Below are 57,671 nucleotides of genomic sequence, written 5' to 3'. Positions count from 1 at the left end.
CGCGGATGCACGGTGATGCCGTGCGCACCGGCTTCGAGGCACTGGACCGCAGCGCGGATCACGCTCGGAATACCGAGGTGGCGCGTGTTCCGCAACAACGCGACCTTGTTGACGTTGACCGACAGCGCGGTCCCCGGGCGGACGGAATTGGAGGTGGTCATAGGTTTTGCAGCTCCCGCATCATCTGGCGCGTGCGCAGCGTGTGGACGCCGCAATGGTAGTTGAGCAATGTTCGCAACTGGGTGCGCAACGCGGCGTTGGTGCCGGGCGTGAACTCGGCGATGCGCCGTAGCGTGGCGGTGAACGGCGCCTGGTCGTCGAGCGAATCCTGTAGCGCCTGCCAGTCGGCACCGGCGAGCGACGGCTCGTTCTCGTCGGCTTCGCGCAGGCCGGCTTCGCGCACCAGGGCATAACGAACTTCCTGTTCGAGCGGCGCCAGCGTGAGCGTCTGCGCGTCGAGCGTCGGCAGAAAACCGACTGCCCGCAGCAGCAGAAGCTCGAAAGCGCGCAATGCAGACGCCTGCGTCGCGGCTTGCGCATCGCCGTACGACGCCGATGTCGCCAGCACCTGAACCACGCCGGCATAGGCATCGAACAGCGCCGCATGCGCATCGTCGCGCGCCAGAAGACGCAACAGCAGCTCGTTGACGTAATAGCCCGACATCAGCGATTCGCCGGTCGGCATGACGTGGCCGCCCATCCATTCGGCGGATTTCAGCGTACGGATTTCGGCATCGCCGCCGTAGCTGACCTGAAGCGGCTGGAGCGGCAACAGCACCGGCCGGAAGTTGGAACTCGGCCGCTTTGCACCCTTGGCCACCAGCGCGATGCGTCCGTGATGCCGGGTGAAGGTTTCGAGGATCAGGCTCGACTCGCTCCAGTCGTAACGGTGCAGCACGTACGCCGGCTCGTGCGAAACGCGCTGTGTCGCCACCCGCGCTTACTCGTAGCCGAAGCTGCGCACGCGGGCTTCGTCGTCGGCCCAGCCAGACCGCACCTTGACCCACATCTCGATGAAAACCTTGGCATCGAGCAGCTTTTCCAGCTCCTGCCGCGTCTCGGTGCCGATGCGCTTGATGCGCTCGCCCTTGTCGCCGATCACCATCGCCTTATGGCCGTCGCGTTCGACCACGATGGTCGCGGCGATCTTCAGCAGCCGCTTGTGGCCCTTGCGCTGCGGCGGCTCCTCGTCGAACTTGTCGATGATGACGGTCGACGTGTAGGGCAGCTCGTCGCCGGTCAGGCGGAAGAGCTTTTCGCGCACCGTCTCGCTGGCCATGAAACGCTCGCTGCGGTCGGTGAGTTCGTCTTCGGCATACCACCACGCCTGCTCGGGCAGGTACTTCTCGCAGATCCCGAACAGCCGCTCGACATCCTTCGCATTGTTCGCCGACATCGGCACGAATTCGGCGAAGCTGTGCTTCTCGGCCATCGTCTGCAGCCAGGGCGCGATGTCGCCGCGGCGGTGAATGTTGTCGAACTTGTTGGCGATCAGCACCGCCGGAATGTCCTTGCCGAGCAATGCCAGCACCTTGGCATCGGCCGACGTGAAGCTGCCTGCTTCGACCACGAACAGGATCAGGTCGACGTCCGACACGGCGCCCTTGACGGTCTTGTTCAACGATTTGTTCAGCGCATTGGCATGAATCGTCTGGAAGCCGGGCGTGTCGACGAACACGAACTGCGTACCGCCGCCTTCGGGCAGCGGACGGCTGCGCATGCCGGTGATGCGGTGGCGCGTGGTTTGCGCCTTGCGCGAAGTGATGCTGATCTTCTGGCCGACCAGCGCGTTCAGGAGTGTCGATTTTCCGACATTCGGCTTGCCGACGATCGCGATCAGGCCGCAGCGCTGGACGCCTTCGCCGGTGCTGGCGATGTTCGCCGCGCCTGCATTGAGCTTTCGCAGATGGTCTTCGAGGCTGACGGTCGGCAGTTCGTCGGCATCGCGGTCGTGCGGCTCGGCAGATTCCGTCGGTGCGGTCGGGTCGATCGGAGCAGTCGCGTCGTCGGGAGAAATAGTGGAATTCATTTTGCTTTCGTCCCGCGGGACTTCACTCGGATCAGCATCGCAGCCGCAGCGGCCTGTTCGCCTGCACGGCGCGAGCCGCCGATGCCGCGTTCGCTCAGGCCCAGTTCGGGCACCTTGCATTCGACATCGAAGGTTTGTTTGTGGGCCGCGCCCAGCGTGCTTGCCACGCTGTAGACCGGCAGTTTCATTCTGTGCCCCTGCAGCCATTCCTGCAATTCGGTCTTGGGGTCCTTGGCCGCGGCGTCCATGCGCGCGCTGATCTCGACGTCTTCGTAAAGCCGGCGAACCACGTTCTGCGCTGCTTCGTAGCCGGCATCCAGATACACGGCACCGATCAGCGCCTCGATCGCGTCCGCGAGAATCGAAGGTCGATTCGGTCCGCCGGAGCGCGCTTCGCCCTCGCCCAGCCGCAGCAGCGGCGGCAATGCCAGCTTGAGCGCCAGCTGATGCAGCGTTTCCTGTTTGACCAGATTCGCCCGGACTCGCGAAAGATCGCCTTCGGGCAGCGCCGAAAGCCGCTCATAGAGCAGATGCGACACAGCCAGGCTCAGGACGGAATCGCCAAGAAACTCGAGTCGCTCGTTGTGATCGGCAGAAAAGCTGCGATGCGTGAGTGCGAGCTGAAGCAACCGTACATCCGAGAACGAATGCTGAAGACGCGCCTGCAGCGCGACATGGGCGCCTTCTGCCTGTTTGAACACGTCTCTCAATTAGCGGGACAGTCCCTGCCCCTTGTACTTGAGCACGAGGAAAGCGGGTCCGAACAGATGGATTTCACGGTCGTATGCAAAGGAGACGACGACTTTCTCGCCGACCTTCTGCACATCCAGGTCCTTGCCGCTGACCGACTTGAAGTCGTCGATGGCCTGGGAGCGGTCGAAGATGGCTCGCACTTCAGGCACTGTCGATCCTTCGGCCGCCTTGTTGGCCGCCTTGGTGATCGCCTGGTATTCGATCAGCGTCGGGATCACCTGCGCCACGACCACGCCGACGCATGCCAGCACGACAGCGACGAACAGCAGCCCGATGAAAGAAATACCGCGCTGCCTCGACGCGCGAACCGCCCTTTGGACCCTCATTTTCTCTACCCCTCGATGATTGCTTTTATTGGAATGGACCGATGCGCTTCAGGTCGCCGAAATTCATCCAGACGAAGAACGCCCTACCGACGATATTCTTGTCCGGAACAAAGCCCCAATAGCGCGAATCCAGCGAATTGTCGCGGTTGTCGCCCATCATGAAATAGTGTCCGGCAGGCACCTTGCAGACAACGCCTTCGATACTGTAGCGGCAGTTTTCCTGGTTGCCGAACGGCATCACTTCGACCTCGGAGATACCGGCACGGCGGTTCTCGTCGTTGAGGATGTTGTGCTTGCGCGCACCCAGGTTCTCGCTGAACTGCTTCAGGTAGCGCATGGTGTCTTCATCGAAGAAGTCCGGCACTGCGACCTTGTCGACCGGCTGACCATTGATGGTCAGCTTCTTGTTGAGATAGGCCACCTCGTCGCCGGGCACGCCGACCACGCGCTTGATGTAGTCGAGTGACGGCTGCGGCGGATAGCGGAACACCATCACGTCGCCGCGAGCCGGCGGCGTGCCTTCGGTGATCTTGGTGTTGATCACCGGCAGCCGCAGGCCGTAGGTGAACTTGTTCACCAGAATCAGGTCGCCGGTGAGCAGCGTCGGCATCATCGAACCGGACGGAATCTTGAACGGCTCGAACAGGAAAGAGCGCAACAGGAAGACCGCGATGATCACGGGGAACAGACCGGCGGTCCAGTCGAGCCACCAGGGCTGCATCACCAGGCGTTCGCGCACTTTCTCGTCGACGCGGTCGACCTGGGTGATGCCCTGGCGCGAGAGTTCGGCGCTGCGTTCGGCATACGACGCATCGAGCGCCGCGACCGCACGTCGGCGCTTCGGCAGGAAGTAGAAGCGCTCTGCAAGCCAGTAGGCGCCGGTAATGACCGTGGCGATGAACAGCAGCAGCGCGAAGTTGCCTTCGACGGCGCCGAAATACCAGGCGCCGATATAGCTCACGAAGGCCGCGAGGATCAGGGAAGTGAGGAGTGCCATGTCGGGGGGGAGAGATCAGTCTTCGACCTGCAGGATCGCCAGGAAGGCCTCTTGCGGGACCTCGACGGAGCCGATCTGCTTCATTCGTTTCTTGCCCGCTTTCTGCTTTTCGAGCAGCTTCTTCTTGCGGGAGATGTCGCCGCCGTAGCACTTGGCAAGCACGTTCTTTCGGAGGGCCTTGATTGTCTCACGCGCAATGATGTTGACCCCGATCGCGGCCTGGATCGCGACGTCGAACATCTGGCGCGAGATGATCTCGCGCATCTTCGACACCACCGCCCGGCCGCGGTACTGGCTCTGCGTGCGGTGAACGATGATCGACAGCGCATCGACCTTTTCGCCGTTGAGCAGGATGTCAACCTTCACCACGTCCGACGCGCGATATTCCTTGAACTCGTAGTCCATGGACGCATAACCGCGGCTTACCGATTTCAGCTTGTCGAAGAAATCGAGAACGATCTCGCCCAGCGGCATCTCGTAGGTCAGCATCACCTGCCGGCCGTGGTAGGCCATGTTGAGCTGCACGCCGCGCTTCTGCACGGCGAGCGTCATCACCGAACCCACATATTCCTGCGGCATGTAGAGATGCACGGTCACGATCGGTTCGCGGATCTCGCTCATCTTGCCGACGTCCGGCATCTTGGACGGGTTCTCCACCATCATGACTTCGCCGTCGCTGCGAACCACCTGGTAGACCACGCTGGGCGCGGTCGTGATCAGGTCCTGATCGAACTCGCGCTCCAGCCGTTCCTGCACGATCTCCATGTGCAGCAGCCCGAGGAAGCCGCAGCGGAAACCGAAGCCGAGCGCCTGGCTCACTTCAGGTTCGTACTGAAGCGACGCATCGTTCAGCTTCAGTTTCTCGAGCGCGTCGCGCAACGAGTCGTACTCGCTGGCTTCGGTCGGATACAGGCCGGCAAAGACCTGCGGCTGGATTTCCTTGAAGCCCGGAAGCGCCTCGGTCGCGGTTGCGGCAGCGCCGCCCGTGCCGGTCTTGATCAGCGTGACGGTGTCGCCGACCTTCGCGGCCTGCAGTTCCTTGATGCCCGCGATGATGAAGCCCACCTCGCCTGCCTCCAGCGAATTGCGCGATTCGCTGTGCGGCGTGAATACGCCGAGGTTGTCGGCGTTGTAGGTCGCGCCCGAAGCCATCATCTTGATGCGCTCGCCCTTGCCCAGGCGGCCGTCGACCACGCGCACCAGCATCACGACGCCGACGTAGGCATCGAACCAGCTGTCGACGATCATCGCGCGCAGCGGCGCATCGGGATTTCCGCGCGGCGGCGGCATGCGCAAGACGACGGCTTCGAGGATCTCGTCGATGCCCATGCCGGTCTTGGCAGAGCACGGAATCGCATCGGTCGCATCGATGCCGATCACGTCTTCGATCTCGGTGCGCGCGTTGTCCGGATCCGCATTGGGCAGGTCCATCTTGTTGAGCACCGGAACGACTTCGACGCCGAGGTCGAGCGCCGTGTAGCAGTTGGCCACGGTCTGCGCCTCGACGCCCTGCGATGCATCGACGACGAGCAATGCGCCTTCGCATGCGGACAGCGAGCGACTCACCTCGTACGAGAAGTCGACATGGCCCGGCGTGTCGATGAGGTTCAGGTTGTAGACCTGCCCATCCTTCGCCTTGTAATGCAGTGCGGCCGTCTGCGCCTTGATGGTTATCCCACGCTCTTTCTCGATGTCCATCGAGTCGAGAACCTGGGCCTCCATCTCGCGATCGGCCAGGCCGCCGCAGCGCTGGATCAGGCGGTCGGCAAGTGTCGACTTGCCATGGTCGATGTGCGCAATGATGGAAAAATTTCTGATGTGCTTCATCAACGGGAACGCTTAAGTACTTGAATTGCCTCGACCGCAGAACGCGACAGGCAAGAAAAAAGGGCGCGTCCGAAAGAGACGCGCCCTGAACCAACAAGCAATGGCAACTGCAGTAGTTGGGACTTCATTGTAGGCAAAAAGGGGGGCGCGTACATGTCGGAACCGGGTCAGGAAAGGTCGTTGCAGGTCAGCAACAGGAGACTTATGAACAACTTATCCACAGAGATGGTGGATGAGCCGTTGGACAACTTGTGGGCGATCTGTGGACCGCCGGTGGACTGTTTGCAAACGTCCCGCATGGTGAACACGAGACGCCTCCTTATGCCCGCTGGATTGTCCAGCCACGTTCCATTCTACTAAAAACTGCTAATGAGGCGTTTTTCAAGTTAGTGCCTACGAACTTCAATCCATCAAACCGGGCCTGCGAAAAACTTTCAAAAACTCGATTTGTCGTGGTCGAACAGTCAAAAAAAGGCCCCAAACCCGACTGACGGGTGGGGCCACTCGGCAGTTGCAGGCCCTGCCGCACCGCTCTCGGAACTCAGCGCGCCGGACGGATCAGAACGTACTGAGCCCAGTCGCCACGCCTGAAAAGCACGCTCACGGGCTTCGTCTTGTCTGCTTTCGAGACGGCCGCATCGAATTCCTTGACGCTTCCGACTTCGATATTTCCTACCGCCAGGATCACGTCGCCTTCACGCAAACCGACGCGTGCAGCCGCATCGCTGGCCGTGTCGATCTTGACGCCGCCGCGCACCTTCAGCTCTTTCTTCTGCGCTTCCGTCAGCTCGCTGACGGCCAGGCCGAGCGACTTCGCAGCCGCCGATGCGGACGACTTCGGCGTCGGCTCCTCGCGCTCGACGGCGGGGCGTGTCGGCTTGTCGGCTTCGATCTCGGCGACGGTCACGTTCAGGTCGCGCGGCGCACCGCGTCGGAATACCGTCAGCACGCTGCGCGTACCCGGCTTGGTGTTGCCCACCAGGCGCGGCAGATCGCTCGGTCGCTCGATCGCCTTGCCATCGAACTTGAGGATGATGTCGCCTGCCTCTACACCGGCCTTCTCGCCCGGCGAGCCAGCCTCGACGCTGCGCACCATCGCGCCTTGCGCGCGGCCGAGGCCGATCGATTCCGCAACCTCTTTCGACACCTGATCGATCTGTACGCCGATGCGACCGCGAGACACGCGACCGCTGGTGCGCAGCTGCTCGCTGACGCGGATCGCTTCGTCGATCGGGATCGAGAACGAGATACCCATGAATCCGCCCGAGCGCGAATAGATCTGGCTGTTGATGCCGACGACTTCGCCGCGCATGTTGATCAGCGGGCCACCCGAGTTGCCTGGATTGATGGCGACGTCGGTCTGGATGAACGGCAGGTAATCGCCGGTGTCGCGCTGCTTGGCGCTGACGATGCCGGCAGTCACGGTGTTTTCCAGGCCGAACGGCGAGCCGATCGCCATGACCCATTCGCCGACGCGCAGTTTCGACACATCGCCGACCTTCAGGAAAGGCAGGCCGGTAGCCTCGATCTTGACCACCGCGACGTCGGTACGCTTGTCCGCGCCGATGATCTTGGCCTTGAACTCGCGCTTGTCGGGTAGCGTGACCAACACTTCGGAGGCATCTTCGACCACGTGGGCATTGGTCATGACGAAACCGTCGGGACTCAGGATGAAGCCGGAACCCACGCCACGGGGGCGCGATTCCTCGGATGGCTGCTGTTGCGGACGATTGGGTCGCGGCGACTGGCGCGGCGTACCAGGCAACGGCTGGCCGAAGAAGCGCCGGAAGAACTCCTGCATCTCCTCGTCCATCTCGCCCGATCCGGGCGTGCCGGGAACTCCGGGGATACCGGGGATACCACCGGGCGTGGCGCCCTCGCGCTGCGCGACCTTCTCGATCGTGCGGATGTTCACCACCGCCGGACCGACCTGGTCGACGAGGTCCGTGAAGTCGGGCAGCGTGCGTGTCTGTGCGCTGGCGCTGGAAACCGGCAGGAAGGTTCCGGCCATCGTCAGCGCCATCGCGCCGGCCGTCAGAAGGGTGCGGAAATGCTTCGCTTCGAACTTGCGCATCATTGGTTTTCTTTCAATTGCTTGATCAGCGGGTACGGGACAGGCCTTGCGCAAACGCCCGAAGCGTCTGCGGCGGGACTTCGCCGACAGCGGTGAGCCACCAGTCGCCGCCCTTGTCGGTCAGCCGACGGGTCAGCGTGTTGGTCGCGCCAGTGGCGAGCAGAACTTCCTTCGACTGTCTTTGTGCGTCATAGGGCTCGACGAACAACGACACCGAAGCCATGCCGTCGGAGAAGGTCCACTGCATCGTGCGCTCCGGATTCGATGCGCCGTCGAGCGCGCGGCGATAGCAGCTCACCGCCCTGAATCCGGCGACGGGGTCGCGCAAGGTCCAGCCTTCGGCTTCCGCCGTCGTGCGCTCCAGTTCGGACTTTTCGATCCGATAGCCGGTGGTATTGCCCATCATCTGAGCGAGTGCCTGCGTCTTGACCGGGACATCGAACTGCAACTCGGAAAACGCCGACTGCTCGACGACACGGCCGGTTGCGTCGACGGTCTGCAGCGCAATCACCAGACCCGTGCGACGCTCGCTCCAGACCCTGTACCCGAAGCGAAGACCGTCGCGCGGCGCCAGCTGGATGACGTCCGCATCGAAACCGGCGACCCGGCCCTTGCCGAGCGCACGGACATCGTAGAAGTCGGCGATCGCCGTGTCGGAAGCATCGGGCAGATTCGGAAACAGTTCGAGGTTTTCGCGCTGCTCGCTCTTGACCACCTTCTCGTCGAGCAGGAAGGTCATGACCTTGTCGTTGCGACGGAACGTGGAACGCGGCGCGCCCGTAAGCGCCTCGATGCGCTCCATCAGTACCTTGCCGTCGGCCACATGCCAGATGCGTGCGCTCGACAGGTTGCCGGTCGCCGCCGAAACCACGAATGTGCCGGCATAGGTGCGCTGGCGCGATGCGTCGCGCGCGCGCCTCAGGAACTCGCCGGTGCTGGGGCCGGACGCCGGAGGAAGCGGTGAAGGCATGGCATCGCTGCCGCCGGGAACAGCGCCTGCCTGTGTCTGACCCACTGCCGCCTCTGCGAGGAATGCTGCGGAAAACAGCAGGACGGCCCTGCGTACGAGAATCGGCATCGAAGCGGTCCTTGCGATCGTGTTCAGCGCGATGGTCCGTCGAAAGTCGCGTTGCGCAGGAAACCGGAAGGCATCTGCGACGCGCCGCCCGCCTGGCGATGCGCTTCGAGCAGTACATCGAGACGCGGATCGCGCAGCATCACCTGCGCCTCGTTGCTGCCGACCAGCACAGGCGTGGCGTCGAGACGCGATGCAACCTGTACCGGCTGCTGCTGTTGCACCTGTAATTGCTGCTGCTGTTGCTGGGCCATCTGCATGCCGGCCGGGGCCGCTCCGACGCCCACCAGATTCCAGCCGATCGCCGCAGCGGCAGCGAGAGAAGCTGCGCCTGCAACCAGTTTCCAGCGGAACACGGGCTCGTTGGCCGCTTCGACAGCAACCATCCTGACAGGGCGGGCAGCGGTCTGCTGCGGTACGACGGCGGCGGGTGCGCCGGGAGCGACAGGTGCGACAGGTACTTCGGCAGCCATCCGCTGCTGAAAACGCGCCATGAACTTCGCGCTGTCGCTGCAGGGCGCATGCTCGCCGGATCGCAACACATCGCCGATCACGTGGTACGTACGCCAGGTCGACTGCAATGCCTGATCGGCCGCGATGGCACCGGAAATGCGGGAAAAATCTTCGCCCTGAAGGCTTCCGTCCGCGAGCGCGGAAATCTGTTCGCGAACTGACTGTTTTGTTTCGTTCATTTCTTTCACCTGCTTACCAACGCTTGCCGGACTGGTTGTCGAGCATCGGCTTGACCCGTGCCGATATGGCTTCCCGCGCACGGAAAATCCGCGAACGCACCGTGCCGATAGGACAATCCATGACCTCGGCAATCTCTTCGTAACTCATACCCTCGATCTCCCGCAACGTGACGGCCTGCCGCAATTCAGCGGGCAAGGCATCCATCGCCGCCTCGACTGCGGAAGCGATTTCCTTGGCCGCCATGACCGTTTCGGGAGTTTCTTCGCTGATTGGTTCGTTTCCCGGGCGGTAAGTTTCATCGTCTTCGGACGAAGCCGGACGAAGTGCGCTTTCGGAGATGGTCGGATCGCGCTTCATGTCGACCAGCGCCTTCTTGGCAGTGTTGACCGCGATGCGGTACAGCCATGTGTAGAACTGTGCGTCGCCACGAAACTGGTGCAGCGCCCGATACGCCCTGATGAACGTCTCCTGGGCGATGTCCTCGACCAGGTCGACATCGCGCACCATCCGGCCGATCAGCCTTTCGATGCGGCGCTGATACTTGATGACCAGCAGTTCGAAAGCCTTCTGGTCGCCGGCCACCGTGCGCTGGACGAGCTGGAAATCGACCTCTCCGGGACGCGGCTCGGCCGAGGACGCGTCGGCAGCGGCAGCAGCAGCAGCAGCAACGTCAGGCGCGTCCGGTGGTGGAGGCGGATTGGAAGATGAGGTCATCGGGAAGATAGGGGACGGCTGGCAGCCGCCGGCATTTCGGCCGGCTGACCGGCATCGGAAGCCGTCGGCGCGCGCGAATATACCGCACGACGAATATCGCACCATTGCCCTTTTGCGTCGCTTCCCTGCGCCCAGATCCAGCGCTTCGGATGCCCGGCAGCGACGAAGCGCAACAGCATCAGCGTCTGCAAATCCAGGCACACCTGAAGTCGTCCCTGACGACCGGCCAACGACCAGTGCCGGCCGTCGAAGTCCAGGGTGCCGGAAGACGCAACGCGGAAATGCCGCCAGGCGACGAAGCCGGCAAGCAGCGAGACTGCCAGCATCGAAGCCAGTCGCCACAACCCGCCGTCGGATCGGTTCATGGTCGCCGCAGCTGCGGTGCAACACACGGCTCCCGATGCCCAGAGCCACATTGCGGCGAGCGTCACGGTGCGGGAAGACGCCAACGGGCAGCTTACCGCCGGGGCGCTGTGCATGAAGAGCGGCGAGAACAGGGAGAACAGGGAGAACGGCGGTTCAAGCGCGCTTGAACACCAGCGTGCCGTTGGTGCCGCCGAAACCGAAATTGTTCTTGACCGCGACATCGATCCTGAGATCGCGCGCCTCGTTGGCGCAATAGTCGAGATCGCACTCGGGATCCTGATTGAAGATGTTGATCGTCGGCGGGCTCTTCTGGTGGTGCAGCGCCAGCACGGTAAAAACCGATTCGATGCCACCGGCTCCGCCCAGCAGATGGCCGGTCATGGACTTCGTCGAATTGACGACCAGCTTCTTTGCGTGATCGCCGAAGGCATTCTTGATCGCGTTGGTCTCGTTCATGTCGCCCAACTGGGTCGACGTGCCGTGCGCGTTGATGTAGTCGACCTGGTCGGAATTGACGCCGGCGTTCCTGAGCGCCATTTCCATCGAGCGACGGGGGCCGTCGACGTTGGGAGCGGTCATGTGATACGCATCGCCGGTCAGGCCGAAGCCGGAAACTTCGGCGTAGATCTTCGCGCCGCGTGCCTTGGCATGCTCGTATTCCTCGAGCACCACGACGCCCGCACCCTCGCCCAGCACAAAGCCGTCGCGGTCCTTGTCCCAGGGCCGCGATGCGGTTTTCGGGTCGTCGTTGCGCGTCGACAGAGCGCGCGCCGCAGCGAAACCACCAAGGCCGAGCGGCGAAACCGTCGATTCGGAGCCTCCGGCGATCATGACGTCGGCATCGCCGTACTCGATCATGCGGGCGGATGTGCCGATCGCATGAAGACCGGTGGTGCATGCAGTCACGATGGCGATGTTCGGGCCCTTGAAGCCGTACTTGATCGACACATGGCCGGAGATCATGTTGATGATCGACGCCGGCACGAAGAACGGCGACACGCGGCGCGGGCCCCGATTGACGAGCTCGGCATGCGTGTCTTCGATCAGCGGCAGGCCGCCGATGCCAGAACCGATGTTGCAGCCGATGCGAACGGCCTTTTCATAGGGCAGCGCGTCGCCGGTAGGCAACCCGCTGTCCTGGACTGCCTGGATGGCAGCCGCGAAACCGAGATGGATGAAGCGGTCCATATGCCGCGCATCCTTCTCGGAAATGTATTCGGTGATGTCGAAGCCCTTCACCTCGCCCGCAAACTTGCAGGAGAACTGACTGACGTCGAACTTCGTGATGGTGTCGATGCCCGAGCGGCCTGCCAGCAGACTGGCCCAAGCCTCTTCCACCGTGTTTCCAACGGGGGCGATGCAACCGAGACCGGTCACGACAACGCGGCGTTTGGTCATGCCGGCAAACCTTTCTGGGAGAACAACACTGCTGCCGATCTGCGGCGCACGCGACGACTGAACGCCGCGGGCCGTCGCCGGCTACCCAGCGCGCGGCCGATCAGGCCTTTTGATTCTTGGATGCGTAGTCGACGGCGTTTTGCACCGTGGTGATCTTCTCTGCGTCTTCGTCCGGAATCTCGATGCCGAATTCGTCTTCGAGCGCCATCACGAGTTCGACCGTGTCGAGCGAGTCGGCACCCAGATCAGCCACGAAGGCCTTTTCGTTGGTGACTTGGGACTCTTCCACGCCGAGTTGCTCGGCGATGATTTTTTTGACACGTACTTCGATATCGCTCATTTGAATCCCTTTAAGGGTTGTAAAGAATCAGTGGATTTTAGCCGGCTGCCCCGAGGCTTTTTCCCCAGGGGCCGGAAGGGTACGGATTAGCTCCGCAGCCTTACATATGCATGCCGCCGTTGACGTGCAGTTCCTGCCCCGTCACATAAGCGGCCTGCGGGGACGCGAGGTAGGCCACCGCATGCGCGATGTCCGCCGGCTTGCCCAGATGACCCAGCGGAATCTGGGTCAGCAATGCCTGTTGTTGTGCCTGCGGCAACTTGGCCGTCATGTCTGTCTCGATGAAGCCCGGTGCGACGCAGTTCACGGTGATGTTGCGGCTGCCGAGTTCGCGCGCAAGCGCGCGCGTCAGGCCCGCGACGCCGGCCTTGGCCGCTGCGTAGTTGGCCTGGCCGGCATTGCCAGCCGCGCCGACCACGCTGGTGATGCTGATGATGCGGCCGTAGCGCTGCTTCATCATCGGACGGATCGCTGCGCGCGACAGTCGGAAGACGGCCTTGAGATTGGTGTCGATCACCGCGTCCCAGTCGTCGTCCTTGAGGCGCATGGCGAGCATGTCGCGCGTGATTCCGGCGTTGTTGACCAGCACATGCAGTCCACCGTGCGTCTTGACGATGTCGTCGATCAGCGCATCGAGCGCGGGACCGTCGTTGACGTCGAGCGCCCTGCCCTGCACGCCGTGCGCGCCGAGCGCAGTCGTGATCTTCTGTGCACTTTCCGCCGTGGTGCCTGTGCCGATCACGGTCAGGCCGTGCTGCGCCAGTTCCAGCGCGATCGCCGCACCGATACCGCGCGACGCGCCGGTGACCAGTGCGATCTGGCCTTCGAATTTGGGAATGCTGCTCATGGGGTGTTCAGAAGTTGCCGTGTGTCGGCGAGCGACGCCGGATCGTAGACGACGCCGGTGACGATCTCAGGCGCGATGCGCTTGACCATGCCCGACAGGATGCGACCCGGGCCGCACTCGACGACGGCTTCGACGCCGCGCGCCCTGAGCGCCTGCACCGACTCGACCCAGCGTACCGGGCCGGCGGCCTGGCGCACCAGCGCGTCGCGGATGCGCGTCGCGTCGGTCTCGACGGCGACATCGATGTTGTTCAACACAGCGATCTGTGGTGCTGCGAAGGTACTGGACGCCAGTTTTTCGCGCAGCGCTTCGGCCGCTGGCCGCATCAGGCTCGAATGGAAAGGCGCCGACACCGGCAACAGCAGCGCACGCTTGGCGCCCGCAGCCTTGAGAACTTCGCAGGCCTTGTCGACTGCAGCCTTGCTCCCGGCAATGACGGTCTGCGAAGGATCGTTGAAATTCACCGCCTCGACGATCTCGGTACTGCCGGCCCCGAAACTCGCGGTGGCCTCGGCACAGCCGGCACGCACCTTGTCGGAATCCATGCCCATCACGGCCGCCATCGCGCCGACGCCGACCGGCACGGCCTGCTGCATGGCCTGCGCACGGAAACGCACCAGCGGCGCGGCTTGCGCCAATGTCAGCACGCCGGCCGCGACCAGCGCCGAATATTCGCCGAGCGAATGGCCCGCCACCACCGACGGCTTTGCGCCACCTTCGGCCAGCCATGCGCGCCAGGCCGCCACTCCGGCCACCAGCATCACGGGCTGGGTATTGGTCGTGAGCGCAAGCGCTTCCTTGGGACCCGTGGCGATCAACGCAGCGAGGTCTTCATCGAGTGCGTCCGAAGCCTCGCGCAGCGTTTCCGCGACCGCAGGATGGCCGGCCCAGGCGTCGAGCATCCCGACGGACTGCGAGCCCTGGCCTGGAAAAACGAAAGCGAAGGATTTCATGGATGTCTCGTCAGAATTGTTTTGTCTTGTTGCGTGGCGCGGCACCGAGGGCGGGCCGTGCATCCTGCCTCACAGGGTCAGCAGCACGGCGCCCCATGTGAAGCCGCCGCCGACACCCTCGAGCATCACCGTATCGCCCTTTCTGACCTGCCCGCCGCGCACCGCGACGTCGAGCGCCAGCGGAATCGATGCAGCCGATGTGTTGCCGTGATCGTGCACGGTCACCACCAGCTTTTCGGCAGGCAGCTTCAGCTTGCGGGCTGTTCCCTGCATGATGCGCAGGTTGGCCTGATGCGGGATCAGCCAATCGATGTCCGCCGCCGTCTTTCCGGCCTTTGCCAGCGTCGCGTTTGCAGCTTCTTCGAGCACGCGAACGGCGAGCTTGAAGACGGCCTGGCCGTCCATGTGCAACAACGGCGTACCCAGCACCTGACCGCCGGAGACGCTGCCCGGCACGCACAGGATGCCGACGTGCTTGCCGTCGGCATGCAGATCGCTGGCGAGAATGCCGGGCTTTTCGCTGGCTTCCAGCACCACGGCACCGGCGCCATCGCCGAACAACACGCAGGTGGTGCGGTCGTTGAAGTCGAGGATGCGCGAGAACACTTCGGCACCGACGACCAGTGCACAACGCGCGCTCCCGGTCTTGATCATCGCGTCTGCCACCGTCAGTGCGTAGATGAAGCCGCTGCACACCGCCTGGACATCGAACGCAGGACAACCGGCGATGCCGAGCTTGTTCTGCAGGATCGCTGCCGATGATGGGAAGACCATGTCCGGCGTCGAGGTGGCGACGATGATCAGATCGACATCGCCGGCCGTACGTCCGGCTGCTTCCAATGCATGCCTGCACGCATGGAGAGCCAGATCGCTGCTGCCGACATCGGGTGCAGCGAAATGTCGTGCGCGAATGCCGGTACGCTCGACGATCCATTGATCGGACGTCTCGACGCCGCGCTCTGCGAGTTCGCGAGCGAGATCGTCGTTGGTGACGCGACGCGGTGGCAGATAGCTGCCGGTGCCGGTGATGCGGGAGAAAGGAGTCATCAGACGTGAAGTGCCTGCGTCGCGGCCGGCGCTGTAGCGTCAGCGCGCTTCAGGAGCGGCGCTGCGCGCGCGATACGGGCCTTTACGCGGTCGAGCAAGTTGTTGCGAGCGGCATCATAAGCGCGATCCAGCGCATAGCCGAAGGCAACATCATCTGCGGAGCCATGGCTCTTGAAGACCAGACCACGAAGACCCAAAAGAGCAGCTCCGTTGTAGCGCCGATGGTCAAGGCGCCTTTTGAGCGCTTTTAGCACCGGATAAGAAACGATCGCTGCAAACTTGCTGAACAGGCCGTTCGAATACTCGATTCGAAGGAACTCGACGATCATCGACGCGACGCCTTCGCTGGCCTTTAACGTCACGTTGCCGACGAAGCCGTCGCACACCACGATGTCCGTCGTACCCTTGAAGATATCGTTGCCTTCCACGTTTCCGTAGAAGTTGAGATCGCGGGAGTTGGCAGCGGCTCGCAGCAGAACGCTGGCTTTCTTGATCGTTTCGCTGCCTTTTATCGCTTCTTCACCGACATTGAGCAATCCGACCGACGGCGAATCGTTGCCGGTCAATGCGGACACCAGTGCCGAACCCAGGACTGCGAACTGCAACAGGTCTTCAGCATCGCAGTCAACATTCGCCCCGAGATCGAGCACCGTGGTTGCTCCACCTTTGCGGTTCGGCAGTTGCGGCGCAATCGCCGGCCGGTCGATGCCGTCAAGCGTTTTCAGCAGATAGCGCGCGATCGCCATCAAGGCGCCCGTGTTGCCGGCTGAAACCGCTGCTTGCGCAGAACCGTCCTTGACTTGCTGGATTGCGACGCGCATCGAAGAATCCTTCTTCTTGCGCAGTGCAACTTCCAGCGAGTCGTCCATGCCGACCACTTCGGTCGCCGGCACGATCCGCGCACGCGGGTGTTCCAGCGCGCTCAAGGCGGCTGGCAAACCCACCAGCAGCAACGACGCTTCCGGATGACGCGCAAGAAACGCACGACAGGCGGCGAGCGTGACGCTCGGCCCGTGATCGCCGCCCATGCAATCCACGGCAAGCGTGATCACGGGCGACCTGGAAGCGGGAGAGGGAGAAGGGATCGAATCCATCAAAACAAAGGCCCGACGCTACGGCAGAAGTAGCCTCGGGCCTTGGCCTTGAGTGCAGTGATCAGGCTTCGGACTTGGTCTTCAAAACCTTGCGACCGCGGTAGAAACCGGTCGGGCTGATGTGGTGACGCAGATGGATCTCGCCGGTGGTCGGTTCGACGGCGATGCCGGGAACGACCAATGCGTTATGGGAACGGTGCATGCCGCGCTTGGAGGGCGACTTCTTGTTTTGCTGGACGGCCATGATGGCTCCTGGAATGTTCGGTTGGGTTGGTCGGCATGCGGGGCGGCGTCGGAGGTCTTGAAGTGATCTGAACGTCCACGGCGGCGCGCGCGAAGCCTGCGATTATAGCGCGCCGAAACGGGCAACGCCAGCCGGTCGGCTCGGACCAGCCTTTGGGGGCTCACTCGGCCTTGCGCGGACGGAGATTTTCCAGCACCGCGAACGGGTTCACCGGTACGTTCTCACCCTCTTCATAGTTTGCATCCGCAGCAGAAAGCCGAACCTCGACCGGGCAGGTATCGTGCCGCGGCGTGATCGGTATTTCCATCAGCAACTCGTCTTCCACCAAGCCGTGCACGTCGAAATCGCGAGCCACGACCAGCACATCCTCGTCGGCGAGTTCGTCCTCGGCTTCGGCGGTCGCTTCGTCGGCCGCAAAGCGGAACCAGCGGTCGACCAGCAAGGTCGTGGCCACCGGCGTCAGACAGCGTTGGCACACGAGCGCCACGTCGGCTTCGGCGCGCACATAAAGCCAGGGCACCGAAGCGCCGTCGGCGCCGATGCGTCGTTCGCCTTCTATATGCCATGCGACCGAAGGCATCTCGACGGCGGGAGCCGCGGTAGACGCCGCAGAGGCCGCAGAGGCCGCAGAGGCCGCCGCATCGACAGGTTGCGGTGCCAGTTCGGCAGCGAGGCGCGGATAGGTTGCGGTCGATTCCACACCGGACTGCGAAGACGCGGTTTCGGTGAAGTCGATCACATCGAGGCGAATGGGGGCGGATTCTCGTTTCATCGCAGCCAGTCTAAACCGCTCACGCACAATCTCCGCCCATGCAACGCCCTCTGATCCTCGCCTCGACCTCGCGCTACCGGCGCGAACTGCTCCAACGCCTTCGCCTGCCCTTCGACGTGCACTCGCCGGAGGTCGACGAAACGCCCTTGCCGGGCGAAACGCCCGAGGCACTCGCACGCAGGCTTGCGCTGGCAAAGGCGCACACGGTCGCGGCTCGCTTCCCCGATGCGGTCGTGATCGGCTCGGATCAGGTGGCAGACCTGAACGGCGAACCGCTCGGCAAGCCCGGCGATCATGAACGCGCCACCGCGCAATTGCAGCGCATGCGCGGGCAGACGCTGGTGTTCCAGACCGCGGTCGCGGTGGTGTGCGCTGCAAGCGGCTTCGTCCAGCACGACATCGCGCCGGTGCGCGTCGTATTCCGCTCGCTGAGCGATGCAGCCATCGAGTCTTATCTGCTCGCCGAAACACCCTACGACTGCGCTGGCAGCGCCAAGAGCGAAGGACTCGGCATCGCGCTGCTCGACACGATAGAAAGCGACGATCCGACCGCGCTGATCGGCCTGCCGCTGATCCGCACCTGCCGGATGCTGCGTGCCGCGGGGATCGAACTTCTATGACAACGAAACTGACCACGACACCGCCGAAAGGCAGGCTCTACCTCGTCCCTGCCCCGCTGGATTTCGGTTGCGACACGCAAGCGCCGCTGCAGGACGCGCTCCCTCTGGGCACGCTGCAGATCGCGGCCGGCATCACGCACTGGATCTGCGAAAACGCGAAGTCCGCACGCGCCTACCTGAAGCGGATCGACGCCGTCGTGCCGCTCGCTGCCCCACTCCAGTCGCAGCAGATCGACGAACTGCCGCGCGAAGTGCACAAGAAAGGCGATCACGCCGGGCAGTTCGATGCGCGCCCGATGCTCGCCGCAGCTCTGGCGGGCCATGACGTCGGCCTGCTCAGCGAAGCCGGCATGCCGGCCGTCGCCGATCCGGGATCCTCGGTGTCGCGCGCAGCGCATGCGCTGGGCATCGTGGTCGTGCCGCTGACCGGTCCGGTATCGCTCTTGCTGGCGCTGGCCGCAAGCGGTTTGAACGGGCAGAACTTCGCGTTCGTCGGCTATCTGCCGACCGATTCGGACGCACGCTCGCAGCGCATCCGCGAGCTGGAATCGATCGCGCTGCGGACTGGCCAGACGCAGCTCTTCATCGAGACCCCCTACCGTAATGCCGCCCTGCTGCAAGCGCTCACGCAGACGCTGCAGCACAACACGCGACTCGCGGTAGCCCGCGGCCTGACGCTGGCCGGTGCCAGCATCCGCAGCGACACCGTGAAAGACTGGCGATCTGCATCGCAACCGGCCGAAGAGCGGATGCCCGCGGTTTTCGCGATCGGACGATGAGCATGCAGAGCGGCAACATCGACATCGGCACCGACCCGGTGACCATCGCCCCCGGCATGCGCTGGGCATCGCGCGCGCAGTTCTTCTGCTCGGGCTTCATCTTCGCGACCTGGGGCGTGCACATCCCGACCGTCAAGGCGCATTACGCGATCGACGAAGCTCAACTCGGCTTCGCGATGCTGGCTGCCGGCATCGGCGCGCTGATAGGCGTTTCGCGCGCCGGCGGGCTGATCGGGCGTCATGGCGCGCGCAGCATCACGCGGGTCTGCGGCATCGTCTACGCACTGCTGATCGCGTTGCTGACCGTGATGCCCAACTATGCGGCGCTGCTGGTGCTGCTGGCGCTGTTCGGCATCGTCACGAGCGTCTTCGACGTCGCCATCAACACCGAGGCGGCTGCGCTGGAGCAGCACAGCGGTCGACCGCTGATGAGCGGAATGCACGGCATGTTCAGCCTGGGCGGCATGGCCGGGGCGCTCACGGGCGGCGCAGCATTGGCGGCCGGACTGGCACCGCAGCAGCATCTCCTACTGGTCGCGGTCGCGATGGCGCTGGCGATCGCTTTCGCTTCCACGCGGATGCTGCCGACGACCGTCACGGCCACCTCGTCACCCGGCAAGGACGACGGTTTCCGGCTGCCGCGCGGTGCACTGGCCGTGCTCGGCGCGCTGGCCGCTCTCGGCTTGATCGCCGAAGGCGCGATCTACGACTGGAGCGTGCTGTATCTGCAGCAGGAACTAGGCAGTCCGCAACAGCAGGCCGCGCTCGCCTATGGCAGCTTCTCGGCTGCAATGGCGGCCACGCGTTTCGGCGGCGATGCGCTGCGGGCACGCTTCAAACCTTCGACGCTGGTTCGCGTCAGTGCGCTGCTGGCAGCCGGTGCGATGGCGCTGGTGCTGTTTACATCGACACCGTGGATCGCGCTCGTCGGTTTTGCGGGAGTGGGTGTCGGTTTCGCCAATGTCGTGCCGATTCTGTTTGCCGCATCGGCGCAGGTGCCGGGCGTCGAGCCGGCGCGCGGCATCGCATCGGTTTCCGCCGCGGCCTACCTCGGCTTCATGGCGGGACCGCCGATGATCGGCTTCCTGGCGCGGGTCAGTTCGTTGACAACCGCGCTGTGCGTGGTGGTCGCCTTCGCACTGGCGCTCGCAGCGGCTGCGGGCCAGGCGAATCCGCGTCAGTGAACTGAAGGAACCGAACGCAAGGCGCGAACCGATGCGTCGCCCATCGCGGCGCCGAACTTCTTCGCCAGCTTCTCGGCCACGTTGTCGCGGCGCGTGTAGTCGATGACTTCTTCCGCCTTGATGACCTCGCGGGCCACGAAGTCGACGTTGCCCAGTTGGTCGGCCAGGCCGTAGGTCACCGCCTGCTGACCGCTCCAGAAAAGGCCGCTGAACAGGCCCGGGGTGTCGAGCTTGAGTCGATCGCCGCGACCCTTCTTGACCACGTCGATGAACTGCGCGTGGATCTGGTCGATCATCTGTTGCGCATGGGCGCGCTGGGCCTCATTGACCGGGCTGAAAGGATCGAGGAAACCCTTGTTCTCGCCCGATGTGAGCAGGCGGCGCTCGACGCCGAGCTTTTCCATCGTTCCGGTGAAGCCGAAACCGTCCATCAGCACGCCGATGCTGCCGACGATGCTGGCCTTGTCGACATAGATGCTGTCGGCTGCCGACGCGATGTAGTAAGCCGCCGAAGCGCAGGTCTCCTCGACCACCGCATACACCGGCTTGTTGTGCTTGGCCCGCAGCCGACGGATCTCGTCGTAGATGATGCCGGCCTGGACCGGACTGCCGCCCGGCGAATTGATCAGCAGCACAACACCCTTCGCGCCCGCATCCTCAAAAGCCGTCTTCATCGCCGCGACGACGAACTCGGCGCTCGCATCGGCGCCGTTGGCGATCTCGCCCTTGATCTCGACCACGGCCGTGTGTGGATTGGTCGTGGTGGCGGCGGTGTTGGCGCGCGACATCCCGAGCCAGACCAGGAAGATGAAGAAAGCCAGCCATCCGAGGCGTACGAAAGTCTTCCAGCGACGGGTGGCTTTCTGCTCGCGCAGTGAAGCGAAAGCAAGCTTTTCGAGCGTGGCGCGTTCCCAGCCGGGTTGCGAGGTCGGGTCGGTTTTGGACATGGAATCGGTTGAATTTGCAGGACGCTCGAAGGGTTCGAAACCCTGTGGTTCGGTGCGGGTCGGTTCGGTCATTTAGAAAGCCACGGGCTGCAGGTTCCATTCAGTATGCCAGTGCACCACGCCGTCGCGCTCGCTCAGGGCGATCTTGACGAGCCCGCCGCGGCAGGGGCCGCCGCTGCATTCGCCGGTGTCCGGACGATAGACGGCGCCGTGCGATGCGCACTGCAGCCATTGCCCGGAATCGTCGAAGAAGCGGTCGGGCTGATAGTCCATTTCCATCGCCACATGGGTGCAGCGATTGAGGTACGCATGCGGCAAGCCTTCGAAGCGTATGGCGAAGGCGCGACAGGTTTCGCCGGCATAGTCGACGTCGAAGGGCACGGCCGTGCTGCCTTCGAGCAGATCCGACGCATTGCAGAGGGGAACGATTTCGCTCATGCGTTTTCCAGCAGCCAGGCCTGCAACTCTTCGGTCGAGTGCGCGACGAACAACGGGTTCAGCGACTCGAAACTGCTCGGTTCGTGCGCGCCGTAGCTCACGCCGACGCTCGCGCAGCCGGCGTTGATCGCGAGTTGCAGGTCGTGCGTGGTGTCGCCGATCATCAGCGTTCGCTCGGGCGTCACGTCAAGCGCTTCCATCAGCTCGAGCAACATGCGCGGGTGCGGCTTGCCGCTGGTTTCGTCGGCGGTGCGCGAATCGTCGAACAGATCGCGCAGCGCGACGGTGGCCAGCACTTCGTTCAGGCCACGGCGCGACTTTCCGGTGGCGACGGCGAGGCGGTGACCGCGCGCCTTGAGCGCGTCGAGCATCGGCAACACGCCGTCGAACAGCACCAGGTCGTCCTGGAGCTGGAGGTAGTGGTAGCGATAGCGGGCGCCGAGTTCGGCGTATTTTTCGCGCGGCACGTCGGGCGCCGCCTTGGCCAGGGCTTCGGCCAGCCCGAGACCGATCACCCAGGCGGCGTCTTTCTCGGTGGGTTTGGCACCGCCGACGTCGACGACCGCGGCCTGGATGCAGCGCGCGATCATGCGGGTGGAATCGAACAGCGTGCCGTCCCAGTCGAAGGCGATCAGGTCGAAGCGGCGGGGTCGGGAATCGGTCATGGAACGGGGAAAAGTTCGGTCAGGTGGGCAAACGGGTCAGATGGACGTGGCGGAAATGGGCACCGGCAACGCGGCCATCGCGTCAAGCGCCGCGGGCGGCATCAGCGCGCGCAGTTCGGGCGCCAGTTCGGCTTGTAGCGCAATGCGCTTGCCGTTGCCGGGATGCGTGAACTGCAACCGCCAGGCGTGCAGGAACATCCGCTTGAGGCCGTGCTTCTGCAAACTCCGGTTGCGCTCGAAATCGCCGTATTTGTCGTCGCCGGCGATCGCATGGCCGGCGGACGACAGGTGGACGCGGATCTGGTGCGTGCGACCGGTCTTGATCGTCACCGCCAGCAGCGACATCGGCGCAGTCTCGCCCGGCAGCATTACCGTGGCCAGGACACGCACCAGAGTGACCGCATTCATCGCATCCGGATGATCCTTGGCGACGACCCGGACGCGACGCTCGCCTTCGGCCGCGCCATTGGCCGGCGGCAGCAGGTATTTCGCCAGCGGCACATCGAGCACTTTCTTGGCAGGCGGCCAGGCGCCTTCGACCAGCGCCAGGTATGTCTTGCCGGTTTCGCGCTCCCGGAACTGGGACTGCAGCGCCGTCAGAGCGCTGCGTTTGAGCGCCACCAGCAAGATTCCGGAAGTTTCGCGGTCCAGCCGATGCACCAGTTCGAGAAAACGGGCGCCGGGCCGCGCGCTGCGCAGCTGCTCGATCACGCCGAAGCTCACACCGCTGCCGCCATGAACGGCCACGCCGGCCGGCTTGTCGATGGCCAGCACGGATTCGTCTTCATATATGAGGGGGAACTCGCGCCCTGGGGCCGGCGGTGCGCCGCCCTCCTCCGAACGCGAGGCAACGCGGACCGGTGGCAGACGCAGCACGTCGCCGTTCTCGATCCGGGTTTCGGCCTGCGCACGGCCCTTGTTGATGCGCACCTCGCCGGAACGGATGATCCGGTAGACGTGCGTTTTCGGCACCCCTTTCAGATGGCGGAAAAGAAAGTTATCCAAACGTTGCCCGGCCGACTCTTCGTCGACCGTCACAAACCTGACTTCAGCGGCCGGGGCTTCCGGCTTCGCACCTATAATGTTTTTCACCAGCGCGTTTCTGTAAGTGCTTGATTAAGCAAGAAGTTTAGAGCACCACCGAAAACGCTGTGAGGTCGATGCCGCTTTGGCGCCAGCCCTGCAAACCCCGCGCTCATGCGCAAAGTGGCAGGAACGGCATCCAAGTCAAGCCGACGCCCACGAAACACCGTACGGAATACCCCAGCCGGCAGGCTAAAAGCTGCCGGCGGATCGAAGCGAGTTCACTTGTGTTGATGCTGCTGATTCAACTTTGCCCACGCTGGCTGACCTGGCATTCGCCAGCGAAGACAGCGCTTTTCGGCATCGATGTTGAATCCGATGCGGCGCGCGCCCCCCTGGCGCAACAGCAACACCCATTCGGGCTCGCACCCATCCACGCCCCCCCACCCTTGCTGCTGTTGAGCTGACGCTCGATATGGTCGCGCGCGTTCACGCGCCGTCCAAGGCAGCCGGGGCACCGCGGCAATTCCCTCGTTTCGCAGGCGTCGTCCGTGCATCGTTGGCCCGTCATGGGCCGGTTCGAACGCATATATATAAGGACAACGCACCATGAAGCGGATGTTGATCAACGCCACGCAGCCGGAAGAGCGCCGCCTGGCCATCGTCGACGGGCAGAAGCTCCTCGACTACGAAATCGAAATCGAAGGGCGCGAACAGCGCAAGGGCAATATCTACAAGGCCGTCGTGACGCGCGTGGAACCGTCGCTCGAAGCCTGCTTCGTCGACTACGGCGAAGACCGCCACGGCTTCCTGCCGTTCAAGGAAATCTCGAAGCAGTATTTCGCGGAAGGCGTTTCCGCCAGCCAGGCCCGGATTCAGGATGCGATCCGCGAAGGCCAGGAACTGGTCGTTCAGGTCGAGAAGGAAGAACGCGGCAACAAGGGCGCCGCGCTCACCACCTTCATCTCGCTGGCCGGCCGCTATGTCGTGCTGATGCCGAACAACCCGCGCGGCGGCGGTGTCTCGCGCCGCATCGAGGGCGAAGACCGCGCCGAACTCAAGGAGGCGATGGACCAGCTGGAATACCCGAAGGGCGCCAGCATCATCGCGCGCACCGCCGGCATCGGCCGTTCGGCGCCCGAACTCCAGTGGGACCTGAACTACCTGCTCAAGCTCTGGACCGCCATCGACGGCGCGGCCAAGGGCGCAAAGGGCGCTTTCCTGATCTATCAGGAATCCAGCCTGGTGATCCGCGCGATCCGTGACTATTTCAATCACGACATCGGCGACATCCTGATCGACACCGACGACATCTACGAGCAGGCGCAGCAGTTCATGGCGCACGTCATGCCCGAGCATGCTGCCCGCGTGAAGCGCTACCGCGACGACGCGGCGCTGTTCAGCCGCTTCCAGATCGAGCACCAGATCGAGTCGGCCTATGCGCGCACGGTGCAGCTGCCGAGCGGCGGCGCCATCGTCATCGACCATACCGAAGCGCTGGTTTCGGTCGACGTCAACTCGGCCCGCGCCATCAAGGGCGGCGACATCGAAGAAACCGCCACCCGCACCAACCTCGAAGCCGCCGACGAAGTGGCCCGCCAGATGCGCCTGCGCGACCTGGGCGGCCTGATCGTCATCGACTTCATCGACATGGACGAGTCGAAGAACCGCCGCGAAGTCGAAAGCCGCCTGCGCGACGCGCTGCGCCAGGACCGCGCTCGCGTGCAGTTCGGCGCGATCAGCAAGTTCGGCCTCATGGAAATGAGCCGTCAGCGCCTGAAGCCGGCGCTGAGCGAAGGCTCTTCGATCCCGTGCCCGCGTTGCGGCGGTTCCGGCCACATCCGCGATACCGAATCCAGTGCGCTGCAGATCCTGCGCATCATTCAGGAAGAGTGCCTGAAGGACAACACGGCTGCCGTTCATGTCCAGGTGCCGGTCGAAGTCGCATCTTTCCTGCTGAACGAAAAGCGTCCCGAGATCGCCAAGATCGAACTCAAGCAGCGCGTGACCGTGCTGATGGTGCCGAACAAGACGCTCGAAACGCCGAATTACCGGCTCGAGCGGCTGAAGCACGACGATCCGCGACTCGACCATATCGAAGCCAGCTACAAGATGGCCGAGGAAATCGAAGATCCGACCTCCGTCACGCGCCGCTCGCAGGAGCCGACCAACAAGCAGACGCCAGTGATCAAGGGTGTGCTGCCCGACGCGCCGGCACCGATGGCCGTGCCGCGCCCCGAATCGGTGCGCAACTCATCCGCTGCCTCGCCGGCAACGCAACAGGTCGCTCCGGCCAAGGCTTCGACGCCGACGCCCACGCTGCCGCGCGCCGTGCCGACACCGGTCGCTGCACCGGCGCCTGCGCCAGCTCCGGCCGAAGTCAGCTTCTTCGACAAGATCAAGAGCTTCTTCGGCTTCGGCCCGGAGCCGGTCCCGACGCCTGCATCGGCACCGATGCCATCGGCAATTCCGGTCGAAGCACCGAAGCCGACGCGCCGCGATGGCGGACGTGAAGGCGGTCGTGAAGGCGGACGTGAAGGCGGCAGGGACGGCGGACGCGATGGCAGCCGTTCAGGCGGTGGCCGCGACGGCGAGGCACGCGGCCCGCGCGACGGCGAAGCGCGCCGAGGTCGCGGTGGTGAAGGACGCGGCGGCGAAGGCCGTGGCGGCAGGGACGGCGAACGCCGCAATGGCCGCGGTGGCGAAGGACGCGGCGAAGGTCGTGGCGGCCGAGACGGCGAGCGTCGCGAAACCACCGAAGCCCGCAGCGAGATCCGTACCGAGATCCAGACCGGCGAAGTGCGCGAACCACGTGAGCCGCGCGAGCCACGTGAATCACGCGAAGTTCGCGAGCCGCGCGAGCCGCGTGAAGCGCGCGCACCCCGCGACGGTGAACGCCGTGGCGGTCGCGGTCCCCGCCGCGACGGCGAGGCGCGCCTCGCATCGACCGACCCGATCGAAAACGGCGCTGACGCCGAATCGATTGCCGCACCGATCGCATCCACCGACGAAGCCGCAGCCGGAACCATGACCGACCGCGCCCCGCGGGGCCGTGGTCGCGAGCGTGGTGAGCGCACGGAACGAGGCGAGCCGCGCGAAGTTCGTGAGCCGCGCGAACCCCGCATGGACCGTGTCGAAGGCGAGCGCATCGAAGAGCAGCGCACCGAACGAGCTCCCCGCGGCGACCGCAACGACGGGCGTCGCGAGCGTCGCAACGACGGCACATCGCGCAGCGAGTCGGCGGTGGAAGTCGGCGTTGGCGCCATGGCTGCTTCTGCCGTCGCCCTTTCGACCGATGAAGTGACGGCAGCGGCAGTGCCGACGCTGGACACCGCTCAAGGCAACGATGTCGGCGGTGTTGTCGGCGGCGGTGTCGTTGAAGGCGAGCAGGCACCACGTCGCGAAGGCGATGAGCGCCGCGGTCGTTCCCGCGACAGGTATGGCCGCGACCGGCGCGAACGTGCACCACGCGAGGGCGCCGAAGCCGGCGTGTCGGGTGGGATCGCAGAACAGGGCGTTCAAGGCGATCTTGCGCAACAACCGGTAAATGCGGCATCGACGGCGACGGCAGATGTCCAGCCCCTGGTTGCAGCCGCAGCGCCGATCTCGTCGCTGCCTGCACCTGCACCGTTCTCGGGCGAACGTGTTTCGACGCCGGCCGCCGCACCTGAAGCGGTGAAGGCGCCTGCGGCTCCCGCGCCAGTCCCTGCTCCAGCCCCGGCCACGGCCTCGGTCGCGGCAACTGTGCCGGCTTCCACCGAAAGCACGATGCCGAAGGTGCAACCGTTCGAGCTCCCGCTCGCAGCGCTGGCGCAGATCGCAGAAGGCTCGGGGCTTCACTGGGTGAACTCCGACGCCGACCGCGTTGCCCAGGTCACTGCTTCGATCGCCGCCGAACCGAAGCCGGTCCATGTGCCGCGCGAGCGTCCGTCGGCTGTCGTCATCGAGGAAGGACCATTGGTACTGGTCGAAACCCGCCGCAACCTTGCAAGCACGGTCTTGCCGTTCGAGCGCACAGCCGAGACGGACAGCATCACGCGCTGATCCGCCCTTCGAACGAACGCCCGGTGTGCCGCTTCGCAGCGGCACACCGGGCGTTTTTCATTTGCAAGGGAGAAAACCCTTAAGAGCCCTCCGCGCAACAGCGAACGTGCCAAACGGGGCACATGAGTCTTCGTCCTACATTGCCGCGATCAGTACTAGGCAATAACCCGTAATCCAATAGACCACAGTTTCGTTTTACCACTCACAACCAGATCCTTAAGTTCTCATTCCACTGCGAATTCATTACAGAATTAGCTAGAATGGTGCAGTGCACAATCGATCGATACGTGTGAAAAATCACGAGGCGCACGCCAGACAAAAAGAACTACGGCTTTTGACGCGGGACAAAGTAGAACCATTGTGTTCAAATTCTTTCTCTTAGTAGTAAAGCGTTACACTGCCGCGCTGTAAGGCAGGCCCTCCAAGGGGAATACTGATGTTTCGTCCTGATTCGACCGCTCAAGCAAATTTGATTCGCCACCGTCCTTCTGGCAACGGAGACTCGTCTCCCGCGCAAAGCTTGGCCCAACCGCGCGAGCACACGTTGCTCGAACGTGCGAGCAAGCGTGCGCTCGATATCGTCGGCGCTCTGGTTTTCTTCGCGTTGCTCGGGCCGATCTATGTCGCGATCGCACTTTGCGTGCAGATCAGCATGGGCCGTCCCGTGCACTACTGGCAGACACGTCTGGGCGTCGACGGCCAGAAGTTTAGGTTCTACAAGTTTCGTTCGATGGTCCGCAATTCGGACGCGATCCTCGAAGAGCATCTGAAGAAGGACGAAGACGCGCGCAAGCAGTGGGACACCTTCCAGAAGCTGGAACAGGACCCACGCATCACGCCGTTCGGCAAGGTCATCCGCAAGCTGAGCCTCGACGAACTCCCGCAGTTCTGGAATGTGCTCACCGGCGACATGAGCCTGGTCGGTCCTCGCCCCTGCATGGAACGCCAGCGCAGCCTGTACGGCAAGCACTGGGGTCACTACTGCGCAGTGCGTCCGGGTATCACCGGCCTATGGCAAGTAAGCGGTCGTAACCGTTTGTCTTATGCTCAGCGTGTCGAGCTCGATGCGGAGTATGTGAACAATTGGTCGTTGTGGCTCGACATCAAGATCCTGGCCAAGACCGTCAGTGCCGTGATTTCCGGCGACGGATCGCGCTGAACACCTTCCGGTGAGCAGGCCGCCAGGCCCAACGAAGACCCGATCGATCCAAAAATGACTGAGTTTCAAAAGCGCATCTATGTCGCCGGCCATCGCGGCATGGTCGGTAGTGCCATCGTTCGCAACCTGACCGAACAGGGCAAGGCGCGCGTCATCACCCGCACACGCGCCGAACTCGACCTGACGGACCAGTCCGCCGTACGGCGTTTCTTCGCGGTTGAAAAGCCGGACGAGGTGTATCTGGCTGCAGCCAAGGTCGGCGGCATCCATGCCAACAACACGTTCCCGGCCGAGTTTCTCTACGAGAACCTGATGCTGGAAGCCAATCTGATTCATGAAGCGTGGCGCAGCGGCGTAGGCAAGCTGCTGTTTCTCGGCTCGAGCTGCATCTATCCGCGCATGGCGCCACAGCCGATGGCAGAAGATGCATTGCTTACCGGCAAGCTGGAGCCCACCAACGAGCCGTATGCGATCGCCAAGATTGCCGGCATCAAGCTGTGCGAAAGCTACAACCGCCAGCACGGTACCGACTTCCGCAGCGTGATGCCGACCAACCTCTACGGTCCCGGCGACAACTACCATCCTGAAAACAGCCATGTCCTGCCCGCGCTGATTCGTCGCTTCCACGAAGCGCACGAGGCCAAGGCACCGACCGTTGTGATCTGGGGCACGGGTACGCCCAAGCGCGAATTCCTGTATGTCGACGACATGGCCGAAGCCTGCGTGCATGTGATGAACCTGCCGCACGACACCTACGCCGCCTCGACGCAGTCCATGAACAGTCACATCAATGTCGGCAGCGGCGAGGATCTGTCGATCCTCGAACTGGCGCATCTGGTGAGCGAAGTCGTCGGCTACAAGGGCGAGATCCGCTGCGATGCGGACAAGCCGGACGGCGCGCCGCGCAAGCTGCTCGACATCTCGCGGATCCGCGAACTGGGTTGGGCGCCGCAGGTGGCGTTGCGTACGGGCATCGAGCGTGCCTATCGCGACTTCCGGTCGCATCCGGTCGCGTCGCGCTGACCGGCTGTTGCGAGACGATCGCGCATGGCTGGTCCATCCCCCCTTTCCTCACGTCTCTCCTCCTCACAGTCAGCAATCAACGCACCGTCGTCGATTTCCGTGATACCGCCCGGACCGGGCGGTGTCTACGACTTCGCGGTGAAGCTGGCTGACAGGCTTCAGGCGCCGGTCACCGAACTTTCGCGAACCACCGACACGTCCGGCTGGTCGGGCGACCTGATGCTGCTGCACTTCAGCGGCTACGGTTTCCAGAAACGCGGCGTGCCGCTCTGGCTCAACAACGAAATCCGTTCCTTGCGGAAGCGCTTTCGCGTCTTCGGCGTGATCTTTCACGAGCTCTATGCCTCGGGGCCGCCGTGGGGTTCCGCCTTCTGGCTGAGCGGCATGCAGCGCCGGATCGCCCACGAGTTGCTGCTCCAGGCGGATTTCTGGTTCACCAACCGCGAAGGCGCAGCCGAGTGGCTGAGCAAGAACGCGCCTTCGGCACCCAACGCGACGATGCCGGTGTTCTCCAACGTCGGCGAACCGGCCTCGATCGATGCCGACGGTCGAAACCCGACCCGCGAACGCACGATGGTGGTGTTCGGCAGCAATGCGATGCGCGTGCAGGTCTACGACTGGAACGACGGCGAGATCTTCAAGGTCGCGCAACGCGAAGGGCTTCGTATCCACGACATCGGACCGACGATCCAGGATGCGGCCATGTCGCAGCGCATGGCTCGCGAAGGTGTCGTGGTTCAGGGCCGCCTGCCCGCGGAGCAGGTCAGTTCGGCTTTGCTGAAGGCCGAATACGGCGCGCTGGTGTATCCGCCGGACTATGCGGCCAAGAGCGGAATCTTCGCCGCCTACGCCGCGCACGGTGTTTGCCCGGTCATGTTGTGGAAAAACGGCACCCCGCGTGATGGATTTCAGCCTGGAACGAACTACTTGGATGGCTTTGAAGCGCTGGCGGGTGGAAAATCTAAACTTAACGCACGATCCATCGGCCGCGCCGCACGACAGTGGTATGAGCCGCATTCGATCGATGCCCAGGTCGCCGCGCTGAAGAAACTGAGTACAGAGACACGCCCATGAACACCACCACCGGTCAAGCGCCATACGGCCCGCCTTCGCGGTGGCAGCAACCCGGTGCGTCGGACAGCGAAAAGAAGCTCTCCAAGTCCCCGAAGTCGGCAAAGGCTGCCGCGGGCAGTCAGGCGGCGGCGAAGCCGCGGCTCAGCTGGCCTGGCTATGCATTCATCCTGGTGTTTCTGGTCGTCGTGTTCGAAGGCGCCATCCGGAAATGGGTGACGCCGGCATCCACCGTCCCCTTGATCCTGCTGCGCGACCTTGCGGCACTCGGCTTGATCTTCTACGCCTGGAAGTGCGGAAACCTGGGTCGTTTCGGCAAGGTGACCGCCGTGATGACCGGCTGGAGCTGTCTGGTGATCGCCTGGGCGCTGTTCCAGGTCGTGGCGGGTCAGAGTTCGCCCGTCGTGCTGGCCATCGGCCTCCGCTTCTGGCTGCTCTACATCTGGTTCGCCATCGCCGCCGCGGCCACCCTCACCGAGCACGACTACCGCGTCGCGATTCGTGTCGCGATCGTTTCGCTGCTATTTATGGCGCCGCTCGCCGTGCTGCAGTACTACTCTCCCCAAGGTGCCACCATCAACCGTCAGCTGGACGGCGACGAGGACCTGGTCTTCGTGGTGGTCGCAGGCGTGGTGCGCACGACCGGTACCTTCAGCTTCACCTCCGGCTACGCGACTTTCGTGACGCTGGTGTCGCCGCTGGTGTTCGCGTTGCTGGGTGCGCGCAAGCGCAGCCGCATGAACTGGATCTTCGCTCTGGCAGGCTTCGGCGGCTTCATGATCGCCAGCGTGATCAGCGGATCACGAACTGCCGTCCTGTCCGCCGGCATGATGCTCGGCGCCTACCTGATCGGCCGGCTGGTGTTCTCGAAGAACCGCGACAAGCCCAAGGCGCTCATCGCCGTGCTGATGATGATGTTGATGGCCTCCGTGCTGGTCTTCGTGCTTTCCGATGCCGTCACGGTCACGCAGCAGCGTTTCGAGGACGCGGCCGGCGGCGAGAACTTCTGGATGCGCCTGTTGGCGATCTTCGTCGGCGAACCCACGGTCTACAACAACATCACATGGCTGGGCCAGGGCCTCGGCGCCGGCTCCAACCTCGCGACTTCGCTGCGCCCCGGTGCCGCGAACTTCGGACTCGCCGAATCCGAAGCCGGCCGGATACTGCTCGAAGGCGGACTCCTGGGCTATGCGTTCATCGCACTCAAGGTCGCCGTCCTGTTCGTCGCGTTCTTCAAGTGCTGGTTTCTTGCGCGCAGGCGCAATTCGCCGTACCCCCTGCTCATGTGGCTGACGTTGCTCCTCGGCATCATGACCTGGCCTGCTATCGGCCAGCTCAGCGCCAACGCGCTTCTCGGACTGCTGATGAGCTTCTTCTTCCTGATGTTCCGGCATTCGTCGGGCGACTTCTTCCCTGCACGCGCTCGATGAAACTGCTGGTCTACGGTATAAATTTCGCACCGGAACTGACCGGCATCGGCAAGTACTCAGGAGAAATGGTCGCATGGCTCGCGGCGCGCGGACACGAAGTCCGCGTGATCACGGCGCCGCCCTACTATCCGGAATGGAAAGTTCGCGACGGCTACAGCAGCAGCCGTTACGTGCGGGAAACCTGGAACGGCGCCGAGATCTTCCGGACTCCGCTATGGGTCCCCGCGAAGGTCAGCGGCCTGCGCCGCATCGTCCACCTGGCCAGCTTCGCCGCCGCCAGCATCCCGACGCTGATTGCACAATGGCGCTGGAAACCGGACGTCGTCTGGATGACCGAACCGCCGCTGTTCTGCGCGCCCGCTGCCTTGGCCTTCGCCGGCTTGCGTTCGAGCAAGGCCTGGCTTCACATCCAGGATTACGAGGTCGACGCGGCTTTCGAGCTCGGACTGCTCAAAGGCCCGCGGCTGCGCGGTTTCGTCACCTCGATCGAACGCGCGCTCCTGCGGCGTTTCGACCGGGTCTCCACCATTTCCCAGCGCATGCTCGATCGCGCGGCCAGCAAGGGCGTCATGCCGTCTCGGCTGCTGTCGTTCACCAACTGGGCCGACGTCGACGCGATCCGTCCGTTGACGGCGCCGAGCCCAATGCGCGCCGAACTCGGCATCGCCGACGATGCGGTCGTGGCGCTCTACTCCGGCAACATGGGCGGCAAGCAGGGACTCGAACTGCTGGCCGAGATGGCCGTGATGCTGCGCGACGAGCCGAACATCGCTTTCGTCTTCTGCGGCGGCGGCTCGGGTCGGGCTGATCTGATGGCACGCTGCGCCAACCTGCGCAATGTCCGTTTCATCGACCTGCAGCCGGTCGAGCGCCTGGGCGACCTGCTCGGCATGGCCGACGTCCATCTGTTGCCGCAACGCGCCGATGCGGCCGATCTGGTGATGCCTTCGAAGCTCATCGGCATGCTCAGCAGCGGCCGGCCGGTGCTGGCAGGCGCGCGACCCGAGACCGAACTGGGGCAGGTGGTCGCCACTTGCGGTGCAGTGGTGCCGCCCGAAGATGCGCGCGCCTTCGCCGACGTCCTGTTGTCGCTGGCTTCGCAGCCCGAACTGCGGCGCGAACTGGGACGGAAGGCCCGCGAAGTGGCGGAAACCGTCTTCGCTCGCGATGCCGTGCTGGGCCGCTTCGAGCGGGACCTGCAGGCCTGCATCGTCGGATAGATCACAGCCTCCAGAGAACGCAGAAGCAAAAACGGCGGCAGACTTTCGAGTCTGCCGCCGTTTTTTCATTGAGCTTCTCAATGAAGAAGGCCGCTTTTCAGCGGCCTTTTCGATCACTGCTCGTCCGGCAGGATGCTCTCGTAGTTGTACTTAGTGTAGCGATAGCGGCCGTACTTGTGCGCTGCGTAGGCTCGGCGGTCCAGCTTCATGCCGTTCAGCAGCACGCCGGTGGCGACCTTGCCGCCCAGCGACAGGCGTCGGGTACTCTCCTTGAGCTCGCCCATAGTCGACTGGTCGGCGCGGGCTACCATCAGGACGGTGCCTGCATGTGCTGCGACCGTTGCCGCATCGGCCGCCACGAGCACCGGCGGCGCGTCGATCACGACCAGGTCGTACTGACCCGACAGCGATTCGAGCATGCTGGTGAAAGAAGCCGACACGAGCAGTTCCGACGGATTGGGCGGCAGTTGGCCGGTCGCCAGGAAGTCGAGGTTCGGCACGACCTGGCGATGCACGGTCTGCTGGACCGTCAGGCTGCCTGCGATCAGTTCCGACAGGCCGCCGTGGCGCTGCAGTCCGAAGTACTGGTGCGCATGGCCCCGACGCATGTCGGCGTCGATCAGCAGCGTGCGCTTGCCCGCGGCTGCCATCAGCGCCGCGAAATTGGCGGTCACGAAGCTCTTGCCAACGCCCGGTGTGGCACCGGTGATCAGCACGCGGTTGTTCGGCGATTCGAGCATCGCGAACTGCATCGCGGTGCGGAGGCTTCGCAGGCTTTCGACAGCCGGATCATCCGGATGCTCGATGGCCAGCAGACGCACGCCGGTGGCACCCGTCAGGCGACGCTTTGCAATCGTTTCCTGCGCATCGCTTACCGGAATGGTGGAGAACACCGGCAAACCGCCGTTGGCCTCGACCTCGTGCGGATCGCGGATACGCTGCTCGACGAACGAGTTGCGGATGAAAGCCGTGATCAGGCCGAGGAACAGGCCCAGCGCCAGCGATGCACCAATGATCGTCTTGCGGTTCGGCTTGACCGGAATCTCCGGCACGGAAGCGTCGTCGAGCACGCGGACGTTGCCGACCTTGCCCTCCTTGACCAGACGCAGCTGCAGCGCGTTGTTGAGCAGGGACTGATAGAGCTCGGTGTTGACCTTGACATCGCGTTCCAGGCGGACGGCTTCCTGCTGGACAGCCGGCAGCGCCTTGATGCGACCCTGGATACCGCCGATATCGCGCTGGAGAGCGGAGATCTGGGCGTCCAGCGTCTGCACCGTCGGATGGTTCGCGGTGAAGCGGGCCTCGAGTTCTCGGCGTTTCTGCTGCGCCTCGAGCAACTTGCTCTGGCGGTCGACCGATTCGTTCAGGGCCAGGTTGGCTTCTTCGTTGAAGGCGACGGTGGCGTTGCGGTTGCGGAAGCGGCTGTAGGCCTCTTCGGACGCTTCGAGCTGCGTCTTGAACTGCGGAAGCTGCACGTCGAGGAACGACAGCGTCTTCTGCGCTTCGGCGGACTTGCGCTCGAGGTTCTGGCGCACGTACTGGGCGCCGACGGCGTTGACGACGCGGGTGATGCGGTACGGATCGGTGCCCTGGATCGAGGCGCTGATGATGCCGGACTGCTTGCCGCGCTCGATCAGGGTCAGGTTTTCCTGGACCGCGCTGATCGTCTTCGCCTTGGACTGGCGAACCATGTCGAATTCCGCACCGGCCTTGCCGGCGAGCTGGCTCACCGTCAGTTCGATCGGGCCTTCGGCGGTTTCGGCCTTGAGCGGCGTGCCCACGGTGCCGTTGAGCGTGGCGGCGAGCTTCGGATGCGTCACCGTGTACTGGCCGCCGCCCTTGGCGGTCAGCAGGAACTGCGTGCCTTCCAGCACTTCGGGCACGTTGAATTCCGAGACAGAGATGCGCTCGGTGCCCGACACATAGCCGTCCATGCCGAGGAAGCCGGGTTCCGACAGGCCTTCGGAGCGACGTGCCATCCAGCCGCCGATGTACGGGATGTAGCGCGGGGTGGCCGTGATGTAGAGCTTGGTCGCGTCGACCGCCGGTGCAACGACCATCCGCGAACGGATCAGTTCGATCTCGGCGGTGGTCGGCGTACGGATGTCGAACAGCCCTGCAGCTTCGTTGACGCCGCCCTTGGCACCGTTGTTGTTCGCGATCTCCTCGACCTGGACCACGACCGTCGATTCGTAGACGGGCCGTTCCAGCAGGGCGTACGCGGTGCCCAGCGCCAGCACCACCAGGGTGATGATGGCGATGAGCCACTTGTGCGCCGCCAGCACGTCGAGGTAGTGACCGAAGTCGATATCGCCTTCGACCTCTTCGTTGGCGTTGGGCGGCTGGGCCGCTGCAGCAGGGCCCAAGGTGGAATTGAAGGTGGAGTTCATTGGCTCAATACTCGTGATGTGCGACGGGCCAGGTGCTCGAAGGACGCTGCATGTCAGTTCCTCGAAATATCACGCAAGGTGTTCGCAGTGGCCGCGGACGGCAGGACCAGATTGATCACGCGGTTCCACAGCACCAGCGGGACGGCATCGACGTAGACCACGTCCCTGGCCTTGAGCGGGAAGCTGTCGGCCAATGCCAGAGCGGTCGGCGTGCGGGCGTCGAGATGGAAGATCGCCTGACCCGTCGGTTCGTTGCGGATCACGAAGATCTGGCGCGGATTGGCGAGGTTGAGGTTGACGCCGCCGACTTCGGACAGCGCTTCGTTCAGGCTCAGGCGACCGTTGCGCATCAGGATCGTGCCCTGCACCATCACTTCGCCCATCACGGAGACTTTTCTCTCGGCGCTGCTGCGCGCAATGATCAGGTCGCCGTTCTTCAGCGGGATCCGGGTCGGATCGATACCGGCGTCGGTCAGCGCGACGAGGTCGAGCGGAATCGTCTTGCCGGCGCGCGTCAGGGTCACGAAGGAGCGGTCGCCGGTGACGGCAAGACCACCCGAACGGCTGAGCGCTTCGGCCAGCGTCATCGGAATGTCGGTGAAAACCAGCAGACCCGGCAGCTTGACCTCTCCTTCGATGTAGGCGCGCTTGCTGCGGAAAGCCGTGACGCGGACGCTGATCTGCGGATTCTTGAAGACCCGTGCCAGACGCTGGACCAGCGAGTCCTCGAGCTGCTGCACCGTCATGCCGGAAGCCTGGATCGGGCCTGCATACGGGAAAGTCAGCTGTCCGGTGTTCGAGACGATGAAACCCGGTGCCGGCGAGACGCTGGCCGGATCGGCCACCGTGGTCGCGGGCGTCGCGCTGAACGCGATTTCGGGATGGTCGTACACCACGATGCCGACGACGTCGCCCGGTCCGATGCGATAAGGCTCGGGCTCGCCGACCAGCGCCATCACCTGCGGGCTGATGGCGGCCGGCGTAGCGAGACGCTGGGCCTGGATCAGCGCGGGCGTGATTTCAGTCAGCGCGCCGGCGGGCGGCGCGTCGACTGTCGCCGACGAGAAACCGGACGGCGATACGGCGATGGCCGCATCGCTTCTGGCCGAACTGAAGCCCGGGGCGAGCGGCGCACAGCCCTGAACGAGCAACCCAACGGTTGCGAACATGACTGCGTGTAATGAAAAACTTTTCAAATCTGACTCCGAAATCACCAAAATGAATACTTTTGGAAACAGGTGGGACTTTACCCGACGCTGTGTAGATTGTTCAATTTGTTTCTGGTTGTATATCGACTAGCCGATGAAAAGCAGTGTACAAGCCAAAAAAATCACAACTTGTTGCACTGCGCCCCAGAAACTGTCACGTAATTTCCACTTGGGCAGCACGACGCCAGGCCGTTGTGGCCTGCATCGTGTCTTCCCTCTGCTCGGCAAGTGTTGCCAACGCCAGCCAGGCACGGCGCTGCAGGTAGGGGTCCTGGAGCCCCTGTACAGCCTGCGACAACAGCTGCTGGGCCTTGCCCCACAGCTGCCGCTTCATGCAGGCCATGCCGGCCAGGTACTGGAGATTGGGATCGCGCGGGTCGTTGCGCTGCGCAGCCTCGATGCGCGCCAGCCAGTCCGCGTCGACGGACTCGAGCCCCGCTTCCAGGGCGCGCACCAGTTTGATGCTGAGCGCGCCGCCGAGACCCAGGTCGCGATCATGGCGCTCGCTCCGTTCGTTCCGGGTCATGCGCTCCCAGGCCGGTAGCAGCCAGCCGCGTGCGACGGCGAGATCGCCGCCCATGTTCGCGATACATTGGGCGCCGTGGATCGCGACCTCCGGCATCGCTCGCTCGGCAGGTTCGAGGTCTGCCCAGGCACGGATCAGCTGCGCCGCATCGTGCGCCCCGTTGAGCAGCTCAGTGGCCAGGCCGCGGATGATGCTTTGCGCGGCGACCTCGGAGAACGCACGGTGCTTGGCCAGCAGACGTGCGGTCTGCAGGGCTTCGAGCGTGCGGCGATCCTGGCGCGCTGCCCGCAGATGAAGCCTGAGGGCCAGCGTGCGCCGCTGCACGCCCTGGGGCAACTCTTCCAGGCGGGCCAGCGCGGCGGATGCGTCCTGGTCTTCCAGCGCCCAGTGCGCCGAACGCAGCTGTATGCCTTCGCGCGTTTCCGGGCCGGGCGCACCGCTACCCGTTCCTTCGTTGAGCGCTTGCTGCAGATGGGCGTCGCGCGCCGCATGGTCCTGCAGGGCCTGCGCGCTTTCGGCCGCCAGGAGGTGGGAAAGCATCCGTACCTGCACAGCCTGCGGCAACACGACATCGAGCGCGGCCAGCGTCTTTTCCTGCGCCAGTGCGGCCAGTGCGGATTTGCGTGCCCGGGAGAAACGCCCGGCCAGCAGTTGCGCCAACGCATCGAGCAGCGCGGCATGAAGCGCCCGCTCCTTCTGCTGCACACGCCACTGTCGCGCCTGGCTAGGCAACGAGAACAACGCCGACAAACCGCGCAACGCGAAGTGCATCAGCACGAACGCGCCCGCGATCAGCAGCAGCACCAGGTTCAGCGAGAGGTCGATGCGGTACGGCGCCCAGTAGACGGTGATGGTGCCGGGGTTGTCGCCCGCGAACAAGGCCACCGCGGAGGCGATCCCGAACAGCGCCAGGAACCAGAGTGCAGCGCGCATCAGCGGCCGGCTGCGGCCGTCGCCAGCGCTGCAAGGGTGTCGTCGATGCGCGGCGCTTCGGTCGTCTTGACCTGCAACTGCAATTGCTGGAGCAACGTTGCGGCAGCCTGCACACGTCGCGACGACGGATCGAAGTAGCGGTTGAGCGCCACCGAAACGGCGCTCAGCTCGGAGCGCGCGGCTTCGACCTGACGCGACAGCAAGGCCGCGCGCGTGCTCAGCAGCTTCAGCTTGAGGTTCTCGCGCAGGAAAAAGGTCTGGTCTGGCGCCAGCAGCACCGCCTCCGGACGCTCGACACGCCCGACACGCACCAGCGAACGCGCCTCGGCACGGACCGCCGCCAGCACGCGCTGCCACATCGGCGCATCGGCGGGCAGGGGCTCGGCCTGCAGCGGATCGCCGCCGCCGCCACGCACCGAGAGCGCGTTCACGGTCGGCAGTTCGTCGACGCCGCGCATCAGTTCGTCGATACGGCGGAGCGCATCGCTGCCGTCGCCGCTCGCATTGGCCCGCAGACGATCGGCGTCGCGCTGGACCGCGCGCTGCAGCGGCGCCAGGCGCGGCTGCGCGGCGCGGGTGATCCGCAGGTCGGCGGCGCGCAAGGCGGCCAGCAGCGGCTCGATGTTGCCGGTCGCCTGCGCCTGCTGGAGCGCCAGGCGCAGGGCCGACTCCATGTCAACCACCAGGTTTTCATCGCGCGAGCGCGACAGGCTCTGCATCAGCTCCTCGAGCTGCGAGCGCTGCAGCGCAACCTCGGCCACGCGACTTTCGGCCAGCGTCAGGCGTGCCGCGGTGTCGCGTACGGTGTCGTTGGCCTGGCGCGCCAGCGTGCGGGCTTCGAGGGATTGCGCCAGAGAATCGGCACTCTGGCGTGCCAGCTGCTCCTGCATGCCGCTGACCTTCTGCCAGAGCACCATGCCGATCACCAGCGCGACCAGCGCCAGGATCGCCAGCAGCCCCATCGCGATGCGCGTAAGCATGACCGCACCGATCTCGTGCCGCGCCGTCGCCGAAGCCGTCAGCGCGGCCGGTATCGAAACGCGTGCGAGGCCGTCCGGCAAGGCTTCGTCGGGGATCGTGGACGCGGAACTCATTTGAACGATTCTATCGACGCGACCAATGCGGCCGACCCCGGCTGCGAGAGCCCCACGGTGCCGAAACCCGCCTCGCGCGCCGCATTGCCGATGCGCGGATGGGTCGCGACGGCACGGGCGGCGCGCCAGTCGGTCGACGGCATCGCCCGGACCAGGTGACCGATGGATTCCGAGCTGCTGAAAAGCCAGACGCTGCCGTCCGCCGCCGCCTCGGACGCCAGCCGGCGCTCGGCGTCGCCGAACGTCGGGGCCAGGCGGCGGTAGGCGACCACGGTGTCGAGTGCGCCACCCGCGCATCCGACCTCCCGCGCCAGCCAGTCGCGCCCGGTGGGCCGGCCGTCCGCGTCGCCGCCACGCACGATCAGCACCCGCGCGCCGGGGCCGATCTGCGAACCGGCGCATGTCCACAAAGCTTCGGAATCGAACTGTCCGGCGTCGTGCGCCGGCGAATCGATCCGCGATTCGGGAACGCCGGCCCGGCGCAGCGCGCGCACGGTGCCGGGACCGGTGGCCCAGAAGCGCGGCAGCCCGCTGTCGCCTGCAAACGATGCCTCATCGGCACGCGGCAGGAAATGCTCGACGGCCGGAGCGCTGACGAACATCAGCGCCGTGCAGTCGCCCATGCGCTCGCGCGCGTCGTCGAGCGCTTCGAGGCCGGCTTCCAGCACCGGTTCGATGGCGATCAGCGGCAGCGAGACGGCATCGAAACCGGCTTCGCGCAGATCGTGGGTCCAGCGCGAGGCCTCGCGCGCGGGACGGGTGACGATCACACGCAACGGCAACGGCAACGGCAACGTCGTCGTCATCGGAGACGGCTCAGACGTCGGGCGCAGCCGGGGCGCCTTCCGACGGACGCGCACCGTTGGCGCACAGCAACGCAGCAGCTTCCTCGCCCAGCGCGCGCGCCTGGTCGAAGTTTCCGATGCTCGCCGCGTCGGCATGGGCATGCACCTGCACCAGCGCGCCGCTGCCGTCCGGGTCGCCCCAGGCCGCGTCGATATGCAGGCCGCCGTCGCCCTGCCAGCGCGCGTGGGCGGCCAGCGGCATCGAGCAACTGCCGCCCATCGCGCGGCTGACGGCGCGCTCGGCGGCGGTGGCCAGCCAGTCGCGGCGGTTGGCCAGCGGCGCCAGCAGTTCGATCAGGTCGGCGCGGTCGTCGCGCACTTCCACGCCCAGCGCACCCTGCCCGGCCGCCGGCAGCATCTGCGCCGGCGTGAAGACGTGGCGGATGCGACTCTGGAGATTGAGCCGGATCAGCCCGGCCGCGGCCAGCACAATGCCGTCGTAATGGCCTTCGTCGAGCTTCCTCAGGCGCGTGTCGAGATTGCCGCGCAACGGTTCGATCCGCAGATCCGGGCGCAGCGCTCGCAGCAGCACCAGCCGGCGCAGGCTCGAGGTACCGACCACGGCGCCCTGCGGCAGATCTTCGACCGAAGCGAAGTTCGGCGAGACGAAGGCGTCGTGCGGATCTTCGCGCTCCAGCACGCAGGCCAGCGTGAAGCCGGGCGGCAGGTCCATCGGCATGTCCTTGAGCGAATGGACGGCGATGTCGGCGCGGCCTTCGGTCAGGGCGGTTTCGAGTTCCTTGACGAAGAGCCCCTTGCCGCCGACCTTGCTCAGCGACTTGTCGAGGATCTGGTCCCCGCGCGTCGTCATGCCCAGCAGGCTGACGGTGTGGCCTCTTTCTTGCAGTAGCGAGCGTACGTGCTCGGCTTGCCAGAGTGCCAGACGGCTTTCGCGCGTCGCGATCACGATGTTGCTCACAGCGTTTTCCAGTGAAAAAGACCGTCGGAATGCTAGCATGTTGCGCCGCAGCAACGCTGCCGGCATCCCTTCACCAGACCTTCCCGACTTCGGCACCCGACAAGAGGAGCTCAAAAGAATGACAACAGGCAAGAAGGCGCCAGCGCGCACCCCCAACACCCCCAACGGTTTCAGCGAAGACCAACCGCTCATCGACGACATCCGGCTGCTCGGCCGCATCCTCGGCGACGTGATCCGCGAGCAGGAAGGCGAAGCCACCTATGCACTGGTGGAGAAGATCCGCACCCTGTCCGTCGCCTTCCGCCGCGATGCCGACCATGCTGCCGACCGCGCGCTGAAGAACCTGCTCAAGGGCCTGAGCGCCGTCGAGACGGTCCGCGTGATCCGCGCCTTCACCTATTTCAGCCACCTCGCCAATCTGGCGGAAGACCGCAACCAGATCCGGCGCCGCACCGATTCCGACCGTGCCGGCGAGCATCAGGACGGCAGCCTCGAAACCGCGCTGGCCCGCATACGCAAGGCCGGAATCTCGCCTGAGGCGGTGGTCGAATCGCTGGCGCACAGCTACGTTTCGCCGGTGCTGACCGCGCATCCGACCGAAGTGCAGCGCAAGAGCATCCTGGATGCGGAACGCGGCATTGCCCTGCTGCTGACCGGCCGCGACGAGATCGGCCTGCGCCAGCGCGCATTCGCCGGCAAGAAGGACGCGCTCACGCCGATCGAGTACGCCGACAACGAGAAGCAGATCCGCATCCGCGTCACGCAGCTCTGGCAGACGCGCCTGCTGCGCTTCACCAAGCTCACCGTCGCCGACGAGATCGAGAACGCGCTCAGCTATTACGAGGCGACCTTCCTGCGCGAGATTCCGCGCGTCTATGCCGATCTGGAAGCCGCGCTCGGCCACAGCGGCATCGCACCGTTCCTGCGGATGGGCCAGTGGATCGGCGGCGACCGCGACGGCAATCCGAACGTGACCGCCGACACGCTGCAATACGCGCTGCGCCGGCAGTGCGAACTCGCGCTGCGCCACTACCTGACCGAAGTGCATTACCTGGGCGGCGAACTGTCGCTCTCGGCCACGCTGGTCGATATCTCGGTCGAGATGCAGGCATTGGCCGAAGCCTCGCCGGACCACAACGACCACCGCGTCGACGAGCCCTACCGCCGCGCGCTGACCGGCGTGTATTCGCGCCTGGCCGCGACATTGCGCGACCTGACCGGCGGCGAGGCCGCGCGCCATGCGGTCGCGCCTCAGAATCCGTATCCGAACGCCGAGACCTTCCTGGCCGACCTGCGCACCATCGCCGAATCGCTGACCGAAAAGCACGGCGCCACGCTGATCGCGCATCGCCTCGGCCCGCTGATCCGCGCCGTCGAAGTGTTCGGCTTTCACCTGGCGACGGTCGACCTGCGCCAGAGTTCGGACAAGCACGAAGCCGTCGTCGCCGACCTGCTGGCGCACGCACGCATCGAATCCGGCTACATGGCGCTCGACGAAGACGCCAAGCAGACGCTGCTGCTGCGCCTGCTCGGCGAAGCGCGGCCGCTGCGGGTGCCCGATGCCGACTACACGCCGCTGACCCGCAGCGAGCTCGCCATCTTCACGGCTGCCCGCACGTCGCGCGCGCGATACGGCGCCGCCGCGATCCGCCACTACATCATCAGCCACACCGAAACCGTGAGCGACCTGCTGGAGGCGCTGGTGCTGCAGAAGGAAGTCGGGCTGATGCGCGGCGAACTGCATGCCGAGGACGGTGCGGGCGGCGCCGTCTGCGACCTGATCGTCGTGCCGCTGTTCGAAACCATCGAAGACCTGCGCAACGCGGCGCCGATCATGCGGGCCTTCTATGCGCTGCCGGGCATCAAGGCGCTGGTCCAGCGCTCGGGCGCGCTGCAGGACGTGATGCTGGGCTACAGCGACAGCAACAAGGACGGCGGCATCTTCACCAGCAACTGGGAGCTCTATCGCACCGGCACGGCGCTGGTGAAGTTCTTCGACGAACTCAACGGCACCGGACCGCAGATCAGGCTTCGCATGTTCCACGGGCGCGGCGGCACGGTCGGGCGCGGCGGCGGTCCGAGCTATCAGGCGATCCTGGCGCAGCCGCCCGGCACGGTGCGCGGCCAGATCCGGCTGACCGAACAGGGCGAAGTCATCGGCTCCAAATACGCCAACCGGGAAATCGGCCGGCGGAATCTGGAGACGCTGGTCGCCGCCACGCTCGAGGCGACGCTGCTGCCGGCCGGCAAGGCGGCACCGGCCACGTTTCTTTCGACGGCGGGCGAACTGTCGTCGGCAAGCATGGCGGCCTACCGCAAGCTGGTCTATGAAACGCCCGGTTTCGGCGACTACTTCTTCAGCGCGACGCCGATCCGCGAGATCGCCGAACTCAACATCGGATCGCGCCCCGCATCGCGCAACCCGAACCGCAGCATCGAAGACCTGCGCGCCGTTCCGTGGAGCTTCAGCTGGGGTCAGTGCCGGCTGACGCTGCCGGGCTGGTACGGATTCGGATCGGCGATCGAGCAGTTCGTCGCCGGCGCCGCCACGCCGGAGGCCGCCAAGGAGCGCCAGGCGCTGCTGCAGCGCATGTACGTGCAGTGGCCGTTCTTCCGCACGCTGCTGTCGAACATGGACATGGTGCTGGCGAAGAGCGATCTGGCGCTCGCGACGCGCTATTCGGAACTGGTGGCCGACCGCAAGCTGCGCCAGAAGGTGTTCGGAATGATCGAGGCCGAATGGCATCGCACGTCGGACGCGCTGACGCTCATCACCGGTGCCAAGCAGCGGTTGGCCGGCAATGCCGACATGCAGCGTTCGGTGCAGCATCGGTTTCCGTACATCGATCCGCTGCATCACCTGCAGGTCGAGCTGATGCGGCGCTACCGGGCCGGCGAAGGCGGCGAGAGGCTGCAGCGCGGCATCCACATATCCATCAACGGGGTGGCGGCGGGATTGCGCAATACCGGCTGAGGAAAGGGTCCAGGAAGCGATGTCATCCGTCGGCCTACGCTGCAATGCGCCAAGCCGGCTGAAAAAGGCCATTACCAAGGGAGTACCCTGAGACCAAGTCAATAGAACGTAAACAAAATTTCGCACTTTCGCGCGGTCGTTAACGTTTTTCATAGGAACGGTCGTCATGTCTTCGTCGCAAACCCTTGCTTCTTCCGCCGGAATCAGTGCAACTTCGGCTCGTGTGCCGTTCGATTTCGTCAGCAGCGACATCGATGACCTGGCGTCGCACATGAGCCATTGCGCGGCGTCGCAGAGCCGCTGGTTTGCCGTGCGAAGCCATCTCCAGGAAGCTCATGCGATGGCGGCCGGCCGCATCGTGACGATGGCCTGCATCGCGGCCTCCGTCGGTATCGCCGTCCTCGCGCTCGCCTGACGCGGTGGCGCCGGCCATCCAGCGCCTGGCGTCGCTCAGCACCTACGCCAGCGCGCTTCTCCTCCGGCCGCTCGCGCCGGCCCAGCCACCCATCAGAGCCGAACTCTTCGGCATCCAGCGCTTCGCGCAGCACGGCCGGAGCCTCGCGCGTGCGCAGGCGGTGCAGGAACTTGGAGCCGACCCGGGTGTCGCGCCGTTCTTCCCGCGCGTCGACGAGAACCTTGCATCGCTGCGCAGCGCCTTCGATTACATCGCACTGATCTCGCAGAGCGGTCGCTATGTCTCGCCTGCCGCCGAATGGCTGCTGGACAATTTCCATCTGGTCGAAGCACAGCTCCAGCAGATCCGGGAAGGCGTGCCGCGCAGCTATTACGCGCGGTTGCCGAAGCTCGCCGCGCCTCCGCTCGCAGGGTTGCCGCGCGTCTACGGCATCGCCTGGGCCTACGTGGCGCACACCGACAGCGTGCTCAACGCCGACCTATTCACGGCTTTTCTCGATGCCTACCAGGAAGTCGACGAGCTCACGCTGGGCGAACTCTGGGCGCTGCCGACGACCTTGCGCGTCGTGCTGCTCGAGAACCTGCGCCGGATCGCCGAGAGCATTGCCGAGAACAAGGTCGCGCGCGAGGTCGCGCATGCCGTGTGGGATGCGGAGGAGCCGCTGTCGGACATCGATCTCGACGCCATCTACGGCATGGTCCAGTCGCACGGCCTGCACCAGAGTTACTGCGCGCAGCTCTGGCAGCGCCTGCCAGTCGAACGCGGCGAGCATCCACCGCCCGTCGTCGCCTGGACCGAGCGCCACTGCCCCACGGGACCGGCGCTGATCAACGAAGCGCAGGCCAACCAGGCCGCGGCCAACCTGACCGTCGGCAACATCATCACCACGCTGCGCCTGATCGGCCAGGTCGAGTGGGCCGATCTGATCGAACCGGTGAGCCGTTCTCTTCGCGTCCTCCGCGAGCTGCCGAGTTTCGCAGCCGAAAGCGAACGTACGCGCCAGCAGATCACCCACGCGATGGAACAGGTCGCGCGGATCACCGAGCGCACCGAGCGCACGGTGGCAGAAACGGTACTGCAGCTCGCGCAGACGGCCACCGCGGCGTCGGAAATCGCTCAAGGCGGCCTGCCGACCTTGCCGCCCGCCCGCGGGACCGACGCGGCCCACACGGCCGGCTATCACCTGTTCGGCCGCGGCCGGCCGGCGCTGATCGACGCCTTGCTGGTCAAGCGGCGCCTGCATCCGTCGTCGGACGCCAGCCACGGTGCATTCGGACCGGAGCGCACCGAAACGATCCCGCGCAACTGGCGCCTGAGGATCTATCTGGCATGCATCGCAGTCGGTACTGCACTGGTGATCGCCGGCATTTCGCGCGGTCTGCTGCACCGGCAATCCGACTTCGGCGCCGCCACCGTCGCCGCGCTGATCCTGCTGATCTGGCCGGTGTCCGAAGCCGTCATCGCGCTGGTGCACCGGATGATCGCCGAATCGGCACGCGTGCAGACGCTGCCCCGACTCGACTTCGCAGGCGGCATTCCGCCCGCACATCGCGTGCTCGTCGCGATGCCGACGATGCTGGGTTCGATCGATGGCAACGCGCGCCTGGCGCACCGGCTCGAACTGCACTGGCTGGCCAACCGCGAAGACAACGCGCAGTTCGCGCTGGTCACCGACTGGGCGGACGCCGCCGAAGCATCGATGCCGAACGACGCTGCGCTGCTGGCAGACGCGCTGGCCCGAATTACGCTGCTGAACGCGCGCCATCCGGCCGCCGACGGCGCAGCGCCCCGCTTCCTGCTGCTGCATCGCCCGCGCACCTTCTGCAACACCGAACGCCGCTGGATCGGCTGGGAACGCAAGCGCGGAAAGATCGAGATGCTGGTGCGCCTGCTCGCCGCCGGCGATGCAAGCGGATTCCTGCCGCTTGCACCCGGTCTGCGGCTGGCGAGCGACATTCCCTACGTCGTCACGCTCGACAGCGACACCGGCCTGCCGCCCGGCGGCCTGCGCGAACTGGTCTCCATCGCCGCGCATCCGCTGAACGCGCCGCAGATCGACTCGGACACCGGCCGAGTCGTCGCCGGATTCGGCATCCTTCAGCCGCGCATCGTGACGCCGTTCCCGACGCGGGAAGAACGCTCGTTCTTCCACTGGATGTTCGCTGGCCAGTGCGGCATCGATCCGTACAGCAGCGGCGCGTCGGACGTCTATCAGGACCTGTTCGGCATCGGCTCCTTCACCGGCAAGGGCCTGCTCGACGTGCGCGCCCTGCACGCCACGCTCGACCGTCGCCTGCCCGACGGCGCGGTGCTCAGCCACGACCTGCTCGAAGGCACGGTAGCGCGCTGCGCCGTGGTAAGCGACCTGGTGCTGATCGAGGACCATCCGCACCATGCGGGCGTGGCTGCATCGCGCATCCACCGCTGGACGCGCGGCGACTGGCAACTGCTGCCGCTGATGCTGCGCGCGAAGCGCTACGGCATCGACGCGCTCGGCTTCTGGAAGATGAGCGACAACCTGCGCCGCGCGCTGGTCGTGCCGGCGTCCACCCTGCTGCTCGCGCTGGCGGTTTTCACCGATGCCGTTCCGCTGGCCTGGGCTTTTGCCGCCGTCGCGGCCGCCCTGGTGCTCGGGCCGCTGCTCGGCGCCCTGGCCGGAATGGTGCCGACGCGGCGCTCGATCGCATTGCGACACTTCTTCGACGTCGGCTCGGTCGAATTGCTGCGCGCGCTGGCAGGCGCAGCCTGGCAATTCGTGCAGTTGGCGGCGCAGACGCGCCTGCTGCTCGACGCCTCGCTGCGCGCGCTCTGGCGCCTGTGCGTGAGCCGGCGCAACCTGCTGCAGTGGACGACCGCCGAACAGGCGCAGGCGCAGGCCCGCTACGGACTGGCCGCTTTCGTGCGCGGCGCGGCGCCGACATCGGCTGTCTGCATCGCACTTTCGATAGCCGCCGCAGTCTGGAGTGTCCATCCGGTTGCTGGTTTCCTGCTGTTCGCGTTGTGGGCGCTGTCGCCGGTCGCCGCGTGGTGGGCCAGCCGCGTGGCACCGTCGCGCGACAGCGAGGCCTCCGCCGCGCTCGATGCCGACCAGCGCGCCTACCTGCAGTTGCTGGCGCGCGACACCTGGAAATTCTTCGAGCGCGCCGTCGGCCCAGAAGACAACCACCTGCCGCCCGACAACCTGCAGCTGGAACCCGAGCCGACGCTGGCGCACCGCACCTCGCCGACCAACGTCGGCATGTACCTGCTGGCCTGCTGCTGTGCGCGCGATTTCGGCTGGATCGACGATGCGGCGCTGGCCATGCGCCTGCGCGCCACGCTCGACAGTGTCGACCTGCTCGAGAAGCATCGCGGCCATCTCTACAACTGGTACGACACGCGCACGCTGAAGCCGCTGCCGCCGGCCTATGTGTCGAGCGTGGACAGCGGCAACATGGCGGGTCACCTGCTGGCCGTCGCCCAGGCCTGCCGCGCCTTCGCAGCCGATGCGGACGAATCCGAACGCGACCTGCTGGCATTGCTGGCCCAGCGCTGCGAGCGCATGTGCCATGCGATGGATTTTCGCGGGTTGTACGACGCCAAGCGGCATCTCTTCCACATCGGCCTGCGGGTCGAGGACGACACGCTCGACGCCAGCTACTACGACCTGCTGGCTTCCGAATCCCGGCTGTTGAGCTTTTTGGCGATTGCCAAGGGCGACGTGCCGCGCCGCCACTGGATGGCGCTCGGCCGGCCGTTCCTGTCGGTGGGCGACAAGCCGGGCCTGAAGTCGTGGTCGGGCTCGATGTTCGAATATCTGATGCCGGCGCTGGTGATGGCCGAGCCCGACGATGGACTGCTGCAGGTCGCCAACCTGGCGGCGGTGCGCGAGCAGCAGGCATTCGGCGAGCAGCAATCGTTGCCGTGGGGCGTGTCCGAATCCGCGTATTTCGCGCAGGACCATTCGCTGGCTTATCAATACTCGCCGTTCGGCGTGCCGCGCCTCGCGTTGCGGCGCACGCCGCCGACCGACCGCGTCGTCGCACCGTATGCGAGCGCAATGGCTGCGCTGGTTGCACCCGCCGATGCGGTCGCCAATCTGCAGCGGCTCGAATCGCTCGGCGCGCGCGGCGAGTATGGATTCTTCGATGCGGTCGACTTCACGGTGTCGCGCCAGCCCAAGGGCGAGCCGCTGAGCGTTGTGCGCAATTTCATGGCGCATCACCAGGGCATGGTGCTTGTGGCCTTGAGCAACGTGCTGCGCGACGGAGCGCCACAGCGCTGGTTCGGCAGCGCGCCGCTGATCGAGGCCCATGCGTCGCTGCTGCACGAGCGCACGCCGCGCCAGATCATCGGCAGCGCAGATCCGCGCCAGCCGCCCGAGCCCAACCGCGCCGAACTGGCGCCGGTGCACCAGCCGCGCCTGGTCGACCCGACCGCACCCGGCTTCCAGCCGACGCATCTGCTGTCGAACGGCCGCTACACGGTGGCGCTGCGGGCGAGCGGCGCCGGCGTGAGCCGCTGGCGCTCGTTCAACGTGACCCGCTGGCGCGACGATCCGCTGCGCGACGGCTACGGCACCTTTATATATGTGCGCGACGTCGGCAGCGAGGCGCTGACATCGCTGACTTCCCTTCCCGCACCGGGCGAAGGCTGGCGGTACCGGACGCGTTTCCTGGCCGACCAGGCGCAATTCGAGGCCAGCGGCGACGGTCTGCAGGCACGCACGACGGTGCTGATCAGCCCGGAAGACGACACCGAACTGCGCACCGTGACGCTGCATAACTCCGGCGACCGTACCCGGACGCTGGAACTGGTTTCGTACTTCGAACCGGTGCTGTCGAACCCGAAGGCCGACGAGGCGCATCCGGCGTTCGCCAATCTGTTCGTCGAATCGCGCTGGGAGCCGAACTGGCGCGCGCTGCTGCTGTCGCGCAAGCCGCGTCTGCACGGCGATGCGGTGGTGGCGGCGGCGCATTTCGTCGCTGCGGCCGATGCACATGTGCTGTCGATCGGCTGCATGGCCGACCGGCGCGCTTTCATCGGCCGCAATCGCACGCTCGCCTCGCCCGCGCTGGACGCCCAGCCGCTGGACCCGCGCGGTGCACCGATCAACGGCCTGGACCCGATCGCCTGCCTGCGGGTGCAGGTGCGCATCGAGCCCGGCGCGACGGCACGTGTGACTTTCGCCACCGCTGCCGACGAGGACGTCGAGGCGCTGGTGCCTCGCATCGACCGCTACCTGCAACCGATGCACGTCGAGCGCGCCATGCGCCTGGCCGCGACGCTGGCTCAGGTGCGGCTGCGCGACCTGAGCATCGATCCGGCGAAGAACCTGGCGCTTCAGGACCTGACGACGATCCTGACGTACACCACGCCACGCGTGATGAGCGATCGGGGACAGATCGACCTGAAGCAGATCTGGCGATTCGGCATTTCGGGCGACAAGCCGATCATGCTGGTGTACATCCATTCGCTTTCGGGCTTGGGCCTGGTCGACACGCTGCTGCGTGCGCAGCCGTGGCTTGGTTTCGGCGGCGTGGCCTGCGATCTGGTGGTGTTGAACAGCGAACCCAATTCGTACCTCATGCCGTTGCAACGCGAGATCGAGGCGCTGCGCGGCCGCGTGTCGCAGCAGACTCAGAACAGCTTCCCGCGCAACGATTCGGCCGGCTTCTATCTGCTGCGCGACGTGGAAGTGGCGGCTTCGGAGAAGGCTGCGCTGTCGACGCTGGCGCGCGCAGTATTCACAGCCGACGGACGCACGCTCGAAGCGCAGGTTGCCGCGTTGCGCGATGCTGCAGCGCCGACGGTTGCGACTGCGCCTGCGGCTGTGGCTGTGGCTATGCCTGTGCCTGTGGTTGCAACGACGCCCGCGCAACCTTCACGCGGTCGTTTCGACGCTGCGAGCGGCGAGTTCTGTTTCGATGTCGATGCACGTCACCGGACCCCGAAACCGTGGGTCAACGTGATAGCCAACGCGAATTTCGGCTTCCAGGTTTCCGAAGCCGGCACCGGCTACACCTGGGCTGGCAACAGCCGGATGCACCAGCTGACGCCATGGTCGAACGATCCGATCCAGGACCCCGCCTTCGAGCATTACCTGCTGCAGGACATCGACACGCGCGAAATGCTGCCGCTGACGCCAGCCGGAAACGACGCTGCGGGCGCTCGTCACCGCGTGCGCCATGGCCAGGGCTACAGCGTCTTCGAATGCACGCACGGCGGCATCCGGCTCGAGACGACTTTCTTCGCCGACCGCGACGATCGCATGAAGGTCGTGCACGTGAACGTGCGCAACCAGGGCACGACCCGGCGCCGGTTGCGGGCCGTGGCGCTGGTCGAATGGCAGATGGGCGCGGCGCGCGGCGAACGCCGGACCGTGCACAGTTGGAAACCGGACGATCTCTCGGCGGTGTTCGGCCAGCAGCGCGAATCCAGCGGCGGCTTCGGCGGCAGCACGGCCTTCGTCGCGCTGGCGGGTTTGGGCGGCGCGGTGCAGTGGACATGCGAACGCAGCGAATTCTTTGCCTCGCACGGACGCGTCGAATTGCCCGACACCCTTCTCCAGCGCGCCGGCAGCGGGCTCGACGCCTGTGCTGCAGTGGCAGGCGAATTCACGGTCGATGCCGGACAAAGCGTGGAATTCAGCTTTCAGCTCGGCCATGCCGTCGATGCCGAGTCCGCGCTGGCGCTGGCCCGCCGCTGGCAGCAGCGCGACGTACCGCAGGCTCTGGCAGCGGCACGTGGCTTCTGGGACGAATTGCTCGGTCGCCTCGAAGTCCGCACGCCCGACCCGCTCTTCGATGCGATGGTCAACCGCTGGCTGGTTTACCAGACACTCGTCTGCCGGCTCTGGTCGAAGGCCGGCTTCTATCAAGCCGGCGGCGCCTTCGGTTTCCGCGACCAGTTGCAGGACGCGATGGCCTTCGCGCTGACCGATCCGGCGCGGCTGCGAGAGCAGATCCTGGTCAACGCGGCACGCCAGTTCCCGGCCGGCGACGTGCAGCACTGGTGGCACATGCCCGGCGGTGCCGGCGTGCGCACGCACTTTTCGGACGACCTGCTGTGGCTGCCGTATGCGGCATCGCACTATGTCGAAGTCAGCGGCGACACGGCCGTGCTCGACGAAATGATCGCCTTCATCGACGGGCCCGGCATTCCGCCCGGCGCAGAGGACGCGTACTACGCGCCGGAGATCAGCGCCGAGCAGGCGAACGTCTACGAACACGGCGCCCGCGCCATCGATCACAGCCTCGCGACCGGCATGCACGGACTGCCGCTGATGGGCACCGGCGACTGGAACGACGGCATGAACCGCGTTGGCCACGAGGGGCGCGGCGAATCGGTCTGGCTGGCCTGGTTCCTGTGCAGCGTGGTCGAGCGCTATGCGCCCTTCGCCATCGCGCGCGGCGAGCACGAACGGGCAGAACGCTGGCAGGCCGCGCGTCGCGGCTGGATCGCAGCGCTGCACGACTCGGGCTGGGACGGCGCATGGTTCCGCCGCGCATTCTTCGACAACGGCGCGCCGCTGGGTTCGTCGGTCAACGAGGAATGCCGTATCGACCTGATCGCGCAAGCGTGGTCGGTGCTCTCCGGCGCTTCCGACGACGCACATACGAAACCGGCGATGCAGTCGCTTCAGGAAGAACTGCACGACAAGCCCGCCGGCCTGCTGCGACTGCTGTATCCGCCGCTTGCGCACTCGGAGAACAACCCCGGCTACATCCAGGCTTATCCGCCCGGCGTGCGCGAGAACGGCGGCCAGTATTCGCATGCGGCGGTGTGGGCGCTGATGGCGCAGGCGCTGTCGGGCGACACGGAAGCGGCGTGGGAGAGTTTCGAGGGCCTGAGCCCTGCACACCGTGCGGAGCATCCGGTGCGAGGGCCGCTGTACGAGCTGGAGCCGTATGTGATGGCTGGCGACATCTACGGCGCCGCGCCGTATGTCGGGCGCGGCGGATGGAGCTGGTACACCGGCTCGGCGGCATGGCTGCATCGGGCATCCGTCGAAACGCTGCTCGGGTTGACGGTGCGCGGAAACATGCTGTCGGTGACGCCGCGCGTGCCGGCAAGCTGGCCGGGTTTCGAGATGACGCTGCGGCTGGAGGGGAAGACGCTGACCCTGCGTTACGGTGAGCCGGGTGGCGCATCGGTTTCAACGCTCCCGGGCACGCGCATCGCGGTCGGCGAATGGATCGACTGGCGCGCGCTGACCGACAGCGCCATCGTGCAGATCGCAGCCTGAAGCCCGATCGGCGTGGGGCGGCTTCAATCCCCCAGCAGCTCCCCGATCGGCTGGAGATCCTCCACCCGGTCGCAGATCGCCTTGACGACCATCATGATCGGGATGCCCAGCAGCAGTCCCCAGATGCCCCATAGCCAGCCCCAGAAGATCACGCCGACGAACACCGCCACCGGATTCATGCGGCTGGTCCGGCTGGTGAGCCAGGGCGTGAGCAGGTTGCCGATCAGGGTATGGATGACCAGCGAAGCGCCGCCGACCAACAGCGCCATCTCGATGGTGTTGAACTGCAGGAAGGCGACCAGCGAAGAGGCACCCATCACGGCGATGGAGCCGACGTACGGGATCAGGTTGGTCACGCCGGCAACGATGCCCCAGACGGCGGCGTTGGCGAGGCCGAGCCCCCAGAAGGCCAGCCCGGTCGCGAGCCCGACCAGCACGCTGGTGAATATCTGCACCATCAGGTAGCGCTGGATGTTGCCGGTGATGTCGTCCAGCACGTGCACCGTGATCTTCTTCTTGGCCAGGCTGTGGCCGGTGATCTTCACCAGCTTGCGCCTGAAAGTGTCGCCCGAGCACAGCGCGAAGAAGGTGAGGAAGGCGACCAGCGTGAGCTGGCCGACCGCGCCTGCCAGGCCCACCGTGCCGCTCCATAGATAGTCGCGCACGTTGAACGGCGGGCGCTCGATGATCACGCGCGTCGCGCCGCGGCGGCCGCCCTGCATCGGCGCGGCCTGCGTGGCTTGCTCCAGTTGTGCGGCGGCTTGCTGGAAGGTGTCGAGCGTGCTTGCGTTCTGGCTTGGATTGCGCACCATCGCCACGCGCAGCTTCTGCGCCGCCACCGGCAGCGAATCGACCAGTTGCGACGCGCTGCCGGAAAGCGAGTAGCCGGTCCAGCCGACGACCCCGGCAATGCTCAGCAGGATCAGCGCCGCACCGAGCGCGCGCGGCAGCTTCCAGCGCTCGAGACGGTCGACCAGAGGCGCCAGCGCATAGGTGCCCATCACGCTCAGCATCAGCGGAATGAAGACGGCCGCAGCCCATCGCAGCGTGAAGATGCTGGCGAAGACCGCCAGCACCACCAGCGATGCACTGCGGATGTCGACCGGCATGTGGATCAGCACGCGCTCGCGTTCCTTGCGCAGTTCCTTCCGCGCGTTGTCGAGCGCCTGCGTCGCCGCTGTCTCAGGAACGGGAGCGGGGACAGGGACGTCTTCGCCTGCTGTTGTCGGGTTGGTCGGATTGTTGGGGATGGTCGTCATGTCGATCGCCTTTTTTTATCTTTCAGGACGCGTCGCGCAGCGCCTCGCGCACCGCGGAAAGCTGGCGACGCGACACCATGAGCGGCTCCTCGATGCCGTCCAGCCGAAGCGCCCAGCCTTCGGCGCCCTCTGCGTCCGCGCCGTCGTCTTGTTTCTCCAGCGCGCGGATGGCTGCGCGCGCCACCAGCGCATTGCGGTGCACGCGCACGAACTGCTGCGGATAGCGTTCCTCGAACTCGTTGAGCGAGCCGTCGAGGATGTGGCTGCGGGTGCGGGTGCGCACGGTCAGGTATTTGTATTCGGACTTGAGATAGAGCACATCGGCCAGCGGCACCCGCTCGGCACGCCCGCGCTCCTGGATCACGAGCGTTTCCTGCGGCGCGTTCGGCCCCTCTGCCGCATTCGTCTGCACCGCTCGCCGCTCCTTCAGATGACGCTCGGCCTTCTGCAACGCCTGCTGCAGGCGGTCGGCGCGCACCGGCTTGGTCAGGTAATCGACCGCATCCAGTTCGAATGCCGTGACGGCATGGGCGGCATGCGCGGTGACGAAGACGATGGCCGGCGCGTCGGCGTGTCCCTGCAGGCTGCGCGCGAACTCGATGCCGTCCATGCCCGGCATGTGGATGTCGAGAAACACCAGATCGAAGGCCGTGGCAGCCAGCTGCTGGCCGGCCTGGGCGGCATGCGCAGCCTCGCCCGCGACGTCCGCTGCGGGCGACCGGCAGTCGCCCAGCAAGGTGCGCAGCCGGGATCGCGCAAGCGCTTCGTCGTCGACGATGAGGGTCTTCAGGGCCATCGTGTCTCCTTGTCCACCGTGCTCTCGGTGTCCACCGGCACGGAGATCCGCACCCGGTAGGTCTTCTGTTCGATCCCGGCGCCGAATTGCGCCTGCACGTCGTGCAGCAGGCTCAGCCGCTCGCGCACGTTGGCCAGTGCGATGCCGTGGCCGCGCGGCAGCGGCTCGGCGGCCCAGCGCAGCGGCGGAAGGCTGTTGATGACCTCGATCACCACCATGCCGCCGCGGCGTTCGGTACGGATGCGCAGGTCGGCGCCTTCGGGGCTCGGCTCGACGCCGTGCTTGACCGCGTTCTCCACGAGCGGCTGCAGCAGCAGCGGCGGCAATCGCGCTGCGTTGGCCGCGGTATCGATGTCCCAACGGATGCGCAGCCGGTCGCCGAAGCGAACCTGCTCAATCGCCAGATAGCGTCCGGCAAGCGCGATCTCGTCGGCCAGCGTCACCGACTCGTTCGGATCGGCCAGCGCGCTGCGGAAGAGTTCGCTCAGGTCTTCGAGCATGGTTTCGGCCTTGGCCGGCTCTTCCCGGACCAGGGCGATGGCGCTGTTGAGCGTGTTGAACAGGAAATGCGGCCGGATGCGCGCCTGGAGTTCTTCCAGCCGCGCGGTCATGGCGGCCGGCGTCTGTCCGCGCGCGCGCAGGACCATCACTGCCATCAGCACCGCCGCGAACATCGCACCGGCTGCGGCGCTGCCGAGCCAGGGCGCGGTCGCGACGACGCCCGTCAGCTTGAGCAAGCCGCAGCCGTAGAGTGCAGCCATCGCGCCGAGCAGGCAGCCGGTCGCGTACTGCCAACCGCGCGAGAGCCGGCCGAGCAGCTTCTTCGCAGCGCAGGCACACACCAGCCAGAGCAGCGTTGCCGGCAGCGCGCCGCCGGTGGCGACGGCGGTGAGCGCGAGCCAGTCGGCAGGCGTTGCCGTCATGAACATCGCGACGACCGCCAGCACAGCCTCCACCAGCAACACGGCGCGCAGCACGAAACCGATCCGGCAGGCATCGAACTGGAGGTTTCCGGACGGCGGCGATCGCGTTGGCGACGGGCGTGCGCCTCCCCGGGGCTGCGGCGCGGTTGAAACGTTCCGTGCTTTTCCCGTGGAACTCGGCGGAGTCGAAGGGGTGACCGATAAAATCGGCGGGCTGCGCATCACTGATACATCGGGTGACAAACCCATTATTGCCCCGCCACGCCTTTAGGCCCCTCATGACTCAAAACCAACTCGACAAGAAATCCGAAGCCTGGTCGGCCCTGTTCTCCGAACCCATGAGCGACCTGGTGAAGCGCTACACCTCCAGCGTGTTCTTCGACAAGCGCCTCTGGCAGGCCGACATCGAGGGTTCGATGGCGCATGCCGGCATGCTGGCGGCGCAGAAGATCATCGGCGCCGACGACCTGGCCTCGATCCAGCGCGGGCTGACGCAGATCCGCGGCGAGATCGAGTCCGGCGCGTTCGAATGGAAGCTCGACCTCGAAGACGTGCACCTCAACATCGAGGCGCGCCTGACGCAGCTGGTCGGCGATGCCGGCAAGCGCCTGCACACGGGGCGCTCCCGCAACGACCAGGTCGCGACCGACGTGCGGCTGTGGCTGCGCGGCGAGATCGACCTGATCGGCGACTTGCTGGTCGACCTGCAGAAGGCACTGGTCGACATCGCGGAGAAGAACGTCGAGGTGATCCTGCCGGGCTTCACGCACCTGCAGGTGGCCCAGCCGGTGAGCTTCGGCCATCACATGCTGGCGTACGTGGAGATGTTCGCGCGCGACGCGGAAAGGCTGCTCGACGTGCGCAAGCGTGTCAACCGCCTGCCGCTGGGCGCCGCCGCGCTGGCCGGCACCAGCTATCCGCTGGACCGCGAGTTGGTGGCTAGAACGCTCGGCATGGTGGACGCAGACGGCGCGCCGGCCGTCTGCCAGAACAGCCTCGACGCGGTGAGCGACCGGGATTTCGCGATCGAGTTCACGGCGGCGGCTTCGCTGGCGATGGTGCACATCAGCCGCATGAGCGAGGAACTGGTGCTGTGGATGAGCCAGAGCTTCGGTTTCATCGACATCGCGGACCGCTTCTGCACCGGCTCGTCGATCATGCCGCAGAAGAAGAATCCGGACGTGCCCGAACTCGCGCGCGGCAAGACCGGCCGCGTCGTCGGCCACCTGATGGCGCTGATCACGCTCATGAAGGGACAGCCGCTGGCCTACAACAAGGACAACCAGGAAGACAAGGAGCCGCTGTTCGACACCGTCGACACGCTCAAGGACACACTGCGCATCTTTGCGGAAATGGTCGGCGGCATCACCGTCAAGCCCGAAGTCATGGAGCGCGCCGCGCTGCGCGGCTACGCGACCGCGACCGATCTGGCCGACTATCTGGTGAAGAAGGGCCTGCCCTTCCGCGATGCGCACGAGACCGTGGCGCACGCGGTCAAGGCGGCGATCGCGCAGCAGGTCGACCTGTCGGAACTGCCGCTGGCGACGCTGCAGAAGTTCAATCCCACCATCGAACAGGACGTTTTCGAGGTGCTGAGTCTGCGCGGCTCGTTGAATGCGCGCGACGTGCTCGGCGGAACTGCGCCGGCGCAGGTGCGTGCACAAGTGGCAAGGCACCGCACGCGACTGTCCTGATGTCCTACAGGCCTGAATCCGCGGGCCTTTCGCGTCCGTATACCCTCCATGGACCGCTTTTCCACACCACTTCAGCATGACCGTTTCCCTGCCGGATGCACCGCTTGCAACGGATGCCGACCTGATCGCGCTCATCGACCGCGTCGGTCAGCGCGACGAAGCTGCGCTGCGATTGCTCTACGAGCGCACCTCGCCCCGGCTGTTCGGACTTGCGCTCCGCGTCGTCCGGCAGCGGGAGTGGGCGGAGGATGTTCTGCAGGAAGCCTTCATCACCATATGGCGCGTGGCCGGCGACTATCGCGGCACGCTGAGCCCA

47 protein-coding genes (2 of these 47 only partly in view) are annotated in these 57,671 nt (G+C 65.3%); 14 read left to right on the top strand and 33 right to left on the bottom strand.

The window, feature by feature from the left end; translation table 11 throughout:
- The 20 genes from ACSFA3_RS12480 to ACSFA3_RS12385 form a co-directional block, all read right to left on the bottom strand.
- Nucleotides 1-161, bottom strand: partial view of a pyridoxine 5'-phosphate synthase gene (locus tag ACSFA3_RS12480; protein WP_435505759.1) — the beginning only. The gene continues 616 nt to the left of window position 1, outside the view; the window shows 161 of its 777 coding nt (coding positions 1-161); the start codon lies at nucleotides 159-161; its stop codon lies beyond the left edge, outside the window.
- Nucleotides 158-934: a DNA repair protein RecO gene (recO, locus tag ACSFA3_RS12475; protein WP_435505758.1), complete on the bottom strand. Its 777-nt coding sequence runs from the start codon at nucleotides 932-934 to the stop codon at nucleotides 158-160. Before recO ends, ACSFA3_RS12480 begins: the two co-directional genes overlap by 4 nt.
- 6 nt (nucleotides 935-940) lie before the next feature.
- Nucleotides 941-2,029 carry a GTPase Era gene (gene era, locus ACSFA3_RS12470; protein ID WP_435505757.1) on the bottom strand — a complete coding sequence of 363 codons (1,089 nt, stop codon included), beginning with the start codon at nucleotides 2,027-2,029 and terminating at the stop codon, nucleotides 941-943.
- Nucleotides 2,026-2,730, bottom strand: coding sequence for a ribonuclease III (gene rnc, locus ACSFA3_RS12465; protein ID WP_435505756.1), 705 nt, complete (start codon nucleotides 2,728-2,730; stop codon nucleotides 2,026-2,028). Before rnc ends, era begins: the two co-directional genes overlap by 4 nt.
- A gap of 9 nt (nucleotides 2,731-2,739) precedes the next feature.
- Complete coding sequence (locus tag ACSFA3_RS12460) at nucleotides 2,740-3,108, bottom strand: DUF4845 domain-containing protein (protein ID WP_435505755.1); 369 nt, start codon at nucleotides 3,106-3,108, stop codon at nucleotides 2,740-2,742.
- 25 nt (nucleotides 3,109-3,133) lie between these two features.
- On the bottom strand, nucleotides 3,134-4,105 hold the full coding sequence (gene lepB, locus ACSFA3_RS12455; RefSeq protein ID WP_435505754.1) for a signal peptidase I: 972 nt from the start codon (nucleotides 4,103-4,105) through the stop codon (nucleotides 3,134-3,136).
- Nucleotides 4,106-4,120: 15 nt separating this feature from the next.
- Nucleotides 4,121-5,932 (bottom strand): translation elongation factor 4, encoded by a 1,812-nt coding sequence (gene lepA, locus ACSFA3_RS12450; protein WP_435505753.1) that lies wholly within the window; start codon nucleotides 5,930-5,932, stop codon nucleotides 4,121-4,123.
- 541 nt (nucleotides 5,933-6,473) lie between these two features.
- Entirely contained in the window at nucleotides 6,474-8,009 is a 1,536-nt protein-coding gene (locus tag ACSFA3_RS12445; protein ID WP_435505752.1) for a DegQ family serine endoprotease, read from the bottom strand.
- A 22-nt stretch (nucleotides 8,010-8,031) separates the two neighbouring features.
- Nucleotides 8,032-9,084: a MucB/RseB C-terminal domain-containing protein gene (locus tag ACSFA3_RS12440; protein WP_435505751.1), complete on the bottom strand. Its 1,053-nt coding sequence runs from the start codon at nucleotides 9,082-9,084 to the stop codon at nucleotides 8,032-8,034.
- A 23-nt stretch (nucleotides 9,085-9,107) separates the two neighbouring features.
- Nucleotides 9,108-9,773, bottom strand: a complete 666-nt coding sequence (locus tag ACSFA3_RS12435; protein ID WP_435505750.1) for a sigma-E factor negative regulatory protein — start codon at nucleotides 9,771-9,773, stop codon at nucleotides 9,108-9,110.
- Nucleotides 9,774-9,786: 13 nt separating this feature from the next.
- Nucleotides 9,787-10,488: an RNA polymerase sigma factor RpoE gene (rpoE, locus tag ACSFA3_RS12430; RefSeq protein ID WP_435505749.1), complete on the bottom strand. Its 702-nt coding sequence runs from the start codon at nucleotides 10,486-10,488 to the stop codon at nucleotides 9,787-9,789.
- Entirely contained in the window at nucleotides 10,485-10,853 is a 369-nt protein-coding gene (locus tag ACSFA3_RS12425; RefSeq protein WP_435505748.1) for a hypothetical protein, read from the bottom strand. Before ACSFA3_RS12425 ends, rpoE begins: the two co-directional genes overlap by 4 nt.
- A gap of 154 nt (nucleotides 10,854-11,007) precedes the next feature.
- Entirely contained in the window at nucleotides 11,008-12,252 is a 1,245-nt protein-coding gene (fabF, locus tag ACSFA3_RS12420; RefSeq protein ID WP_435505747.1) for a beta-ketoacyl-ACP synthase II, read from the bottom strand.
- 100 nt (nucleotides 12,253-12,352) lie between these two features.
- Nucleotides 12,353-12,592, bottom strand: a complete 240-nt coding sequence (acpP, locus tag ACSFA3_RS12415) for an acyl carrier protein (RefSeq protein WP_435505746.1) — start codon at nucleotides 12,590-12,592, stop codon at nucleotides 12,353-12,355.
- A 100-nt stretch (nucleotides 12,593-12,692) separates the two neighbouring features.
- On the bottom strand, nucleotides 12,693-13,439 hold the full coding sequence (fabG, locus tag ACSFA3_RS12410) for a 3-oxoacyl-ACP reductase FabG (RefSeq protein ID WP_435505745.1): 747 nt from the start codon (nucleotides 13,437-13,439) through the stop codon (nucleotides 12,693-12,695).
- On the bottom strand, nucleotides 13,436-14,392 hold the full coding sequence (gene fabD / locus ACSFA3_RS12405; RefSeq protein ID WP_435505744.1) for an ACP S-malonyltransferase: 957 nt from the start codon (nucleotides 14,390-14,392) through the stop codon (nucleotides 13,436-13,438). The genes fabG and fabD overlap by 4 nt, the downstream gene beginning before the upstream one ends.
- Nucleotides 14,393-14,461: 69 nt before the next feature.
- The gene (locus ACSFA3_RS12400; protein ID WP_435505743.1) at nucleotides 14,462-15,439 is read right to left on the bottom strand and encodes a beta-ketoacyl-ACP synthase III; all 978 of its coding nucleotides are present in this window, start codon (nucleotides 15,437-15,439) and stop codon (nucleotides 14,462-14,464) included.
- Nucleotides 15,439-16,491, bottom strand: a complete 1,053-nt coding sequence (gene plsX / locus ACSFA3_RS12395; protein ID WP_435505742.1) for a phosphate acyltransferase PlsX — start codon at nucleotides 16,489-16,491, stop codon at nucleotides 15,439-15,441. The genes ACSFA3_RS12400 and plsX overlap by 1 nt, the downstream gene beginning before the upstream one ends.
- 103 nt (nucleotides 16,492-16,594) lie before the next feature.
- Complete coding sequence (rpmF, locus tag ACSFA3_RS12390) at nucleotides 16,595-16,777, bottom strand: 50S ribosomal protein L32 (protein ID WP_117179483.1); 183 nt, start codon at nucleotides 16,775-16,777, stop codon at nucleotides 16,595-16,597.
- A 160-nt stretch (nucleotides 16,778-16,937) separates the two neighbouring features.
- Nucleotides 16,938-17,549, bottom strand: a complete 612-nt coding sequence (locus ACSFA3_RS12385) for a YceD family protein (RefSeq protein WP_435505741.1) — start codon at nucleotides 17,547-17,549, stop codon at nucleotides 16,938-16,940.
- Nucleotides 17,550-17,587: 38 nt separating this feature from the next.
- Here ACSFA3_RS12385 and ACSFA3_RS12380 point away from each other — a divergent pair, with 38 nt between their 5' ends.
- From ACSFA3_RS12380 to ACSFA3_RS12370, 3 genes are read left to right on the top strand one after another with little or no spacing between them, the layout of a single operon-like run.
- Nucleotides 17,588-18,169: a Maf family nucleotide pyrophosphatase gene (locus ACSFA3_RS12380; RefSeq protein WP_435505740.1), complete on the top strand. Its 582-nt coding sequence runs from the start codon at nucleotides 17,588-17,590 to the stop codon at nucleotides 18,167-18,169.
- Entirely contained in the window at nucleotides 18,166-18,948 is a 783-nt protein-coding gene (locus ACSFA3_RS12375) for an SAM-dependent methyltransferase (RefSeq protein ID WP_435505739.1), read from the top strand. Before ACSFA3_RS12380 ends, ACSFA3_RS12375 begins: the two co-directional genes overlap by 4 nt.
- Entirely contained in the window at nucleotides 18,945-20,132 is a 1,188-nt protein-coding gene (locus ACSFA3_RS12370) for an MFS transporter (protein WP_435505738.1), read from the top strand. Before ACSFA3_RS12375 ends, ACSFA3_RS12370 begins: the two co-directional genes overlap by 4 nt.
- Here ACSFA3_RS12370 and ACSFA3_RS12365 read toward each other — a convergent pair.
- Genes ACSFA3_RS12365 through ACSFA3_RS12350 form a run of 4 tightly spaced genes read right to left on the bottom strand, consistent with a single transcriptional unit; the run spans nucleotide 20,126 to nucleotide 23,274 of the window.
- Nucleotides 20,126-21,151, bottom strand: coding sequence for a S49 family peptidase (locus ACSFA3_RS12365; RefSeq protein ID WP_435505737.1), 1,026 nt, complete (start codon nucleotides 21,149-21,151; stop codon nucleotides 20,126-20,128). The genes ACSFA3_RS12370 and ACSFA3_RS12365 overlap by 7 nt on opposite strands.
- On the bottom strand, nucleotides 21,152-21,517 hold the full coding sequence (locus tag ACSFA3_RS12360) for a Rieske (2Fe-2S) protein (protein ID WP_435505736.1): 366 nt from the start codon (nucleotides 21,515-21,517) through the stop codon (nucleotides 21,152-21,154).
- Nucleotides 21,514-22,182 (bottom strand): HAD family hydrolase, encoded by a 669-nt coding sequence (locus ACSFA3_RS12355; RefSeq protein ID WP_435505735.1) that lies wholly within the window; start codon nucleotides 22,180-22,182, stop codon nucleotides 21,514-21,516. The genes ACSFA3_RS12360 and ACSFA3_RS12355 overlap by 4 nt, the downstream gene beginning before the upstream one ends.
- 36 nt (nucleotides 22,183-22,218) lie before the next feature.
- A complete protein-coding gene (locus ACSFA3_RS12350) occupies nucleotides 22,219-23,274 on the bottom strand; it encodes an RluA family pseudouridine synthase (protein WP_435505734.1) in 1,056 nt (351 codons plus the stop codon).
- A gap of 540 nt (nucleotides 23,275-23,814) precedes the next feature.
- Here ACSFA3_RS12350 and ACSFA3_RS12345 point away from each other — a divergent pair.
- The 6 genes from ACSFA3_RS12345 (at nucleotide 23,815) to ACSFA3_RS12320 (ending at nucleotide 33,152) form a co-directional block, all read left to right on the top strand.
- Nucleotides 23,815-27,249, top strand: a complete 3,435-nt coding sequence (locus ACSFA3_RS12345) for an Rne/Rng family ribonuclease (protein ID WP_435505733.1) — start codon at nucleotides 23,815-23,817, stop codon at nucleotides 27,247-27,249.
- Between the two features lie 520 nt (nucleotides 27,250-27,769).
- On the top strand, nucleotides 27,770-28,408 hold the full coding sequence (locus tag ACSFA3_RS12340) for a sugar transferase (RefSeq protein WP_435505732.1): 639 nt from the start codon (nucleotides 27,770-27,772) through the stop codon (nucleotides 28,406-28,408).
- A 54-nt stretch (nucleotides 28,409-28,462) separates the two neighbouring features.
- Nucleotides 28,463-29,431, top strand: coding sequence for a GDP-L-fucose synthase (fcl, locus tag ACSFA3_RS12335; protein WP_435505731.1), 969 nt, complete (start codon nucleotides 28,463-28,465; stop codon nucleotides 29,429-29,431).
- A gap of 99 nt (nucleotides 29,432-29,530) precedes the next feature.
- The gene (locus ACSFA3_RS12330; protein WP_435505730.1) at nucleotides 29,531-30,505 is read left to right on the top strand and encodes a hypothetical protein; all 975 of its coding nucleotides are present in this window, start codon (nucleotides 29,531-29,533) and stop codon (nucleotides 30,503-30,505) included.
- Nucleotides 30,502-31,932 (top strand): O-antigen ligase family protein, encoded by a 1,431-nt coding sequence (locus ACSFA3_RS12325; RefSeq protein ID WP_435505729.1) that lies wholly within the window; start codon nucleotides 30,502-30,504, stop codon nucleotides 31,930-31,932. The genes ACSFA3_RS12330 and ACSFA3_RS12325 overlap by 4 nt, the downstream gene beginning before the upstream one ends.
- Nucleotides 31,929-33,152 (top strand): glycosyltransferase WbuB, encoded by a 1,224-nt coding sequence (locus ACSFA3_RS12320; RefSeq protein ID WP_435505728.1) that lies wholly within the window; start codon nucleotides 31,929-31,931, stop codon nucleotides 33,150-33,152. Before ACSFA3_RS12325 ends, ACSFA3_RS12320 begins: the two co-directional genes overlap by 4 nt.
- Before the next feature lie 113 nt (nucleotides 33,153-33,265).
- On the opposite strand, the gene ACSFA3_RS12315 is transcribed toward ACSFA3_RS12320, so the two are convergent.
- From ACSFA3_RS12315 to hemC, 6 genes are all read right to left on the bottom strand, one after another.
- Nucleotides 33,266-35,542 carry a polysaccharide biosynthesis tyrosine autokinase gene (locus ACSFA3_RS12315; protein ID WP_435505727.1) on the bottom strand — a complete coding sequence of 759 codons (2,277 nt, stop codon included), beginning with the start codon at nucleotides 35,540-35,542 and terminating at the stop codon, nucleotides 33,266-33,268.
- A 53-nt stretch (nucleotides 35,543-35,595) separates the two neighbouring features.
- Entirely contained in the window at nucleotides 35,596-36,711 is a 1,116-nt protein-coding gene (locus ACSFA3_RS12310) for a polysaccharide biosynthesis/export family protein (protein ID WP_435505726.1), read from the bottom strand.
- A gap of 193 nt (nucleotides 36,712-36,904) precedes the next feature.
- The gene (locus ACSFA3_RS12305) at nucleotides 36,905-38,209 is read right to left on the bottom strand and encodes a heme biosynthesis HemY N-terminal domain-containing protein (RefSeq protein WP_435505725.1); all 1,305 of its coding nucleotides are present in this window, start codon (nucleotides 38,207-38,209) and stop codon (nucleotides 36,905-36,907) included.
- The gene (locus ACSFA3_RS12300; protein ID WP_435506215.1) at nucleotides 38,209-39,189 is read right to left on the bottom strand and encodes a uroporphyrinogen-III C-methyltransferase; all 981 of its coding nucleotides are present in this window, start codon (nucleotides 39,187-39,189) and stop codon (nucleotides 38,209-38,211) included. The genes ACSFA3_RS12305 and ACSFA3_RS12300 overlap by 1 nt, the downstream gene beginning before the upstream one ends.
- A gap of 110 nt (nucleotides 39,190-39,299) precedes the next feature.
- A complete protein-coding gene (locus ACSFA3_RS12295) occupies nucleotides 39,300-40,109 on the bottom strand; it encodes a uroporphyrinogen-III synthase (RefSeq protein WP_435505724.1) in 810 nt (269 codons plus the stop codon).
- Between the two features lie 10 nt (nucleotides 40,110-40,119).
- Nucleotides 40,120-41,106: a hydroxymethylbilane synthase gene (hemC, locus tag ACSFA3_RS12290; RefSeq protein WP_435505723.1), complete on the bottom strand. Its 987-nt coding sequence runs from the start codon at nucleotides 41,104-41,106 to the stop codon at nucleotides 40,120-40,122.
- A 79-nt stretch (nucleotides 41,107-41,185) separates the two neighbouring features.
- Between hemC and ppc the strand changes: the two genes are divergently transcribed.
- From ppc to ACSFA3_RS12275, 3 genes are all read left to right on the top strand, one after another.
- Entirely contained in the window at nucleotides 41,186-44,041 is a 2,856-nt protein-coding gene (ppc, locus tag ACSFA3_RS12285; protein WP_435505722.1) for a phosphoenolpyruvate carboxylase, read from the top strand.
- Nucleotides 44,042-44,207: 166 nt separating this feature from the next.
- Complete coding sequence (locus tag ACSFA3_RS12280; RefSeq protein ID WP_435505721.1) at nucleotides 44,208-44,456, top strand: hypothetical protein; 249 nt, start codon at nucleotides 44,208-44,210, stop codon at nucleotides 44,454-44,456.
- A 4-nt stretch (nucleotides 44,457-44,460) separates the two neighbouring features.
- Complete coding sequence (locus tag ACSFA3_RS12275) at nucleotides 44,461-52,683, top strand: glycoside hydrolase family 94 protein (RefSeq protein ID WP_435505720.1); 8,223 nt, start codon at nucleotides 44,461-44,463, stop codon at nucleotides 52,681-52,683.
- 23 nt (nucleotides 52,684-52,706) lie between these two features.
- On the opposite strand, the gene ACSFA3_RS12270 is transcribed toward ACSFA3_RS12275, so the two are convergent.
- From ACSFA3_RS12270 to ACSFA3_RS12260, 3 genes are read right to left on the bottom strand one after another with little or no spacing between them, the layout of a single operon-like run.
- Nucleotides 52,707-53,942 (bottom strand): AI-2E family transporter, encoded by a 1,236-nt coding sequence (locus ACSFA3_RS12270; RefSeq protein WP_435505719.1) that lies wholly within the window; start codon nucleotides 53,940-53,942, stop codon nucleotides 52,707-52,709.
- 22 nt (nucleotides 53,943-53,964) lie between these two features.
- A complete protein-coding gene (locus ACSFA3_RS12265) occupies nucleotides 53,965-54,738 on the bottom strand; it encodes a LytR/AlgR family response regulator transcription factor (protein WP_435505718.1) in 774 nt (257 codons plus the stop codon).
- Entirely contained in the window at nucleotides 54,729-55,910 is a 1,182-nt protein-coding gene (locus tag ACSFA3_RS12260; protein WP_435505717.1) for a sensor histidine kinase, read from the bottom strand. Before ACSFA3_RS12260 ends, ACSFA3_RS12265 begins: the two co-directional genes overlap by 10 nt.
- 29 nt (nucleotides 55,911-55,939) lie before the next feature.
- Here ACSFA3_RS12260 and argH point away from each other — a divergent pair, with 29 nt between their 5' ends.
- Together argH and ACSFA3_RS12250 are read left to right on the top strand one after the other, a co-directional pair.
- Nucleotides 55,940-57,355, top strand: a complete 1,416-nt coding sequence (gene argH / locus ACSFA3_RS12255; protein WP_435505716.1) for an argininosuccinate lyase — start codon at nucleotides 55,940-55,942, stop codon at nucleotides 57,353-57,355.
- Nucleotides 57,356-57,431: 76 nt separating this feature from the next.
- A protein-coding gene (locus tag ACSFA3_RS12250; RefSeq protein ID WP_435505715.1) for an RNA polymerase sigma factor crosses the window boundary here: on the top strand, nucleotides 57,432-57,671 show its 5' portion. 354 nt of this gene lie beyond the right edge of the window; 240 of the gene's 594 nt are visible here — the first part of the coding sequence; the start codon lies at nucleotides 57,432-57,434; its stop codon lies beyond the right edge, outside the window.

Source organism: Variovorax glucosi (assembly GCF_051216695.1).
GTDB lineage: Bacteria > Pseudomonadota > Gammaproteobacteria > Burkholderiales > Burkholderiaceae_C > Variovorax.
The sequence above is the reverse complement of the archived record's forward strand: the minus strand, read 5'-3'. Positions and strand labels throughout refer to the sequence as shown.

Coding starts and splice junctions, on each gene's coding strand:
- era (WP_435505757.1), bottom strand. CDS start 2,029: ATGAATTCCACTATTTCTCCCGACGACGCGACTGCTCCGATCGACCCG.
- ACSFA3_RS12460 (WP_435505755.1), bottom strand. CDS start 3,108: ATGAGGGTCCAAAGGGCGGTTCGCGCGTCGAGGCAGCGCGGTATTTCT.
- lepB (WP_435505754.1), bottom strand. CDS start 4,105: ATGGCACTCCTCACTTCCCTGATCCTCGCGGCCTTCGTGAGCTATATC.
- lepA (WP_435505753.1), bottom strand. CDS start 5,932: ATGAAGCACATCAGAAATTTTTCCATCATTGCGCACATCGACCATGGC.
- ACSFA3_RS12445 (WP_435505752.1), bottom strand. CDS start 8,009: ATGATGCGCAAGTTCGAAGCGAAGCATTTCCGCACCCTTCTGACGGCC.
- ACSFA3_RS12440 (WP_435505751.1), bottom strand. CDS start 9,084: ATGCCGATTCTCGTACGCAGGGCCGTCCTGCTGTTTTCCGCAGCATTC.
- ACSFA3_RS12435 (WP_435505750.1), bottom strand. CDS start 9,773: ATGAACGAAACAAAACAGTCAGTTCGCGAACAGATTTCCGCGCTCGCG.
- rpoE (WP_435505749.1), bottom strand. CDS start 10,488: ATGACCTCATCTTCCAATCCGCCTCCACCACCGGACGCGCCTGACGTT.
- ACSFA3_RS12425 (WP_435505748.1), bottom strand. CDS start 10,853: ATGAACCGATCCGACGGCGGGTTGTGGCGACTGGCTTCGATGCTGGCA.
- fabF (WP_435505747.1), bottom strand. CDS start 12,252: ATGACCAAACGCCGCGTTGTCGTGACCGGTCTCGGTTGCATCGCCCCC.
- acpP (WP_435505746.1), bottom strand. CDS start 12,592: ATGAGCGATATCGAAGTACGTGTCAAAAAAATCATCGCCGAGCAACTC.
- fabG (WP_435505745.1), bottom strand. CDS start 13,439: ATGAGCAGCATTCCCAAATTCGAAGGCCAGATCGCACTGGTCACCGGC.
- fabD (WP_435505744.1), bottom strand. CDS start 14,392: ATGAAATCCTTCGCTTTCGTTTTTCCAGGCCAGGGCTCGCAGTCCGTC.
- ACSFA3_RS12400 (WP_435505743.1), bottom strand. CDS start 15,439: ATGACTCCTTTCTCCCGCATCACCGGCACCGGCAGCTATCTGCCACCG.
- rpmF (WP_117179483.1), bottom strand. CDS start 16,777: ATGGCCGTCCAGCAAAACAAGAAGTCGCCCTCCAAGCGCGGCATGCAC.
- ACSFA3_RS12385 (WP_435505741.1), bottom strand. CDS start 17,549: ATGAAACGAGAATCCGCCCCCATTCGCCTCGATGTGATCGACTTCACC.
- ACSFA3_RS12380 (WP_435505740.1), top strand. CDS start 17,588: ATGCAACGCCCTCTGATCCTCGCCTCGACCTCGCGCTACCGGCGCGAA.
- ACSFA3_RS12375 (WP_435505739.1), top strand. CDS start 18,166: ATGACAACGAAACTGACCACGACACCGCCGAAAGGCAGGCTCTACCTC.
- ACSFA3_RS12370 (WP_435505738.1), top strand. CDS start 18,945: ATGAGCATGCAGAGCGGCAACATCGACATCGGCACCGACCCGGTGACC.
- ACSFA3_RS12365 (WP_435505737.1), bottom strand. CDS start 21,151: ATGACCGAACCGACCCGCACCGAACCACAGGGTTTCGAACCCTTCGAG.
- ACSFA3_RS12360 (WP_435505736.1), bottom strand. CDS start 21,517: ATGAGCGAAATCGTTCCCCTCTGCAATGCGTCGGATCTGCTCGAAGGC.
- ACSFA3_RS12355 (WP_435505735.1), bottom strand. CDS start 22,182: ATGACCGATTCCCGACCCCGCCGCTTCGACCTGATCGCCTTCGACTGG.
- ACSFA3_RS12345 (WP_435505733.1), top strand. CDS start 23,815: ATGAAGCGGATGTTGATCAACGCCACGCAGCCGGAAGAGCGCCGCCTG.
- fcl (WP_435505731.1), top strand. CDS start 28,463: ATGACTGAGTTTCAAAAGCGCATCTATGTCGCCGGCCATCGCGGCATG.
- ACSFA3_RS12325 (WP_435505729.1), top strand. CDS start 30,502: ATGAACACCACCACCGGTCAAGCGCCATACGGCCCGCCTTCGCGGTGG.
- ACSFA3_RS12320 (WP_435505728.1), top strand. CDS start 31,929: ATGAAACTGCTGGTCTACGGTATAAATTTCGCACCGGAACTGACCGGC.
- ACSFA3_RS12315 (WP_435505727.1), bottom strand. CDS start 35,542: ATGAACTCCACCTTCAATTCCACCTTGGGCCCTGCTGCAGCGGCCCAG.
- ACSFA3_RS12310 (WP_435505726.1), bottom strand. CDS start 36,711: ATGTTCGCAACCGTTGGGTTGCTCGTTCAGGGCTGTGCGCCGCTCGCC.
- ACSFA3_RS12305 (WP_435505725.1), bottom strand. CDS start 38,209: ATGCGCGCTGCACTCTGGTTCCTGGCGCTGTTCGGGATCGCCTCCGCG.
- ACSFA3_RS12300 (WP_435506215.1), bottom strand. CDS start 39,189: ATGCTTACGCGCATCGCGATGGGGCTGCTGGCGATCCTGGCGCTGGTC.
- ACSFA3_RS12295 (WP_435505724.1), bottom strand. CDS start 40,109: ATGACGACGACGTTGCCGTTGCCGTTGCCGTTGCGTGTGATCGTCACC.
- hemC (WP_435505723.1), bottom strand. CDS start 41,106: ATGCTAGCATTCCGACGGTCTTTTTCACTGGAAAACGCTGTGAGCAAC.
- ppc (WP_435505722.1), top strand. CDS start 41,186: ATGACAACAGGCAAGAAGGCGCCAGCGCGCACCCCCAACACCCCCAAC.
- ACSFA3_RS12280 (WP_435505721.1), top strand. CDS start 44,208: ATGTCTTCGTCGCAAACCCTTGCTTCTTCCGCCGGAATCAGTGCAACT.
- ACSFA3_RS12270 (WP_435505719.1), bottom strand. CDS start 53,942: ATGACGACCATCCCCAACAATCCGACCAACCCGACAACAGCAGGCGAA.
- ACSFA3_RS12265 (WP_435505718.1), bottom strand. CDS start 54,738: ATGGCCCTGAAGACCCTCATCGTCGACGACGAAGCGCTTGCGCGATCC.
- ACSFA3_RS12260 (WP_435505717.1), bottom strand. CDS start 55,910: ATGGGTTTGTCACCCGATGTATCAGTGATGCGCAGCCCGCCGATTTTA.
- argH (WP_435505716.1), top strand. CDS start 55,940: ATGACTCAAAACCAACTCGACAAGAAATCCGAAGCCTGGTCGGCCCTG.